Here is a 57,187-nt window from a genome sequence, read left to right on the forward strand (position 1 = left end):
GCCCGGTCACATTCCGAACCCGGAAGCTAAGCCTCACAGCGCCGATGGTACTGCAGGGGGGACCCTGTGGGAGAGTAGGACACCGCCGGACTTCTTCTGTGAAAGAGCCACCCATCGCTGGGTGGCTCTTTTGCGTTAACGCGCTCAACGGCGGTCGAATCCCAGACGGCTCTCCAGCATCCGGGAGGCCTCCTGGACGGCGGCGGTCGGGTCGGCGTCGAGATCGCCTTCCCACGTGACGGCCACCGCGGCTGCCGGCCACCCCGCATGATCCCGCACGGCGACCGCGACGGAACGGAAGCCGGCGGTCACCTCGCCGTCCTCCGTCGCGACGCCGTTCTGCCGCACCACCCGCAGCAGTTCGCGCAGTTCCGACGGGGTCTCCGGTCCGCGTCCGGTGCGGAGGGTGAACGCCGAGGCATCCGGATACAGCGCCCGCACCTGCGTGCGGGGCAGTGAGGCGAGCATCGCCCGACCGGTCGCGGTGAGGTGCGCGGGCAGCCGCACGCCGACCTCGGTGACCAGGGCGGGGCGACGCACCGCGCGCTCCTCGACGATGTAGAGCACGTCGCGGCCGCTCATCACCGCCAGGTGCGCGCTCTCGCCCAGCCGGTCGGCCAGTGTGGCGATCAGCGGGCGGCCGAGTCGCGCCAGCGGCTCCTGGCGAGAGTAGCCGCCCGCCAGCTCGAACGCGCTCGTCCCGAGCCCCCAGCGTCGCTCCTGCGGCAGGTGCACGACGAATCCGTGTCCCTCGAGCGTGGCGAGCAGGTGGTAGACCGTGGAGCGCGGGATGTCGAGATCCCGCGCCAGCGCGGATGCGGCGATCGGGGCGGCCCGGCGCGCGAGGTGCCGCAGGATGCGCAGGGTCTGGTCCGCAGCGGGTACCTGCGGTCGCGGTGCCGTTCCTGCACCGATTGAAACGTCTGAGATCACAGACACAGTCTGCACCGTGCTCTCCCGAAGCGCAGCTCCAGGGTGTGGAATCGAGACATGCAGCATTCCTCCTCCGTGATCGTCGGCGCCGCTCCGCTGTCGCCCGACCACGTCGTCGCCGTCGCACGCCATTTCGCGAGGATGGAGATCGCCGAATCCGCGCGAGTACGGGTGTCCGAGGCCAGACGGGTCGTCGAGGGAATGGCCGCCGACCCGGAACCGCACTACGGCGTGTCCACCGGCTTCGGGGCGCTGGCGACCACCTTCATCGCTCCGGATCGTCGCCGGCAGCTGCAGCTGAGCCTGATCCGTTCGCACGCGGCGGGCACGGGTCCGGAGATCGAGATCGAGGTCGTGCGCGCCCTGCAGCTGCTGCGACTGCAGACGCTCGCCTCGGGGCACACCGGAGTGCGCCCGGTGGTCGTCGACACCTACGCCGCCATGCTCGATGCCGGCATCACGCCCGTGGTGCGCGAGTACGGCTCGCTGGGCTGCTCGGGCGACCTCGCACCGCTCGCCCACGTCGCGCTGGCCGCCATGGGGGAGGGCGAGGTGGTCGTGGCCGGCGCCGACCGCGCGCCGTCGGAGCGCATGCCGGCCGCCGAGGCACTCGCCGCTGCCGGCATCGAACCGCTCACGCTCATGGAGAAGGAGGGCCTCGCCCTCATCAACGGCACCGACGGCATGCTCGGCATGCTGGTGCTGGCGCTCCACGACCTCGAGAAGCTGGTCAGCACCGCCGACCTCGCCGCGGCGATGTCGATCGAGTCGCAGCTCGGCACCGACGCGGTGTTCGCGGCCGATCTGATGGCCCTGCGGCCGCAGCGGGGCCAGGCGGCATCCGCGGCGAACCTGCGGGCGTTCCTCGGAAGCTCGCCGATGGTCGCCAGCCACAAGGGCCCCGAGGACGGTCGGGTGCAGGACGCGTACTCGCTGCGCTGCTCTCCGCAGGTGCACGGCGCGGCGCGCGACACGATGGCGCATGCGACGCTCATCGCCGAGCGCGAGCTCACCTCCGTCATCGACAATCCCGTCATCACGTCGGACGGGCGCATCGAGTCGAACGGCAACTTCCACGGTGCGCCGATCGCCGCCGTGCTCGACTTCCTCGCGATCTCGGTCGCCGATGTGGCATCCGTCTCCGAGCGTCGCACCGACCGCGCCCTCGACCCCGCGCGCAGTCATGGGCTGCCCCCGTTCCTCGCGCATGAGGTGGGAGTCGACTCCGGGCTGATGATCGCCCAGTACGCCGCCGCCGGCATCGTCTCCGAACTCAAGCGCCTCGCCACCCCGGCATCCGTCGACTCGATCCCCTCCTCGGCCATGCAGGAGGACCACGTCTCGATGGGCTGGGCGGCGGCGCGCAAGCTGCGGCGCGCGATCGACGGACTCACCCGCGTGCTGGCCATCGAGATCCTCACCGGCGCCAGGGCGCTCGACCTGCGCGCACCGCTCCAGGCCGGACCCGCCACGGGGGCGGTTCGCGATCTCGTGCGCACCGTGGCCGACGGCCCAGGACCGGATCACTTCCTCTCACCCGACATGGAGGCCGTCACCGAGCTCGTACGCTCGGGCGCCGTCCTCGCCACTGCGAAGGAGCACGCGAATGTCTGACACCGCGACGGAACCCCGATCGATCCGCGCACCGCGTGGCAGCGAGCGCACCGCGAAGAGCTGGGGTGCCGAAGCCGCCAAGCGGATGCTGATGAACAACCTCGATCCCGAGGTCGCCGAACATCCCGAGGACCTCGTGGTCTACGGCGGTACGGGGCGAGCCGCGCGCAGCTGGGAGGCGTACGACGCCATCGTGCGCACCCTCGACGAGCTCGAGCCCGATGAGACCCTGCTCGTGCAGTCCGGCAAGCCCGTCGGAGTCTTCCGCACCCACGAATGGGCGCCGCGGGTGCTCATCGCGAACTCCAATCTCGTGGGCGACTGGGCGAACTGGCCGGAGTTCCGCCGCCTCGAAGCGCTCGGGCTCACGATGTACGGCCAGATGACCGCGGGTTCGTGGATCTACATCGGCACTCAGGGCATCCTGCAGGGCACCTACGAGACCTTCGCCGCCGTGGCGCGCTCGCTGGGCCGTGAATCGCTCGCCGGCACCCTGACGCTCACCGCCGGCGCCGGCGGCATGGGCGGCGCGCAGCCGCTCGCCGTCACGCTCAACGAGGGCGCGGTGCTGATCGTCGACGTCGACGAGTCGCGCCTGGCCAGACGGGTCGAGCACGGGTACCTCGACGAGTACACCACCGACCTCGACGCCGCGATCGCACGCGTCATCGCGGCGAAAGATGCCGGAGAGGCACTATCGGTGGGCGTGCTCGGCAATGCCGCCGAGGTCTTCCCCGAACTGCAGCGCCGGGGTGTGCCGGTCGACATCGTCACCGATCAGACCAGCGCCCATGATCCGCTCGCCTACCTGCCGGCCGGCATCGCGTTCAGGGACTGGAAGGCCGAGGCCGAACGCGACCCCGCGGACTTCACCCGCCGTTCGCGTGAGTCGATGGCCGCGCATGTCGCCGCGATGGTCGCGTTCCAGGACGACGGCGCGGCCGTGTTCGATTACGGCAACTCCATCCGTGCCGAGGCGCAGCTGGGAGGCTTCGACCGGGCGTTCGCGTTCCCCGGCTTCGTGCCGGCGTACATCCGCCCGCAGTTCGAGGAGGGGCGCGGTCCGTTCCGCTGGGCGGCGCTCTCGGGTGATCCGGAGGACATCTACGCCACCGACCGCGCCATCGCCGAGCTGTTCCCCGAGGACAAGGCCCTGCACCGCTGGCTCGAGAAGGCCGCCGAGAAGGTGCACTTCGAGGGCCTCCCCGCGCGCATCTGCTGGCTCGGCTACAAGGAGCGTCATCTCGCCGGGCTCAGGTTCAACGAGATGGTCGCCTCGGGCGAGCTGAAGGCGCCGATCGTCATCGGGCGAGACCATCTCGATTCCGGATCGGTCGCCTCCCCGTATCGCGAGACCGAGGCCATGAAGGACGGCTCCGACGCCATCGCCGACTGGCCGCTGCTGAACGCGCTGCTGAACACCGCGTCCGGCGCGAGCTGGGTGTCGCTGCACCACGGCGGCGGCGTCGGGATCGGCCGCAGCATCCATGCCGGCCAGGTCATCGTCGCCGACGGATCGCCGCTCGCCGCGCAGAAGCTGGAGCGCGTGCTCACCAACGACCCCGGCACCGGAGTGATGCGTCATGTGGACGCCGGGTACGAACACGCTCGCGACATCGCCCGCGAGCGCGGTCTCACGGTGCCGATGCTGTGACTGCCACACTGATCACGAACATCGGCGAGCTGACGACGAACGCCGGCTCGCCTGAGGACCGCTTCGGCACGCTGACCGACGCGGCGGTGCTCATCGACGGTGGTCGCATCGGTTGGGTCGGTACCGTGGCGGATGCTCCGGATGCCGACGAGACGGTGGATGCCGAGGGAGCCGCGGTCATCCCGGGGTTCGTCGACAGCCACAGCCACATCGTCTTCGGCGGCGACCGCGCCGCGGAGTTCGAGGCGCGCATGGCGGGACAGGGCTACGCCGCAGGCGGCATCCGATCGACGGTGGCGGCCACCCGCGCGGCGACCGAGGAGGAACTGCGCACCCGCGTCCGCGGCTTCATCGACGAGATGCTCGCGCAGGGCACCACCACGGTCGAGATCAAGAGCGGCTACGGACTGGACATCGCCGCGGAGGAACGACTCGTACGGCTCGCGGCCGAGGTCACCTCGGAGGTCACGTTCCTCGGCGCCCACGTCGTCCCCGCGGAGTACGCCGGCCGCGCCGACGAGTACGTCGACCTCGTGACCGGGGAGATGCTCGACGCCTGCGCACCGCATGCGAAGTGGATCGACGTGTTCTGCGAGACCGGCGCCTTCACGGTCGCGCAGTCCCGCCGCGTCCTCGAGGCCGGCATCGCGCGCGGACTGATGCCGCGGGTGCACGCCAGCCAGCTCGGTCCGGGGGAGGGCGTGCAGCTCGCGATCGAACTCGGCGCGGCATCGGTCGACCACGGCACGTACCTGACCGACGCCGACGTGGAGGCGCTCGCCGCATCCTCGACCGTGCTCACCCTGCTGCCCGGCGTGGAGTTCTCGACACGGCAGCCCTACCCCGACGCGCGCCGCCTGATCGACTCCGGAGTGACGGTGGCGCTGGCCTGCGACACGAACCCGGGGTCGAGCTTCACCTCGTCGATGCCGTTCTGCATCGCCGTCGCGGTGCGCGACATGGGGATGACCCCGGCCGAAGCGGTCTGGGCGGCCACCGCCGGCGGCGCTCGTGCGCTGCGCCGCGACGACGTCGGCGTCATCGCGCCCGGCAAGCGCGCCGATCTGCTGCTGCTCGACGCACCCACCCGCGTGCACCTGGCCTACCGGCCGGGCGTCCCGCTGGTGCGCCGGGTGTGGAAGGACGGCGCGGCCGTCCGCTGAAGCGGCGACCCCCGTGCCGCCTCATCGGGGTAGCGTGGACGGATGGCACGGACACTCATCATCGGCGGCCACGGCAAGGTGGCCCTTCTGCTCGCTCCGCTGCTCGCCGCTCGCGGCGATGAGGTCACCGCGGTGATCCGCGATCCGGACCAGCAGTCCGACCTGCGCGAGGTGGGCGGCACGCCCGTGGTGTTCGACGTCGAGCACGAGAGCCGCCAGGCACTGGCGCGGCTCATCGCGGGACAGGACGCCGTGGTGTGGTCGGCCGGCGCCGGCGGCGGGAATCCCGCACGGACGACGGCCGTCGACCTCGAGGCGGCGACGCGCTCGATGGATGCGGCCGCGGATGCCGGGGTGCGGCGTTATGTGATGGTGTCGTACTACGGCTCGGCGGTCGACCACGGCATCGACCCCGCCGATCCGTTCTTCGCCTACGCGGAGGCGAAGGCGAGGGCGGACGAGCATCTGCGCTCCTCCGCGCTGGACTGGACCGTGCTGGGCCCCAGCCGGCTGACGCTCGAGCCCGCCACCGGCAGGATCGACGTGGCGGCACCCGAGTCCGGCGAGGTCTCGCGCGCCGACGTCGCGCAGGTCATCGCGCAGACGCTGATCGAGCCGGCGACGATCGGCCGCACGATCCGATTCAACGCCGGTGAGACGCCGATCGCCGAAGCGCTCGGTCGGTAGAGCAGCAGCTCAGACGCGGTCGGTCAGCTGCGTCTCACCGGTCTCCCGCGCGCAGTTCGCGCAGCAGAAGATCCGGCCGTCCGTCTCGACCCCGTGGCCGATCACCCGGCATCCGCAGTGCTCGCACTCCGGCGCCATCGCGTGGATCGCGCACTCGAAGCTGTCGAAGGTGCCGACGTCGCCGCCGCGTGTCACCACGATCATCTTGTCGTAGACGTTCCCGCACACGTCGCAGACGCCCTTGGTCGTGCCGCTGTCGGTGGGTGCGATGCTCATGCGGCGCCCCTTTCGGCCTCGAGACGCTCGCGCAGCATCTGCTCGCCCTGCTCCGGGCTGTTCTGACCGGTCATGTCTCCTCCTCTGTCGTGACCTGTCAGCATGCACCGCTGATCGGATTCGCAGGAGGGGGTGGCGCGAGCGGGCGAGGCGACGTAGCCTCGCGCTCGATCAGAACCGCACGAGAAGCGCGACGGCGCGACTCGGTGTCGTCACCGGCGCTCCCGGGACGCGAGCCCGGCGAGCAGCTCCAGTACGCACAGTGCGGTCAGGCGCACCGTGCGCTGATCGGCGACGTCGGCGCTCGCGTCGACCTCGACGAGGTCGGCGCTCACGACGCGGTGATCGGAGGCCACCGCGCGGGCCAGGGCGCGCAGCTCCCAGGCCTGCAGTCCTCCCGGCAGGCTCGCGGGGCATCCCGGCGCCACCGAGCGGTCGGCGACGTCGACGTCGACATCGAGGTGGATGCGCGCCTCACCACCGGCGCCGGCGATCTCGACCGCCTCCGCCGCGACGTCGTCGATGCCGCGTCGCCGCAGCTCGTCGATCGTGATCACCCGGATGCCCCACTCCTGCGCGCGCCGTGCGTAGGCCCTGGAGTTCGCGAAGTCGGCGATCCCGATCTGCACGATGCGACGCGGGTCGATCCGCTCGGCATTCGGCGCGTCCTGCACGAGGCGCCGCACCGGCGACCCGTTCGAGACGCCGTCGCGCAGATCGAAGTGCGCGTCGAAGGTGATCAGTCCGGTCGCCCCCGCACCGCGAGCCACCGGGTAGGTGACGGAATTGTCCCCACCCAGCGCGATCACGAACGCCGAGCTCAGCTCACGCACCCGCGCCACCGTGGCCTCGACGCCCTGCGCGGTGTCGGGGTCGGTGACGTCGCCCGCGTCGGCGATGCGCAACGCCGCGTTCAGATCGACGACAGGCGGGCCCATCAGCGTCGCACTGTAGCGCGCCAGCGCCTCCCGCACGGCGGCGGGCGTGGCGTGCGCGCCGGTGGGCGAGAGCGAGGTGCGCCATGCCGGCACGCCCAGCAGCACGGCATCCGCACCGGCGTCGAAGGCGGGCCAGGACCCCGCGCGGGGCCAGAGCGGGTCGTGAGAGAGTGCCATGTCAGCCTCCAGAGGTCGCGCGGTTCAGATGCCGGGGATCACCGCGTGCGCGACGGCGAAGATGGCGAGGCCCGCCAGCGCGCCGACGACGGTGCCGTTCAAGCGGATGTACTGCAGGTCACGGCCGACCATCAACTCGATCTTCTCGGTCGTCTCGGCGGGATCCCACTTCTCCACCGTGTCGGTGATGATCGAGGCGATGTCATGCCGGTACCGCTCGACGAGGAACACCGCCGCGTCGGTGGCCCACCCGTCGACCCTGGCCTGCAGCACGGGGTCGTTCGCGAGGCGCGCGCCGATCTCGCTGAGGGCGGATGCCGCGCGGCGGCGCAGTCCGCTCTGCGGGTCGGCGAGGGCGGAGAGCAGGCCGGTCTTGGCGGTCTCCCACGCCTGCGCGGCCAGCGCGATCACCCGCGGGCTGTCGAAGACGGCCGCCTTCGCGCCCTCGAAGCGGTCGCGCACGGCGGGATCGTGCTGCAGAGCTTCGGCAAGGCGCGAGAGATAGCCGTCGAGCGCACGCCGCGCGGGATGCTGCGGGTCGGTCTGCACCGCCGTCACGAAGCGCACGGCCTCGTGATAGACCGTCTCGTCGACGAAGCGGTGCGCGAGCTTGGGCACCCAGCCGGGCAGACGCCGGGAGACGAGCCCGCTGAAGGTGTGGGCGTTGGCCTCCAGCCAGCCCGCGATGCTGTCCACGGCCAGGTCGACCGCGCCGCGATGGGCGTCGGCCTCGACGATGCGCTGCAGCCAGCCGCCGGCCGACGGAGCCCAGTCCGGTTCGACCAGGTGCTCGCGCGCGAGGTCGGCGATGAGGTCCTGCACGTCGTCGTCGCTGAGGGCGCGCAGCACCGCGGCGGCCACGGTCGCGCCCTCTGCGGCGACCCGTTCGGCGTGCGCGGGTTCGCGCAGCCACTCGCCGAACCGTCGCGAGAGCGCGGCCGTGGTCAGTTTGGCGCGCACCACCTCGCCGGACAGGAAGTTCGTCTCGACGAACTCGCCCAGGGTGTGGCCGATCTCGTCCTTGCGGGTCGGGATGATGGCGGTGTGCGGGATGGGCAGCCCGAGCGGGCGCCGGAACAGCGCGGTGACCGCGAACCAGTCGGCGAGCGCGCCGACCATGCCGCCCTCGGCCGCCGCCCGCACGTACTCGAGCCACGGATGCTGCTCACGCAGCCAGAACGCGACGACGAACAGCGCCGCCATCAGGATCAGCGCACCGAGCGCGACGGCCTTCATCCGGCGCAGGCCGCGCAGCCGCTCCTGATCGGCGGGCGAGAGCAGCGCCATCGGAGTACGCGACATGCCCACATCCTTTCACGCGGACTACGCTCGAAACGTGATCGACGACATCAAGAAGCGCGCGCTGCACCGCACCAGCATCCTCGAGGGTCAGCTGCGCGGCATCGCGCGGATGATCGAGAACGAGGACTACTGCATGGACATCCTCACCCAGACCCGCGCGATCCAGCGATCCCTGGAATCGCTCAACCGCCTGCTGCTCGAGAATCATCTGCGCACCCACGTCGCCCACATGTTCGAGCAGGGCGGTGAGCAGGGCGATCAGGCCGTCGACGAGCTGCTGAAGGCCTTCGACTTCGACCGCAAGTAGGGCGCGCTCACGCCTCGAGCGGCCCGAGCCATGCGCTCGCCGCCGTGGAGTGCGCCGACTCCGGGTCCGAGGGGTGGAACATCCCCGCGAGCACATCCCGGTAGAGCCGTGACAGCTCGTTCGCGCTGAAGTAGGAGCCGCCGCCGGCGACCAGCATGGCCTCGTCGACCACCTGCTTCGCCATCACGACGGCGCGGTGCTTGACGCCAGAGAGCAGCGTGAACCAGCGTCCGCCATGGTCGGCGAGCGCGTCGACGTCGCGCGCGACCGCGGCGATCTGCGGCGGCAGTGCGTCGTACGCGAGCGCCATTCCGGCGATGCGCCACCGGATGTCGGGGTCCTGGCTGTAGGCCGCTCCGGTCTTCTTCGAGCGCCGCTTCTGCGCGGCGGCCGCCGCCAGCTCCAGCGCCCGGCGGGCGATGCCGGTGTAGACCGAGGCGAGCAGCAGCTCGAAGACGCTGAAGATGCCGAACACGATCGGATCGGGGTTCGGACCGGGATCGATGCGGCGCACCACGTGCTCGGGCGCCGAGACCGCGCCGTTCAGCCGGGTCGTGCGGCTCTGCGTGCCGCGCATGCCCAGCGTGTCCCAGTCGTCGCTCGTCGCGACCGCATCCGTGCGGTCGACGAACGCGAAGACCAGCTTCGGGGCATCCGGGCTGGTCGTGTCGAGTCCGTGCAGACCGAGCTTCGTCCATACGGGCGCGAGCGAGGTGAAGATCTTCGTGCCGGTGAACGCGTACCCGCCGCCGTCCTGCGGCGCCGCATCCGTGTCGCTGCCGAACAGCACCAGATCGTTGCCGCCCTCGCTGATGCCGAAGGCGAACACCTCGCCGGCCACCGCGCCGTCCTGCACGAACTCGAGACCGGGCACGGCGCGGTCGCTGAAGACCTTCGCGACGCCCGTCCAGACGAGATGCATGTTGATCGCCAGTGCCGTGGCGGGGGCGGCGGTCGCCAGCCGCTGCTGCAGGACGGCCGCCTGCTCCAGGCTGAGCCCCGCCCCGCCGCGTTCGGCGGGCACGAGGATCGACAGGTACCCGGCTGCACGCAGCTCGTCGAGATCCTGCTGCGGGAAGGTGTTGTCGCGATCGTGCACCGCGGCGCGCTCGCGGATGCGCTCGAGCAGGTCGTCGGGAAGGAAGGCGGCGGGGTCGAAGCCGGTCATCTCAGTGCCTCCAGGATCTGACGGATGGTCTGGTCGGGTCGGTCGCGGTGCGGGGAGTGGCCGGCACCCGGCACGACCGACATGGTGATGTGCGGGTTCTCGAGCACGGACGCCGCGAGGTCTCCGTTGAACAGGCTGTAGACCGCGGGATCCGCACCGACGATGTGCGTGCGGACGGCCAGGCGCGCCGCATCCGGTCGCACATCCCACGGCTGGTTCTGCGCGCTGGTCTGCGCCACCGCCCACACGCTGGCCCGTCGCACCGCATCGACCTTCAGCTCGACGTCCTGCGGGTGCCACTGCGGATGCTCCGACCGCACCGTTTCGACCGTCGGGGTGGCGAAGGCGCGCTCCTGGCTGCGCCGGATGATGCCGGCATCGCGACCGGCGACGTGGATGGCCGGGTCGATGAGCACGAGACGCTTCGTCCAGCCGGCATCGGAGGCCGCGGCCACCACGCTGGAGGCGCCGCCCAGCGAGTGTCCGATGACGGCATCCCACGCGCCGCCGGCCTCGGGCCGGGTCGCCGCGACGTCGGCGCCGTAGGCGGCCACCGAGTAGTCCAGGGCGCGCGGCGCGTCGCCGTGGCCGCGCAGGTCGACCGCGGTCGCCCGCCAGCCCTCGTCCGCCACGGCGGCGCCGATGCGCCACATCAGCGCTGCCGAGGAGCCGAGCCCGTGCACGAGCAGGACCTGGCGGGGACCGTCGCCCCAGATGAGACGGGGAAGCGTGAGCGGTGCGGGCACCGTCCCAGCCTATGCCGCGGCACTGCGCGGATCTCAGGCGATGATCGCCTGCACCGGCTCGGTGTCGGGATGCGGGCTCGGGTCTCGGTGGCGCAGGTCGGGGAACCCGCGCACGAAGACGATCGAGACGACGAGCCCCGTGAACGCGAACAGCACCGCGGCGAGGTACGCACCGGCGGGGCCACCCGCGTCGATGAGGATGCCGGCCACCGCGGAGCCGGCGGCGGCGCCGATGAGCTGACCGGTGCCCGCCCACCCGAAGGCCTCGGCGGTCTCGCTGAACTTCACGCTGGCGGTGGTGATCGCGAACAGCACCGCCAGAGCGGGCGCGATGCCGATGCCGGCGAGCAGCAGCGTGCCGCCGATCCAGTAGATGTTCAGCGTCACCATCGTCAGCGACAGGCCGATCGTCACGATCAGCAGGCGCCTGGCCATCGCCCAGCGGCCGATGGGGATGTGCCCGAAGGCCAGCCCGCCCGCCAGGCTGCCCACCGAGAACACCGCCAGCACGAGCCCGGCCTCCAGCCCGCCGTGGCCGAAGGTGGCCACCACGCCGACTTCGACGGCGGAGCAGGCGCCGATGAGCAGGAACCCGATCACGGTGGCGAGCATGACGGGCGGCTTGAGCACGACCCGCCCGAAGGCGCGGCGACTGCGCGGGATGCGCACCCGCCCGACTTCGGGGGAGAGGATGAACCATCCGCCGCCGACGACGAGGATCACCGCGACCAGCAGCAGGCCCTGCGTGGTGCCCGCCTGCGTGGAGACGACGGTGATCACCACGGGCGCCAGGATCCAGATGATCTCCTGCATCGAGGCGTCCAGGGAGAACAGCGGAGTGAGCTGGCCGGCGTTCACGAGCTTCGGGTAGATCGTGCGGACGGCCGATTGCACGGGTGGGGTGGAGAGGCCGGCGAGCAGCGCGAAGGCCATGTACCCGGCGAGCTCGAGCGGCAGCAGCGCGAGGGCGAGCACGGCGAGCACGCAGACCGCCAGGGTGAGGCCCAGCACGCGTCGCATGCCCCATGCGCCCATCCAGCGGCTCGTCACCGGCCCGGCGACCGCCTGGCCGACGGATGCCGCGGCGAGCACGATGCCGGCCGCGCCGTACGACCCGGTCTGCTGTTCCACGTGCAGCAGGATCGCCAGGCTGATCATCCCGTTGGGAAACCGCGCCACCAGCTGCGCGGCGATCATCCGCGCGACACCCGGTGTGCGAAGAAGATCCCGATATCCCGCCACCAGAGAACCCTATCCGTGGTCCGCGCACGGGCGCGAGGGGGACGGATGCCGCGACACGCCGCGACACGCCGAGAAGCGTTCTCCACAGGAAATCCGATGTCGGAGGGGACGCGTAGCGTCCTCCCTGTGGATGGATCCGGACCGGCCGCTCGCAACCCGCGGGAACACGCGGTTCCGGAGGACCGGATCGGCATCCGCGGCTGTGGAAGGAATCGTGGACAACGTGTGTTTAACCAGTGGAGAGCGGTGGAAAACTACACGGATGTAACTACTATCCCTAGTGGTCGGTCGTAATGTCCGTCCCTATATGTAGTATTGAAGTCCCGGCGGGGGTTCTGCCTGGAGAAGCTGAGATCTGAGGGGAAGAGACGGGAATCATGTCGATCACGGTCTACACCAAGCCTTCGTGCGTGCAGTGCAATGCGACCTACCGCGCCCTCGATGCCAAGGGCATCGAGTATGAGATCCACGACCTCTCCGAAGACGCTTCGGCGCTCGAGCAGGTCAAGGCCCTGGGGTACATGCAGGCCCCGGTCGTCGTCACCGACGAGGACCACTGGTCGGGCTTCCGTCCCGACAAGATCGACGAGCTCGCGGCCCGTCTGGCGTGAGGTGAGCGGCCATGAGCGCAGTCGCGACCACCGCGCCGCTCCTGGTCTACTTCTCGAGCGTCTCGGGCAACACCGCACGCTTCATCGAGAAGCTCGGGCTCCCTTCCCGCCGCATCCCGCTGCACCGCACTGACGAGCAGCTCGTCATCGACGAGCCGTTCGTGCTCGTCACCCCCACCTACGGGGGCGGTCAGGGCCGCGGCGACGAGAAGGGCGCCGTTCCCAAGCAGGTGATCCGGTTCCTCAACGACGAGCGCAACCGGCGTCACATCCGCGGAGTGATCTCCACGGGGAACACCAATTTCGGTGAGGCGTTCTGCCTCGCCGGAGAGATCATCAGCCGCAAGTGCCACGTGCCGCACTTGTACAAGGTCGAGGTATTCGGCACGCCGGACGATGTCGAGCGAGTGAGCGACGGATTGGAACGATGGTGGACATTGCAGTTGAGCATGCAGAGCATGACGCAGTGACGGCGCAGGCGGACTTCAAGGTCAACCCCGCGTACGAGGGGCTCGACTATCACGCCCTGAACGCGATGCTGAACCTGTACGACGCGAACGGGAAGATCCAGTTCGAGGCCGACAAGCGCGCCGCGCGGGAGTACTTCCTGCAGCACGTGAATCAGAACACCGTATTCTTCCACTCCCTCAAGGAGCGCCTCGACTACCTGGTCGAGAAGCAGTACTACGAGGGCGCCGTCATCGACAAGTACTCGTTCGAGTTCGTGCAGAAGCTCAACGACCTCGCCTACTCCAAGAAGTTCCGCTTCGAGACCTTCCTCGGCGCGTTCAAGTACTACACCAGCTACACGCTGAAGACCTTCGACGGCAAGCGCTACCTCGAGCGCTTCGAGGACCGCGTGGTGATGACCGCGCTGGCCCTGGCCGACGGCGACGAGAAGCTCGCCGTGAGCATGGTCGAGGAGATCATCTCCGGCCGCTTCCAGCCGGCGACCCCCACCTTCCTCAACGCCGGCAAGGCGCAGCGCGGCGAACTCGTCAGCTGCTTCCTGCTGCGCATCGAAGACAACATGGAGTCGATCGCCCGCGGCATCAACTCCGCTCTGCAGCTGTCGAAGCGCGGCGGCGGCGTCGCGCTGTCGCTGTCGAACATCCGCGAGGCCGGCGCGCCGATCAAGCAGATCGAGAACCAGTCCTCGGGCATCATCCCCGTCATGAAGCTGCTCGAAGACAGCTTCAGCTACGCCAACCAGCTCGGCGCGCGTCAGGGCGCCGGCGCGGTGTACCTGTCGGCGCACCACCCCGACATCATGCGCTTCCTCGACACCAAGCGCGAGAACGCCGACGAGAAGATCCGCATCAAGACGCTGTCGCTGGGTGTCGTCGTGCCCGACATCACGTTCGAGCTGGCGAAGAACGACGAGGACATGTACCTGTTCTCGCCGTACGACGTGGAGCGCGTCTACGGTGTGCCCTTCGGCGACATCTCCGTCACCGAGAAGTACCGCGAGATGGTCGACGACTCGCGCATCAAGAAGACGAAAATCAACGCGCGCGAGTTCTTCCAGACCATCGCCGAGATCCAGTTCGAGTCGGGTTACCCGTACATCATGTTCGAGGACACGGTGAACAAGGCCAACCCGATCAAGGGCCGCATCAACATGTCGAACCTGTGCAGCGAGATCCTGCAGGTGAACACCCCGACCACCTACAACGACGACCTGTCGTACAAGGAGATCGGCAAGGACATCTCCTGCAACCTCGGCTCGATGAACATCGCCCTGTCGATGGACGCCGACGACCTCGGCCAGACCGTCGAGACCGCCATCCGCGCGCTCACCGCCGTCAGCGACCAGAGCCACATCGGCTCGGTGCGCTCGATCGAGGACGGCAACGACCGCTCGCACGCGATCGGTCTGGGGCAGATGAACCTGCACGGCTACCTGGCTCGCGAGCACGTGTACTACGGCTCCGAAGAGGGCATCGACTTCACGAACATCTACTTCTACACGGTGCTGTTCCACGCGCTGCGTGCGTCGAACAGGATCGCGATCGAGCGCGGCGAGACCTTCGACGGCTTCGAGGACTCGAAGTACGCCTCGGGCGAGTTCTTCGACAAGTACATCGACCAGGCCTGGCTGCCCGCGACCGAGAAGGTCAAGGAGCTCTTCGCCGGCAAGCACATCCCGACGCAGCAGGACTGGATCGAGCTGAAGCAGAGCATCCAGAAGCACGGCATCTACAACCAGAACCTGCAGGCCGTGCCGCCGACCGGCTCGATCTCCTACATCAACAACTCGACCTCGTCGATCCACCCGATCGCCTCGAAGATCGAGATCCGCAAGGAGGGCAAGCTCGGCCGCGTCTACTACCCGGCGGCGTTCATGACGAACGACAACCTGGAGTACTACCAGGACGCGTACGAGATCGGCTACGAGAAGGTCATCGACACCTACGCGGCGGCCACCCAGCACGTCGACCAAGGCCTGTCGCTGACGCTGTTCTTCAAGGACACCGCCACCACGCGCGACATCAACAAGGCACAGATCTACGCATGGCGCAAGGGCATCAAGACGATCTACTACATCCGCCTGCGGCAGCTGGCGCTGGAGGGCACGGACATGACCGAGTGCGTCTCCTGCATGCTCTGAGCCGACGCCGGAATCTTCGAGAAGGAACGAGATGACCCCCGAGCAGATCAAGCTTGCGACCCAGGTGCAGGCGATCAACTGGAACCGCATCCAGGACGACAAGGACCTCGAGGTCTGGAACCGTCTGGTGAACAACTTCTGGCTGCCCGAGAAGGTGCCGCTGTCGAACGACATCCAGTCGTGGAACACGCTCACCGCCGAGGAGCAGACCCTCACGATGCGGGTGTTCACCGGTCTGACGCTGCTGGACACCATCCAGGGCACGGTCGGCGCGGTCTCGCTGCTGCCCGACGCCCTGACCCCGCACGAGGAGGCGGTGTACACCAACATCGCGTTCATGGAGTCGGTGCACGCGAAGAGCTACTCGTCGATCTTCTCGACGCTGTGCTCGACGAAGGAGATCGACGAGGCGTTCCGCTGGTCGGTGGAGAACGAGAACCTTCAGAAGAAGGCGCAGATCGTGCTGCACGACTACCGCGGCGACGAGCCCCTGAAGCGCAAGATCGCGTCCACGCTGCTGGAGTCGTTCCTGTTCTACTCCGGCTTCTACCTGCCGATGCACTGGTCGAGCAGGGCGAAGCTCACCAACACGGCCGACCTCATCCGCCTCATCATCCGCGACGAGGCCGTGCACGGCTACTACATCGGCTACAAGTACCAGCGCGGGCTCGAGCAGGTCGACCAGGCCAAGCGGGACGAGCTGAAGGACTACACGTTCTCGCTGCTGTACGAGCTCTACGACAACGAGGTGCAGTACACCCAGGACCTCTACGACGGCGTCGGCCTGTCCGAGGACGTCAAGAAGTTCCTGCACTACAACGCCAACAAGGCGCTGATGAACCTGGGCTACGAGGCGATGTTCCCGTCGAGCGTGACGAACGTGAACCCGGCGATCCTCTCGGCCCTGTCGCCGAACGCCGACGAGAACCACGACTTCTTCTCGGGCTCGGGCTCCTCGTACGTCATCGGCAAGGCCGAGGCCACCGAGGACGACGACTGGGACTTCTGACGAGCTGGAGATTCTGAGAGCGTTGTTCTTCTCCTCGACCAGCAGATCGTGGAGCTCCTTGGCGTCTGCCTGATCTCCGCGGCTACAGAGCCTACGCGGACTCTCGAGCGACAAGAATGAACTCTACGCCGAGGTCCGACTCAGGAACGTCGTCGGGGCGGGACAGCGCGTGAGCGATCCGTGTGGCGCTTCGCTTCATGGATTCGGGGGACTGTTTGACGGCCACCGAGGTGAGAGCCGGCACGGTGAGGGCGGCCAGGAATGAATCGTCCGCCCCGACAACGGCCAGGTCATCCGGAACTCGCAGGCCGAGACGGTGGGCAGCCGACAGCACGGGTAAAGCTGTCGCGTCGTTGTGCGCCAGGACTCCGTCGACGGAGGACGCGTGTGCGCGGAGATCGTCCGTCAAGGCGTCCAGGTCACCGGTCCACCACAGGTGCACAGGTTCGGGCAGGCCGAGAGCCGCGCATCGCTGGCGGAGGTGATCGGTACGGGTCTGCACGGGCACGGCTTCATCAGCGGCGGTGGGGGAGACCGTTGCGAGATTCCTCCTTTCCGCGTTGACAAGGTGATCCATCTGGATCTCAACCGGTGCCACAAGGATCTCGGTCCAACTCGACGGCGGTACAAGCGGCACGACAAGGATCTGGCGACGAACTAGTTCTTCAATCGTCTCCGCATCATTGAACGCGTCGAGGACCGCATCGGCATTCGTGGATTCGACAAGCTTGAGAAGGTGAGCGAGGGCGTTCTCACTAGGTGGGAAGTGGGTCAGCAGCGTCCATCCGGCGTCGTCGAGGACGGCGGACAAGATGGAGAAGTATTCGTCGCGGGAGCTGGCGGCGGGGCCTTCTGGTGCATTGAGGATGACCACACGCGATCTGCCGCCGCGAGCAAGGGTCTGAGCGGCGCGCGACGGCGAGTACCCCAGGGATGCTGCGGCGGCGTGCACGCGAGCACGCGTCGCGTCGGAGATTCGCTGGCCGGGGGTGTTGTTGAGCACGTAGCTCACAGTCGGCTGCGATACGCCGCTGAGCTTGGCGACGTCGCGGCTCGTGGGTTGGCGCTGGTCGGGCATTCACCTAGCTTCGCACGCTGAAACGACAGGAATGCGCTATTCTGTGACAACCGCTTATGCGTATAAGCAGTTCGAAGGAGAACTCATGGCCCCCTCATCTCCGGCTTCGACCCACCCATGGTGGACCGCCATCGTCTGCGGGATGGCGTCGTATATCGACGCCGCCGCGCTCATCACCTGGTCAGTCGCCCTCGTCATCTACCAGGAAGTGCTGGGGCTGACGCCCGTTCAGATCGGAATCCTGTCCGGGCTGCTGACGACGGGAATCGCAGTGGGCTCGCTCGTCGGCGGCCGGATGGGCGACCAGTTCGGCCGCCGCTCGGTCTTCCTCGTCACCATGGCGGCAATCGCGGCCGGCGCGGCGGCCATGATCTTCGCCGCAGAGTTCCCGATGATGGTCGTCGGTACCATCCTTGTCGGACTCGCCGGAGGCGCCGACCTGCCGGTCTCACTCTCTACCATCTCCGAAGCCGCGCCGGAGCGCAGTCGCGGGCGCATGATCGGGTTCAGCCAGCTGCTGTGGATTGTTGGCAGCGTGGTCCCCGGACTCCTCGCCGCGGGTGTCGCCGCGCTGGGACGCGGGGGTGGCCAGATCCTCTTCTCGCACCTGGCCATCGCGGCCGTCGTCGTTTTCGTCGCCCGTCTCACCATCCCGGAATCCGCCCTTTGGCTGAAGTCCCGCGACGAACGACGCGCCGGGATCGCGACGACACGAGCTGACCGCGCCAGCGTGAAAGACCTCTTCCGCGCCCCCTACGCTGTGCCGTTCTTCGGATTGGTTTTGTTCTTCGGGCTGTTCACCACCGGAGGCAATACCGTCGGCCAGTACAGCACGTACCTCTTGGTCAACGGCGCAGGGGTCAGCGTCGAGACGGCGAGCGTCGCACTCCTTGCGGCACTTCCCGTCGCGCTGGGTGGAGCGCTCGGCTTCATGAAGGTGGTCGGTGGTCGTCGTCGGTTCGCCTGGTTCACGGCGGGCGGCATCATGGTCATCGCCGCGTTCCTCCTCCCCGCCGTCGCCGGGCTCACCCTCACGACCTTCCTGATCTCTCTCGTGCTCATGTCGTTCGGAGGAGCGTTCGCCAGCGACAGCATCATGAAGTTCTGGACGCAGCGGTCGTTCCCGACACTGCTCCGAACGACCGCGCAGGGCGCGATCATCGCCGTCGCCCGCTTCGGTGCGGCCGGCTTCGCGTTCGTTGCCCCGCTCATCATCGAGCAGGGCCCCTCGACCTTCTACTTCATAGTTGCCGTCCTCGTCACGGCCGGCCTCATGGTCGGTTGGCTCGTGTTCCGCACTCGTGATGCGCACGATGAGTTCCGCACCGAGGACGAACCGGACAACGAGCCGATCGAGCGACCTGAACTGTCCACACCAACGAACTGACGAGAATGCATTCCCTTCTGACCAATCGCCTCCATAACCCTCTCGGTCTTGGTGATTCGACACCGGAGCTGTCCTGGTCGGTCGACGCCGACGACCCTGCGGGCTTCGAGCTTCAGGCAAGCGCGACACCCTCTTTTGACGGCGCGCTCCTCTGGACAGGCCGCAGCGAGGGGACGGTCGTCGAACGGCACGCCCGGTTCGGAGGGGTGCTCCAGTCGCGTCAGCGCGTGTGGTGGCGAGTACGCAGCGTCGACGACGAGGGATCCCTCGGCGAATGGAGCGACACGGCCTGGTTCGAGATGGGGCTGCTCGAACCACGGGATTGGAACGCTCAGTGGATCACCGGTGGTGACCCGCAGGTGCCCGAAACGTTGTACTTCAGCGGAACGATCAACGTCCCCACGGATGTAGTGAAGGCTCGAGCATATGCGACGGCCCTGGGCTGGTACCGCCTCATCGTCAACGGCGTCGACGTGACCGGACCGGCGCTCGTGCCGCGGTGGACCCCGTTCGACTCCTGCGTGGAGTATCAGGTGTACGACATCACCGAGGCGCTCCAGGAAGGCGCCGTGCGCGTCGGGATGGTCGTCTCCGAGGGGCGCTTCCGTGGGAAGCTCGGAGGGCTGTCGCTGGCGAACAGGTACGGAGACCGATTGGCAGCCATCGCGCAGATCGAGCTCGAGACCGCCGATGGCGACGTCGTCCGGTTCCGTACCGACGAGACATGGTCGGTCGGACGTGGACGCATCAAGAACTCCGATCCCAAGCACGGCGAGCACGTCGACCTTCGTCTTCCAGACACATGGGACACGATTCGCGAGCGTGCTGACCACGCGCCAGTTGAGCTCCTCCCCATGCACCCGCGCACTCTCATCGCAGAGGAGGTCGCTCGGGTAACGCGCACAGGCACGCGTCGGGGAACAGTTTCCCGCACGCCGTCCGGGTCGACCCTCATCGACTTCGGTCAGAACTTCTCCGGTGTCGCCGCGGTCCGCCTGGGTGGACGAGAGGGAGCCGAGGTGTCGCTTGCCTACGGTGAAGTCCTTACTCCCGAAGGTGAGCTCGACACCACCTATCTGGGAAACAAGGAGGGTACGCCGTGGTTCCAGACTGACTCCGCGATCCTTGGCGCAGAACCGGAGTGGTGGACGCCGGCGTTCACGATCCATGGTTTCCGGTACCTGGTCGTCTCGGGGGACCATGAGCCTTTAACCGAGGCGGACGTCGAGGGCATCGTCATGACCACCGATCTCTCAGAGACCGGAATGTTCACGAGTTCCGACGAGCGGTTGAACAAGCTCCACGAGAACATTCGCTGGTCGATGCGGAGCAACTTCACCGACACTCCCAGCGACTGCCCTACGCGCGAGCGCAGCGGCTGGACCGGTGATGTGCAGACCTTCGCGGCAACCGCCATGATCCTCGCCGACACGAATCGATATCTCCGCCGCTATCTCCGAAACCTCGCCATCGAGCAGTTCGATGACGGCCGTGTCCCCGTGGTGATCCCCAGTGAATCGTCGCAGCATTCGCGCGGCATCGTGGAGAAGCTGTTCGCACTGCAGTCGTCCTCAGTGGGCTGGGGCGACGCTGCCGTGATTGTCCCCTGGGAGGTCTACTGGCGTTATGGGGACGAACGAGCGCTCGAAGAGGCTTACCCTGCAGCTCGAGCCTGGGTCGAACAGCTCGCCCGACGAGCCGCGCGCAAGCGTCACGTCAGCCGATGGACGCGCGCCGGCCGACGTGACGAGCGGTACATCGTGGATACAGGATTCCACTTCGGAGAGTGGCTTCGCCCGGGTGAGGATCTCGGCTCGGCGCTCGTCGGAAATCTCCTGCGCCCTCCCGCCGTGGTGGCAACGGCGTATCTCGTGCACTCGGCAACGCTGCTCACCCGCATGGCGCGCGTACTCGGTCACGACGACGACGAGCGGCGCTACTCTGCACTTTCCACGAACGCTCGCCGCGCATGGAATCGGGCGTTCGTCTCGGACGGCGGATCCCGGATCGGTGCGGATAAGCAGGATGACTACGTCCGGGCGCTGGGTTTCGATCTGCTCCCGAAGACGAACCGACCGGCCGCGCTCACTCGCCTCGAGGAGCTCATCACCGAGGCCGATGGTCATCTTGGGACCGGGTTCCTCAGCACACCGATGCTCCTACGGGTGCTCAGCCGAAACGGACGCGCGGACCTCGCGCGTAAGATCCTCATGCAGCCGACCGCGCCGTCGTGGATTGCGCAGATCGAACGCGGAGCGACTACGACGTGGGAGACGTGGGAGGGGTACAAGCGCGATGGGCACGCCTATCGCTCGCACAACCACTACAGCTTCGGTTCGGTCGCTCAGTGGCTGCACGAAGATCTGGCAGGCCTCCGCCCAGCAGCGCCGGGTTACTCGAAGATCGTCATCGAGCCCACGCCTATTGACGGCGTGGACCATGCGAGCACGTCGGTGGCCACACCTCACGGCACTGCCGCGTGCTCGTGGAGTCGCACGGCCGAGGGGATCAACGTCACCATCACGGTACCCCCGGGGGCGGTTGCCGAAGTTCGACTTCCGCACTCGGTCTTCTCGTACGGCCCCGGCATTCACACCATCACGCCGCACCGCGTGAGGACCTCCTGAGCGACAGATGACGCAGCCGAAACGGACGTCGCTCGATGGAGTGTGGGTCTGTCGGCGCCCTGGCAACTCTCACCGACCGACTTCTGCTCACCGCTCGGGTCGCGAATCCTGAACGGCGCGCGTCGCGAATGCGTCGACGGGCTACTCGGTCCAGCGGTGAGGCGCTCGGACGCAGTAGATGCATCAGCGCTCTCGTTCGTGGTCGAGGTTGCACGGTAGCCACCGGTCTGCGATGGCGATGTTGTGCGCGCACCAGGCGTTCGTCGACCATCTCGCCCCAGGCAAGGACGGCGACGAACCGACGGAAGAGTTCGCCGACGTCGACGCCACCATCGCGGACTACGTATGGCTGCCGATCCGCTTCGAGGGTGACCGTCCGCTGGACTCACCCGAATCGGGTCGGGCCCAGCCGACGGCCCGCAGCACCTCACGTGCGGACTCGACCTCGGTCCGGTCGTGGGTGGAGACGAGGACGTCTCGGATGTCCTCCAGGTCGGTTCTGCCGGCGTGGTGGTCCACCCACCGGCGCAGCGCTTCGCGCCATTCGTCGGTGGGCTCCCGCGCGGTGACCCTCGCCTTGAGCACGTCGACGGGCGCGGTCAGTTCGCAGACGACGAAGGATGCCGCAGGGATCGCCGCTCGCAGTCGCTCGAGACGCTCGGCGTCGGCGATGACGGTGGGGATGATCATGCGGATGCCGGGCACCTGGGTGTAGCGGGACCAGATCGCCGCGAGATTGCCGAGCCAGAAATCGGGACCAGGCGAGGGGAACACGAGATTCAGCTCGTCGACGTCGATGACCCCGTGCGCGACGCCCTCGGCCCTGAGCAGCTCCGAGATGACGCGGGCGAGCGTCGTCTTGCCGGAGCCGGGGGACCCGTGCAGGATCAGCACGTGCGCGGAGTTCATCGCGCGAGGGGCCATCACTTCACGGCCTCGTCTCGCCGCCTCGTTCACGCCTGCGCGCTGTAGTCCGGCAGCTGCTGAAGCGTCCAACTGTTGCCGTCGGGGTCGTCGAAGGTGACGAACCGGCCCCAGGCGAGCTCATCGACACCGCGTGCCGCCACACCGAGGCCCTGCAGATGCGCGAGCGCCTCATCGGCGTCGGGCACGACCACCTGGATGGTGTTCTGCAGGCCAGGCTCGAGGTCGATGCCGAGTCCGGTGCCGAAGGCGATCGAGCACGCCGATCCGGGCGGGGTCATCTGCACGAAGCGCAGTTGCTCATCGACCTGCTGGTCGTGGTCGGCGTTGAAGCCGATCTTCACGTAGAAGTCCTTCGCCCGGTCGACATCGGTCACCGGCACGAAGATGAGCTCGATCTTCCAGTCCATGTTCCTGCGCCTTCCTCGAGATCACGAGAGCGGCTGCTCCCGCGGTCACGCTACACCGGGGCACGGACAAAGCACCTCGGCCCACCGCCGACACATGCCGACCGTCGTATATCGACCCGCGTAGCCTGGAGAACAGCGATCGGCATCCGCCCTTGGCTTTCATGGCTCAAGGGCTCCCGATCAGCAGGAGAAGATCATCACTCTCAATCAGATCGACACTCAGGTCGACACAGCGGTCGACACCGAGGTCGACGCCACGGCGGCGACGCTCGGGCCGATCCGCCAGACCTACTCCGGAACCGCCGAATTCCCGCCGATGGCGCAGGCGTACAAGCAGGTGTCGCAGGTCGTCCGCGAGACCGGGCTGCTGCGGCGGGCTTCGTGGTTCTACATCTTCGTCGCCTCGGGCATCGCGCTGGCCTTCCTCGGCTGCGTCACCGGTTTCATCCTGCTCGGCGACAGCTGGTTCCAGCTGCTCATCGCCGGCGCGCTCGGCATCGTCTTCACCCAGGTCGCGTTCCTCGCCCACGAGGCCGCGCACCGTCAGATCCTCAGTGCGGGACCGGCGAACTTCCGGCTCGCCCGCATCCTCGCCGGAATCGTCGGCATGAGCTACTCGTGGTGGGACTCCAAGCACACCAAGCACCACGGCAATCCGAACCGCGTCGGCAAGGACCCCGACATCGAGGTCGACACGATCTCGTTCCTCGACACGGATGCCGCTCAGTCCCGCGGCCTGATCCGCCTGATCACCCGCAAGCAGGGGTGGCTGTTCTTTCCGCTGCTCACCCTGGAGGGCCTCAACCTGCACTACCTCAGCGTGAAGCACCTCGTGTCGCAGCGCGCGGTGAAGGGGCGCTGGACCGAGCTCGGCATCATCGCCCTGCGCTTCGCGGTCATCCTGGTGCCGGTGTTCCTGCTGCTGCCGCTGGGCATGGCCTTCGCCTTCATGGGCGTGATGCTCGCGGTTTTCGGCGTGTACATGGGCGCCTCGTTCGCCCCGAACCACAAGGGCATGCCGATCATCCACCCCGACGCCAAGCTGGACTTCTTCTCGAAGCAGGTGCGCACCTCGCGCAACATCTCCGGCGGCTGGTGGGCGACCTGGCTGATGGGCGGCCTGAACTACCAGGTCGAGCACCACCTGTTCCCGAACATGCCACGGCCGCACCTGTCCAAGGCGCGTGCGATCGTTCGCGAGTACTGCAACGCCAACAGCGTGCCGTACACCGAGACCAGCCTGGGGCGCTCCTACGCGATCGTCATCGAGTATCTGAACCGCGTCGGTCTCGCCGCGCGCGACCCGTTCGACTGCCCGGCCGCCGCCCAGTTCCGCCGCGCCTGACCGCCGCTCAGGCGGCGGGGTACCCCTGCTGCTTGAGCAGCCGCGCCAGATGCGCCGCGTTGGCCGCGGCCGTGGCCGTCGTCTGCGCCACCTTCTCGGGGGTCTCGGGCAGGTCCTTGTAGTCGGTGGCCTGCATCGCCTCGCCGTTCCAGTAGATCGAGCCCTGGGCGGGGATCGTGAAGCCCACGTCGCCGAGCGCCTGGTACAGCACCGCGGTGATGTGATGCGCGCCGTCCTCGTTGCCGACCACGACGGCCAGCGCCACCTTGTCGAAGAGGATGGGGCGGCCCTGGTCGTCCGTCTCCGAGAGTTCGGCGTCCAGCCGTTCGAGCACCCGCTGCGCCACGCTGGAGTGCTGACCGAGCCAGGTGGGCGTCGCGAACACGACGATGTCTGCGGCGAGCACACGCGAACGCAGCGACGGCCACTCATCATCCGCGCCCATGTCGGTCTGGACGCCGGGGAGGATGCGGTGATCGACAGCACGGATGCGGTCGGCCGTCACACCGTGCTCCGCCAGTGCGCTGAGGACCTGCTCACCCAGCACGTGGGTGCTCGATCCAGCCGGCGACGGCTTGAGGGTGCAGTTGATCAGAAGTGCGCTGAGCTGTTCGTCCATGTCGGCACGGTAACCACAACGCACGGTCTCGCCGCGAGGGGGTTCCGCCGGCCGGAACGATGCGCTACCCGGGAGCGATCAGAGTCCCCGATGCCCCGCCCACCGCTCGGCCGCGGCTGTCGCAGCCCCGGTGATGAGCGCATCGATCTCGGGTGAGTGGCGCACCGCGAACGACACGTACGCCCCGCGTCCCCCCGCGACGGGACGGCCGTAGGCCTTCGCGGCGAGCGTGCCGTCGGGAAGCAGCCGCACCGTGATGGATTGCAGTTCGAACCTCTGGCCCCGCCGCTCGTCCTCCCAGCGCAGCTGCGGCGGAATGGCCACGTTCAGGGCGAGCGCGCCCACGTCGATGCTGTTTCCCACGAGTACGAGGCTAGCGCGGTGCGGAGCCTCACTTCTGTCCGTCAGGCCCGGCGGTGCGCGTGGTAGTACGCCAGCAGCGCCTTCGTGGAAGCATCCTGCGCAGCGACGGCATCCTCGTCGCCCTCGATCGCGGGGGCGATCTGCATCGCGAGCTGCTTGCCGAGCTCGACGCCCCACTGGTCGAAGGAGTTGATGCCCCAGATGACACCCTGCGTGAAGGTGATGTGCTCGTACAGGGCGATGAGCTGACCGAGCACGGCGGGGGTGAGCGCGGGCGCGAAGATCGACGTGGTCGGTCGGTTGCCGCTGAACGTGCGCGCGGCGACGAGGGCGCCGGTGGTGCCCTCCGCCTCGACCTCGTCCGCGGTCTTGCCGAAGGCGAGCGCCTTGGTCTGGGCGAGGAAGTTCGCCAGGAAAAGGCCGTGCACGTCGCGCCCGCCGTCACTGAGCGGGTAGGCGGGGTTCACGAAGGCGATGAAGTCGGCGGGGATCAGCCGCGTGCCCTGATGGATGAGCTGGTAGAACGCGTGCTGGCCGTTGGTGCCCGGCTCGCCCCAGAACACCTCGCCCGTGTCGGTCGTCACGGGCGAGCCGTCCCAGCGCACCGACTTGCCGTTGGACTCCATCGTGAGCTGCTGCAGGTAGGCGGCGAAGCGGCTGAGCTGCTGTGCGTAGGGGAGCACGGCGTGCGACTGCGCGCCGAGGAAGTTCACGTACCAGACGTTCAGCAGGCCCATCAGCACCGGCACGTTGCGCGCCAGCGGGGTGGTGCGCACATGCTCGTCGACGGAGTGGAAGCCCGCGAGCAGATCCCGGAACAGCTCCGGGCCGAACACGATCGCCAGGGACAGCCCGATCGCCGAGTCGACGGAATAGCGACCGCCCACCCAGTCCCAGAAGCCGAAGGCGTTCGCGGGGTCGATGCCGAACTCCTCCACCTTGTCGAGTGCGGTCGAGACCGCGACGAAGTGGTGTGCGACCGCACCGGTGCGGCTCGCGTCGTCGTCGCCGATCGCACCGGATGCGTTCAGCCCGGCCCACAACCAGTCGCGGGCGAGGCGCGCGTTGGTCAGCGTCTCCAGCGTGGTGAAGGTCTTCGAGGCGACGATGAACAGCGTCGTCTCCGGGTCGAGGTCGGCGGTCGTCTGCGCCAGATCGGTGGGATCGATGTTCGACACGAAGCGGGCTTCAACCCCGGCATCCGCGTACGGCTTCAGCGCCTCGTAGACCATCACGGGCCCGAGGTCCGATCCGCCGATGCCGATGTTCACGACGTGCGTGACCTTCTTGCCGGTGACACCCAGCCAGTCACCCGAGCGCACCCGGTCGGCGAACGCCGACAGCGCCTCGAGCACGGATTGCACGTCGGCATCCACGTCCTGCCCATCGACGACCAGCGCGGGCGCGGCGCCCGCAGGGCGGCGCAGCGCGGTGTGCAGGACGGCGCGGTCCTCGGTGGTGTTGATGTGCGCGCCTTCCAGCATGGCGGCGTAGCGCTCGGCGACGCCGGTCTGCTCCGCGAGCCGCACGAGCGCGGCCACGATCTCGTCGGTGACGAGATTCTTCGACAGGTCGACGTGCAGGTCTGCGAGCGGAAGCGTCAGCCGTTCGATGCGACCGGCATCGGCCGCGAACCAGCCGCGCAGGTCGGGAGTGAACGCGTCGCGCAGTGCGGTGAGCTCGGCCCAGGCGGAGGTGGTCGTCGCATCGATCGGAGCGGTCATGCCCCCACGTTAGCGCGGTGGATGCTCAGGCGCGCTTCGTGAGTCGCATCTCGAGGTTCGCCTTCACCGCGGGCCATTCCGGCTCGATCACCGAGTACTCGACGCTGTCGCGCAGAGCGCCGTTGCGGTAGCGGCTCATCGCTCGCATCACGCCGTCCTGCTTGGCCCCGAGACGCTCGATGGCCGAGCGGGACGGGAAGTTCACCCATTGCGTGGTGAAGCCGACCCGGAAGGCGCCCAGGGTCTCGAAGGCATGCGTCATGAGCAGCAGTTTCGACTCGGGATTGGTGCCGGTGCCGTGCGCCGAAGGCCGGTTCCAGGTGTAGCCGATGTGCAGCCGTGGCACCTCCGGGGCGAAGTTGTAGAAGCTGGTCATCCCGAGGATGCGGCCTGCGGCATCCACCGCCGTGAACGGCACCATCTCGCCCTTCTCGAGCAGTCCGAGTCGGCGCTCGATCTCGGCCGCCACGCCGTCGGGAGACGGCACCGAGGTGTACCAGGCCGTGCGGTGCAGGTCGCCTTCGCTGACCGCCTCGATCAGCCCGTCACGATCCTCCCTGCGGAGCGGACGCAGCTCGACGAGCCGTCCGGTGAGGGTGATCGCGGACGGAGCGACGAGGAAGACCATGCCCTCATTCAACCAGCCCGGTAGCGTGGGCTCGAACCCCGAGGAGGAACCATGAAGACCGTGCCCTTCGGCGCAGAGAACGCCCCGGCAGTGATCGCCGGGATGATGCGCATCCCCGACAAGACCGACGCAGAGGTGCGGGAGCTGTACGACACCGCGCGCGCCGCCGGCATCGACTTCTTCGACCACGCCGACATCTACGGCGGTGCCATGCACGTCTGCGAAGACCGGTTCGCCTCCGCCCTGCACCTCAGTGCCGCCGAGCGAGCCGAGATCGTGCTGCAGACCAAGTGCGGCATCGTGCCGTCGGAGCAGATGTTCGACTTCTCGTACGAGCACATCGTCACGCAGGTCGAGGGGTCGCTCAAGGCGCTGCGCACCGAGTACCTCGACGTGCTGCTGCTGCACCGCCCCGACGCGCTCGTCGAACCCGACGAGGTCGCGCGGGCGTTCGATGAGCTCTCCGCTTCCGGCAAGGTGCGCGCCTTCGGCGTCTCGAACCACACGCCGCGGCAGATCGACCTGCTGCGCACCGCCGTCGTGCAGCCGCTCGTCGCCAATCAGCTGCAGCTGTCGATCACGCACGCGCCGATCATCGCGCAGGGCGTCGCCGCGAACATGGGGGGTGAGGAGCAGAGCGTGCAGCGGGACGGCGGCGGCATCGTGGAGTACTGCCGTATCAACGGCATCACGATCCAGGCGTGGTCGCCGTTCCAGGCTCGCTTCTTCGACGGCGTCTTCCTCGGCCACCCCGAGTACGGCGAGCTGAATGCGGTGCTCGACCGGCTCGCGACGAAGTACGACGTCGCACCGATCTCGATCGCGACCGCATGGATCACGCGGCACCCCGCACAGATGCAGGTGGTGCTGGGCACCACGACGCCGCAGCGGGTCGCGGATGCCGCGAAGGGCGCCGACATCGTGCTCACCCGCTCGGAGTGGTACGAGCTGTTCCGCGCCGCAGGGCACATCGTCCCGTGAGCGCACGGCGGGGAAGGCAGGAAGGGGGAGTGCACCCGTTGATCTCGGTCGCCGAGCTGCGCGAGCGACTCGACGAGGTGCTCGTGCTCGACGCGCGCTGGCAGCTGGGCCGAGACGACGGCCGTGAGCAGTACCTGGCCGGGCACATCCCTGGCGCCGTGTTCGTCGACGTCGAGAACGAGCTGTCGCGTCACGGTGAGCCTTCCGAGGGTCGGCACCCGCTGCCGGCCGACGCCGACCTGGCGGCCGCCGCCCTGCGCTGGGGCATCCGCCGTGGTGTGCCCGTCGTGGTCTACGACGACCACCGGATGCTCGCGGCATCCCGTGCCTGGTGGGCGCTGCGCCGTGCCGGACTCGCCGACGTGCGCGTGCTCGACGGCGGCTGGCCCGCGTGGCAGGCGGCGGGCGGACCCGTCGAGACCGGCGACGTCGCCGCCGACCCGGGCGACATCTCGCTCGGGTCGCCCGGCGCCGACGGCACGATCGACACCGACGGAGCCGCCGAGTGGCCCGACCGCGGGCTCCTCCTCGACGTGCGGGCGGCGGAACGGTACCGGGGCGAGAGCGAGCCGTTCGATCCGGTCGCCGGCCACATCCCCGGTGCCCGCAACCTGCCGATCGCACGGCTGCTCACCGACGACGGCAGGTTCCGACCGGAAGCCGACATCGCTGCCGCGTTCGACGGGGTCGGTGCCGCTGCGGGCTCACCTGTGGCCGCATACTGCGGCTCGGGAATCACCGCTGCTCAACTCGCGCTCGCCGGGGCGCTGATCGGCCGCGAGGTGACCGTCTACCCGGGATCGTGGAGCGCATGGTCGAACACCTCCGGTCGTCCGGTGGCGACCGGCGACGAGTGAAGGGGTGCCGATCAACCCCCTCCCGGCCGGCGTGCGGTCGTCTACCCTGAGAGCATGGGGTTCCTGATCTGGCTGGTCACGCTGGCGCTGACGGTGTTCTCGCTGGTGGACATCATCCGTCGCGATGACTCGCAGGTGAAGCACATGCCGAAGTTCGTCTGGCTGCTGCTCGTGGTGCTGCTGCCGCTGATCGGCAGCGTGCTGTGGTTCGCGATCGGACGGGAATACCCGGAGAACGGCATCCAGCTGGGACGGGCTCCGCGTCAGCGCACGGCGCCGTCTCCGCAGCCGGCCGCGCCGCCGGTTCGCGTGGACACGCGCAGCACCGAGGAGCAGATCGCCGATCTCGACCGTGAGATCGAGGAATGGCGGCTGCGTCAGGAGATCGAGAAGCGCAAGCACCAGCGCGGCGAGTCGAGCGACTCGGGGACCCACGCGGAGTAGGCGTCAGCGTCCTTCGGACGCGGTGAACGACGCACGCACCGCGTTCTCCAGTTCGGGATGCCGGAACTCGTAGCCGGCGTCGAGGACCTTGCCCGGCAGCACCCACCGGCTCTTCAGGATCAGCTCCGTCTCGGTGCGCATGCCGATCGCACCCAGCTCCAGCATCCATCTCGGCGCGGGAGGGCCGAACCGCACGCCCAGCGCACGCCGGACCGTGGCCATGAACGTGCGGTTGTCAGTCGGGTTCGGTGCCGCCGCGTTCACCGGGCCGTCGAGCTTCGGATGCGCCTCCAGGAAGTCGATGATGCCGCCCACGTCATCGACGTGGATCCAGCTGAACCGCTGACGCCCGCCGCGTGCCCCGGGAAAGTGCGCTGTCCCTGCCGCACGGCGCCGCCGGGAGACCGGCCACCACCCGTCGAGCTGCGTGCCGCCGAGGCCGAGCCTGGCGAGGGCGCGCAGCGGGTCCAGCACCCCACCGTCTCCGAGCACGATGGCCGTGCGCAGCGCCACCCGGCGGGTGGACGGCAGATCCTCGTCGAACAGCGCGCGCTCCCAGGCCTTCGCCACCTCGACGGAGAAGCCCGTGCCGATCTCGCCGTCGGCCTCGGTCATCGGCCGATCCTCGGCATGCCGGTAGATGGTCGCGGTCGAGGAGTTGACCCACAGCGGAGGGGGAGCGGCCGCCCGGGCGATGGCCGTGCCCAGCGCCGCCGTCGTCTCGAGGCGGGAGCGGACGATCTCTTCCCGGTTGGCGGCGCTGTACCGGCAGTTGACGCTCTTGCCGGCGAGCCCGATGACCAGTGTCGCGCCGTCGACGGCGGCGTCGATCCCCGCCTGATCGTGCCACGTCAGATCGGCTCCCGAGCGCGAGATGGTGACGACCTCCCGCCCCTCGGCACGATACCGGCGCTGCAGGTGGCGGCCGATGAAGCCGGTCGAGCCTCCGATCACGACTCTGCTCATGCGTCCTCTCCGATCCCGCCCGCGCCCTCTTCGACGCGGTAGGCGAACGTGCCGTCGTACTCGTACACCCGGCCCAGTCCAGGCACGTCGACGCTCAGCTCGACGCGCTGACGCCGGGCCGCGTCGTCGAAGCTCTCCCGCAGCCGGATGACCGGGGCGATCGCCTTCGGCATCCGGACCCGCAGGCGGCCGAGGCGGATGCCGACGGCGGTGCTGTGCAGCCGGAGGGCGCCACCCTCGACGCTCACCCGGAACGCCGCCGCCACGATCGGCGGCTCACCGAGCTGATCGACCACCGTGCCGTTCGCGCGGGCGCTCACGACATCCCTCATCACCCAGTCGCCTGCGGGAAGGTGGAAGGTGCGTCGGGCGACCGCGCTGCCCTCGACGCTGCGGTTGCGCACGGTGAAGGGCACGTTCTCATGCCATCCGCCCAGCACTGCGCCGCGCGCCTGCAGCATCCGGAACACCGGCCACAGCCACCGACGCCGGGCGCCGGCCCGGTGGAACACGCCCTCGCCGATGCCGATGTGCCCCGGCGGCACCGCCTCGAAGTACGTCGCCAGATTCGGATGCAGGCCGGCGCGCCCCGCGCCCAGCACCCGGAGGTACGGGGACAGGGCGAGGTCGGGCATGCCCCGATCCTATCGGCGGGGCACGCGCCCCCCGGCTACCGGCGGGGACCCCGGTACAGCAGGTAGGGACGGGTGTCGTCGACGAACCGCTTCAGCTCGGGCTGCCAGGCGGCGATGATCCCCTCGGCGGAGGCACCCGCCTCGAGCTGCTGCTGGAAACGGCCCGAACCGGTGAGAAGGCCGATCCACCGTCCGCCGTCCCCGCGCCAGGCGAAGTCGTCGTAGAGCCGGCGCGCCTCCACCAGCATGTGCGTGGCGACCGCGATCGCGTCGACCTTCTCGGCATCCATGATGTGGATCTGCACCCCGGCGCACACCTGACCGGCGTTCTTCGAGAACGTCGGCGTGAAGTACGCCTCGCGGAACTCCACTCCCGCGAGCCGCTTCTCGTTCAGGGCCGCCGCCCAGCGATGGTCGAGGTACGGGGCGCCGATCAGCTCGAACGGGCGGGTCGTGCCGCGCCCCTCCGACCAGTCCGTCGCCTCGACCATGCCCGTGCCCGGGTACAGCGTCGCCGTCTGCGGAGTGGGCATGTTCGGCGACGGCGGGATCCACCGATCGGCTTGATCCGGGCCGACCATCTCGCGCCGCCAGCCCTCGACCTTCACCACCTGCAGATCGTCCAGCGTCGGCTGCCCCGCGCGCCGCATGAACGCCGCGTTGAAGTACAGCGCCAGCTCGCCGACGGTCATGCCGTGCTGCTGCGAGATCTCCAGCAGACCGACGCCGGAGGTGTACCCCTGTTGCAGCACCGGTCCGCGGGCCTTGCCTCCGAGCGGGTTGGGACGATCGAGCACCACGAACCGCAGCCCTCCCGCCTGCGCCGCCGCCTGCATGGCCGTCCACATCGTCCAGATGTAGGTGTAGAAGCGCACGCCGACATCGCGGATGTCGAAGACGACCGTGTCCACGCCGGATTCGGAGAAGAAGCCCGACAGCTTCGCGACCGTCGCGCCGTACGCGTCGTAGACGGTGACGCCGGTGCGCGGGTCGACGAAGGTCTCCTCGGCCTCGCCGGCCTGGGCGGTGCCGCGGAAACCGTGCTCGGGGCCGAACACGGCGGCGACATCCACGCCGGCGGCGACCATGTCGTCGACGATGCTCGTGAAATCCTCGAGCACACCGGTCGGGTTGGTGATCACTCCGACCTTCCGGCCGGAGAACATTCGCCAGCGATCGGCGGCCGCCACGTCTGCGCCCGTGCGCAGTCGCCGACCTCTTCCACCCGGCCGGATGCCGTCGGCTCCGGCGGCGAGGGCGGCATCGCCGCCGACGGCGAGGCCCGCCGCGGTGGCCGCCGCCACCCCGGCGGCTTGGAACACGCCACGTCTGCTGAGAGTCATCCCGTTCTCCTTCGTCTCGTTCCGCCGGTCACCAGCTCAGCCCGTGCCCGATCGGGTAGAGGATCTCATCCGGATCATCGGCGGACCGGATGTCGACGGGCAGCGTTCCGCTGGGATTGATCTCGCCGGTGATCACCTTCGCGAGGGAGGTGAGCGCGGGTGCCGCATACGAGTACGTGGCGATGAAGGCGCCGACCTCGCCGAGCCGGTTGATGTCGTACGGGTTGCGCACCGCCACGACGATCAGATGCGTGTCCGTCGCGTCCAGCGCGGCGACCAGCTGCCTCTGCGAGCTGGTGGCGGAGACGTTGTTCGTCAGCACGACCGTGACATCGCTGCTCTGCGCAGCCGCGACCGCCTCATCGATCTGTGCCGCCGTCGGCGCCGTGCCCGTCGCGAACGCCGTCGCCTCGGCGCCCCGCTCCGTGAGCTCGGAGGCGAGCGTCTGGCCGGTGGTCACACCGTAGCCGGTGACCAGCACCGACTGCCCGTCGACGTCGACGGGCAGGGCGTCGTCGTCGTTGCGCACCAGCGTGGTCGTGGCATCCGTGATCTTCTCGGCGGCGCGCAGGTGCGCACGCTTGCCGACGGTCTTCAGCACCCGGTCGACATCGACCATCGCGTCCCGCGTCACCCCCTGCTCGTGCTTCATGATCAGGATGCGGCGCACCGATTCGTCGATGCGGTCCTCGGTCAGCCGGCCGGATTCCAGTGCCTCATCGATCGCGGTGTACGCCACCTGCGGCGCGGCCGGCAGCAGCAGCTGGTCGACGCCGGCCTCGATGGCGCGTACGGCCACCTCACCGTCGCCGTACTGCTGCCGCACGCCGGCCATCTCCAGGCCGTCCGTGACGATCACGCCCTCGAAGCCGAGGGCCTCGCGCAGCTGGCCGGTGACGATCTTCTTCGACAGGGTGGCGGGGTCGCCGCTGTCGTCCAGCGCGGGCACCACGATGTGCGCGGTCATGATCGAGGCGACCCCGGCGTCGATCGCCGCCTGGAACGGCGGTGCGTCGATCTGCTGCCATTCCTCGAGGGTGTGGGTGATGACGGGCAGGCCGGTGTGGGAATCGGTGGCGGTGTCGCCGTGACCGGGGAAGTGCTTGGCCGTCGCGATGATGCCCGCGTCGTCCTGGTAGCCGCGCACGCTGGCCGCCGTGAGCCGCGACACGAGTTCCGGATCGGAGGAGAAGCTGCGCACCCCGATCACCGGGTTGTCGGGATTGACGTTGACGTCGGCGTCGGGGGCGTTGTTCTGCTGGATGCCCATCGCGAGCAGTTCCTTGCCGGTGATGGCGGCCGCCTTGCGGGCGTCCTTCTCGCTGCCACCAGCGCCGAGTGCCATGTTGCCGGGGAACAGCGTGGCCGGAGACCCGATCCTGGTCACGAGCCCCTGCTCCTGATCGGTGCTGACGAGCAGCGGGATGCCGGCCCCGGCATCCTCCGCGGCCTCCTGCAGGCCGTTCGAGAGCGTCGCGACCTGCACGGGGTCGGTGACGTTGTCGCGCGCGGAGAAGAGAATGAACCCGCCGGGCTCGTACTCTTCGATGATGTCGGCGGCGCTGGCCTCGCCGTACAGCGCGGTGTTGCGGGCGTCCTCGCCCTCGGCGGTGGGCCCGTACGCGAACAGGATGAACAGCTGCCCGATCTTCTCCTCGAGGGTCATCGACGCGAGCATCCGGTCGGCATAGCGCTCGGCGGCGTGGCTCGGGCCGTGTTCGGCGCCACGCTGCGTGGGCACAGCGGGTTCCGCGGCCGCAGCCGTCATGGGGCTGATGCCGAGGCCGAGAGCGAGCGCCGTGGCCACCGCCACACGACGTCGGAAGGGGGAGTTCTGCATGACGTACCGCCTCATCGAGATTCGTCCGAAGTCGCCCTCCGTCGGGCAACGCGGCCGAGCCTAACAACGGCGGGCGGGTTACGAAAGGGGGTCTTACGCTCGTGGCTGCGACGGTGTAGGAGGCGTCGTCCGCTCGGTCTGAACCGTCAGGACGAGCTCTCGCGCAGCCGGATCAGCCGCTCGTGCCCCGTCTCCTCGAGCTCCGCCAGATCATCACGTGACTTGAGGAACTCCGAGAACGACCGGTAGCCGAGCGCCTTCTCGCTGAACGACGGATCCATCCGGCGCATCTGCGTCTTCACCGCGGAGCTGTGCAGCCACTCGTCGGCGTCGACCTTGTCGTGTCCGAGCCGCAGTGCGCGCTCGAGCAGTCGGGTCGCCTCGCCCTGGTCATCGGTCTTCGCCGCCGCCTTCGCCTTCCGCGTCGCGGCCGTGCTCTTCGCGGTGGACTTCTCCTTCGCCGTCGAGGTCGCCGGCTCCGCGGGGCGCGCCACACCGGGCAGCGAGTCGTACGACTCGAACTCGTCGCAGGCTGCGGCGAGGGACTTGGCCGTCGAACCGGCGACGCCCACCCCGATGACGTACCGGCCCAGGCGCTTGCAGCGCTGCGCCAGCGGCACGTAGTCGCTGTCGCCCGCGACGATCACCACGTGGGTGAGATCGGGAAGGCGGAACATGTCCTCCACGGCATCCACCGCGAGCCGGATGTCGGCGCCGTTCTTCGCATACGCCGCGGCGGGGAAGAGCTGCACCAGGTCGACGGCGCGCGCGACCAGCTGGGTGCGGTACTCGGCATTCACCGGCGATGACCAGTCGGCGTACGCGCGGGTCAGCACCAGGGTGCCGAACGACGAGGCGTAGTCGATGATCGCCCCGACCTCGATCATCGCCTGCTTCAGGCGCTCGACGACCTCGGCATCGTTCGGGTCATCGGTGATGCGCTGGCGGTCCTTGCCGTAGGCGTTGCGGCCGTGCACGCGGTCGTACCAGGAGATGACGATGTTGTCGAAGTCGAGGTAGACGGCGACGCGCGGGTTCACGATGTCGACCACGGATCACTCCTCGCCGGGGTACGTGACGCCGATCTGGCGGCGGATCTCGTCGAGGGTGCCCATGATGCCGACGCTCTCGGCCACCGGCAGCGGAAGCAGCTCGCCGCTGACGTCGCCGCGCTCGACCGCTCCCTCGGCGGCGAACGCCTGGTACTGCATCCCGCGCCCCGGGACCTCGGATCGGTATTCCTCGATGACCGTGCCGTCCGGCCCGACGACCCGGAACGACGTGGGGCTGTACCAGACCCGGTCGATTTCGATCCGCGCCTTCGTGCCGACCACGGAGGCCGTGTTCGGACCGGCGGCACGCGAGGACGACAGGGTCGTGGAGATCGCGCCGCCCTCATGGGTCATCACCGTGGCGACCTCGGCGTCGGCGCCCGTCTCGATGAGGCGGGCGGACGCCTGGATGCCGGTCGGCTCTCCGAGGAGGTTCCATACGAACGAGATGGGATAGATGGCGAGGTCGAGCAGCGCCCCGCCGCCGAGTTCCATCGCGTTCAGCCGGTGTGCGGGATCGGCGGGCAGGCTCTGGGTGTGATCGGCCATCACGGCGCGGATCTCGCCCAGTGTGCCCTCCGCGATGATCTCGCGCAGGCGCACCATGTGCGGCAGGTACCGGGTCCACATGGCCTCCATGACCAGCAGGCCCTTATCGGCGGCCAGCCGCTGCAGATCCTCCGCCTGCGCGCGGTTGATGGTGAAGGCCTTCTCGACCAGCACGTGCTTGCCGTGCTCGAGGGCCAGTCTGGCGTTCTCATGATGCATCGGGTGCGGGGTCGAGACGTAGATGATGTCGACCTCGGGATCCGTCGCGAGCGCCTCATAGGAGGCGTGCGCGCGGGGGATGTCGAAGCGGGCGGCGAAGGCGTCGGCGGACTCCTGCGAGCGCGAGCCCACCGCGACGAGGTCGAGACCCGCGGTGCGCAGGTCGGAAGCGAAGGCGGTGGCGATGCCGCCCGTGGCGAGGATGCCCCAACGAAGACCGGTCATGGTCCTCAAGCGTAGTGGCCGATGTCCTCGTGGCCAGCCCCGGCCGGCGTCGACACGAGCACGGCGAGTGCATCGTCGAGATCCGCGATGAGGTCGGCGGGATCCTCGATCCCGACGGACACGCGTATGGTGCGCTGCGAGATGCCGGCGGCGCGCAGCTGATCGGCCGACATGTGCGAGTGCGTCATGGATGCCGGATGCGCGACGATGCTGCGGGCGTCTCCGATGTTCGCGACCAGGCGGAAGACCTGCAGGCCGTCGATCACCCGCGCGACGCGGTCGACGTCGTCCCCGGCATCCGCGCCGGCCTCCGCGATGTCGAACGAGAACACCGACGGCACGCCGCGGGGGAGATACCGCTCGGCCAGCGGCTGCCACGGGTTTCCGGCGAGGCCGGGATGGTGCACCCGCGCGACGGCCGGATGCTGTGCGAGGTGGCGTGCGAGGTCGAGGGCGCTCGCGCTCTGCCGGGCGACGCGCAGATCGAGCGTCTCGATGCCCTGCAGGATCTGCCACGCGTTGAACGGCGACAGCGACGGACCCAGATCGTGCACGTACTTCGACCTCACCAGCACCGCGAAGGCCAGACCGATGCCGAAGCGCTCCCAGAGCACGAGATCGCCGAAGCGCGGGAAGGGCCGCGTGAACTGCGGCCAGCGCTCCGGCTCGGCGCCGAAGTCGAAGCTGCCCTGGTCGACCACCACGCCGCCGAGCGACGTGCCGTGCCCGGCGAGGAACTTCGTGGCCGAGTGCACGACGAAGTCGGCGCCGTGCTCGCCGGGGCGCACGAGGTAGGGGGTTCCGACCGTGTTGTCGATGACCAGGGGAACGCCGGCCGCATGGGCGATGTCGGCGACCAGGCGGATGTCGAGCACCTGGGCGATCGGGTTCGCCACCGACTCTGCGAACAGCATCCGGGTCTGCGGGGTGATCGCCGCGCGCCAGGCGTCGGCGTCGTCCTGGTCGACGAAGGTCACCGGGATCCCGAAGTCGTCGAGGGTGTCCTGCAGCAGGTCGATGGTGCCGCCGTAGAGCTGGTGCGCCGCGACGACGTGCCCGCCGCGCCCTGCGAGCGCCAGGATCGTCATGGCGACGGCCGCTTGACCGGATGCCACCGCGACGGCGGAGGTGCCACCCTCGAGCGCGGCGACGCGCTCCTCGAGGATGGTCTGGGTGGGGCTCGCGTTCCGGCTGTAGATGATGCCCGGCGTGCGGAGCGCGAACAGGTCGGCGGCCTCGGCCAGGCTGGCGAACTCGTAGGCGGCGGTCTGGTGGATCGCGGGCACGGCCGTCCGGGGCGCAGCACCGGGGGTGAAACCGTGCTGGACCTGATTCGTCGCGAAGCCGGCAGCTGTCGCCTCAGGGACGAGTCGGGAGGTCATCGACCCATCTTCCGACGCGCGCCGGAAGGATGCCGGGATGTGTCGAAGTGTTGCGTCCGCCCGACCGCAGGGCGCTTCGGCTGCCTGCTCAGGGAATGAGGACGATCTTCCCGTCCGCCTCGTGCTGCTCGATGAGCTCGTGTGCGCGCGCCGCCTCGGCGAGCGGGAGTTCGGGTCCCAGCTCGATCTGGAAGTCACCCGCCTCGATGAGGTTGATCGTGACCCCGACGGCCTCGCGGCGCCAGCCGAGCTCCTGCTCGGTGAGCGGCACCGGGTTTCCGCCGGAGAACGCGCGGATGCCCAGCTCGGCGGCATCCGGTCCGCGCACGATCGTCGCGATGCGGTCATGGTCGGCGACCACGGTCTTGGACACCTCGATCGCCTCGTCGGTGCCCGCGCAGTCGAGCGCGACGGTGATGCCGCCCGGCGCCGCCTGGCGCACCCGCTCGAGCAGTCCGTCGCCGTAGGCGATCGGGATGGCGCCGAGCGCGCGGACCTGATCGTGCCGCGCGGGGCTCGCGGTGGCGATGACCGTGGCGCCCCAGAGCGCGGCGAACTGCACGGCGGCCTGGCCGACCGACCCCGACCCGGCGTGCACGAGCAGCACGTCGCCCTTGCGCACCTCGAGAGAGCGCAGGCACTGGTAGGCGGTGCCGGCCGGGATGCCGATCGCCGCGCCCTCGGCGGCGGTCACGCCGTCGAGCAGCCGGGCGATGTTGTGCACGGGCACCGCCAGCGAGGTCGCGTAGGTGCCGCGGGTGTCGTGGATCGCGACCCGGTCGCCGATGCCGAACCCGGTGACATCCGCGCCGAGCGCGGTGATGACGCCCGCTCCGTCGAAGCCGACATGCCGTGGCTCGACGATCGGCGGCAGCGGGCGGATGCCGGCGCGCTGCTTGACGTCGATCGGGTTGACCCCGGCCGCTTCGATGCGCACGACCACCTCGCCGGGGCCGGCGACCGGATCTGGCACCTCGACGAGGTGGAGGACGTCAGGGGATCCGAGTTCCGTGTGGACGATCGCGCGAGCCATGACCCCAGGCTATCCCGAGCCGTCGATGCGGACGCAGCCGACGCGGGCGCCGCGCGGGCGTCGCGGCGTCGGGTCAGAGGGTCGCGGCGAGAGCCTTCTGGATGCGCTGCGGCGACACCGGCTGCGCGGTGCCAAGACGCTGAGCGAACAGGCTGATGCGGTATTCCTCGAGCAGCCAGCGCGTCTCGACGAGAGCGGGCGAGGCGTCGGCCGCGGAAGGGATGCTGCCCCCGGCATCCTCGTAGGCCTTCGCCATCCGCTCGTACTCCGTCATGCGCGCGCGGTCCTTGCCCGGCTCGGTGGCGAGCGTGTTCAGCCGTTCGAGCATGCCGTCGAGATATCGGGGGAAATGCGCCAGCCGATCCACCCCGGCCGCCGAGACGAATCCCGGCCTGATGAGCCCGGCGAGCTGCGAGCGGATGTCGTTCAGCGGGCCCAGCAGCGCGAGGGAGTTCTGCGACTTGATGCCCCGCTCCACGTCACGGCTCTTCGCGAGGATGCGCGACACCAGCGAGACGCACGCGAACAGCCGTTCGACGAGGCCGGCGTTGACGGCGTCGCGCACTCGCCGGAACTCCGCCTCGGTGCGCACGATCGCGCCGCCGGTCGCCTCGTCGATCATCTGCCGGACGACGGCCGTGCGGGCGTCCTCGATCAGCGCCGCCACGTTCTGGTACGGGGAGGCCGCCAGCGCCAGCTTCTCGGGAGCGGTCAGATGGCTCTGCACGTACGACGCGGGGGAGGGCACGTTCAGCAGCACGAGCCGCAGCACGCCGTCGCGTGTGGCCGCGGCCGCGGTATCCGCGGTCGCCTCGAGCCGCACCGAGACCGATCGGCCGCGGTCGACGACCGCGGGGTAACCGCGGACGACGCCGCCGGCGACCTTCGTGTCGAGCACCTCGGGCAGGTCGCCGAAGCTCCAGTCGGTGAGGTCGTCGCGCTCGATCGGGCCACGTGCGCTCGCCGCGGCCACGGCGCCGGCATCGGGGCGGCGGGCCCCCGCACTCTTCTCGGGGCGCGCGATGGACCGTGCGACGCTCGCGCGGGATCGATCCGCCAGCGCGTCCTGCAGCGCCGCGAGGTCGCGATGCGAACCGGCGACCCGTCCGCGTTCGTCGACGGCGCGGAAGTTCATCCGCAGATGCCCTGGCACGCGCTCGTCGTCGAAGTCGGCGGCCGTGACCGGCTGGTTCGCGAGCGGCTGGATCAGTCTCGCCAGCGCCTCCTTCAGCGAGCGCGGCGGAAGGCCGGCGTGCTGCTCGGGCCCCTCGTCGGCGAGCTTCTCGCCGAAGGTCTCGGCCCAGTCCGCCGCGGGGACGACATGTCGGCGGATCGCTTTGGGCAGGGCGCGCAGCAGGGCGGTGATCAGCTCGGCGCGCAGTCCTGGCACCTGCCAGTCGAAACCCGCGTCGCGGACCTGCTGAAGCAGGGCGAGGGGGATGACCACGCTCACGCCGTCGTCGGGTGCGCCCGGCTCGAACCGGTAGGCGAGTCCGAGCACCTGGTCGGCCTGCGTCCAGCGGGTCGGGAACTCGGCCCGATCGGCTCGCTCATCGTCGTCGACGAGGTCGCTCTCACGCATCACCAGCAGCTTCGGCGTCTGCTGCAGCGCTTCACGCCACCATCGCTCGAAGGAGCGCACGTCGAACACGTCGTGAGGGATGCGCTGGTCGTAGAACGCGAAGACGGCCTCGTCGCCGGCGAGGATGTCGCGCCGTCGCTCGCGCTCCTCGAGCTTCTCCAGGCGCCGGCGCAGCTCGGCGTTCGCGCGCCAGAACGCGCTGACCCGCTTGTCGATCCGCGACGGATCCCATTCGCCCTCGACGAGAGCGTGTCTCACGAACAGCTCGCGGGCGCCGGGCCGGTCGATGCGGGCGAACTGCACGCGCCGTCTCGGGATGATCTCCACGCCGAACAGGGTGATCTTCTCGTAGGCGACCGCCGCACCCGCATCCTTCGACCAGTGCGGCTCGGTGACCTGCCGCTTCGCCAGGTCGCCGGCCAGCGCCTCGGCCCAGGCGGGATCGATGGCCGCGACCGTGCGCGCGAAGGTGCGCGAGGTCTCCACGATCTCGGCGGCCATCACCGCCTGCGGTGACCTCCTGCGCAGCCCCGACCCGGGGAAGATCGAGAAGCGGATGCCGCGCGCTCCCCGGTACTCCGCGATGCGGCGCTTCTGCTCCTTCGAGGGCGTCTTGTTGACGCCTTTGACGGCGGTGCGCTCGTCGAGGACGCCGATCTGCGAGAGCAGGCCGGCGAGGATCGCCCGGTGGATCGCATCGGGGTCGGATGCGGTGCTCGGTGTCGCCTTCGGCGCCTTGACCAGGGTGCGCAGCTGCCGGTGCACGTCGAACCATTCGCGCACCCGCACGTAGTTGAGGTGCTCGCTGCGGCACATGCGACGGAACGCGCTGGATCCCAACTCGCCCTGTTGTTCGCGCAGATGGTCCCACAGCTTCAGCAGGCTCAGGAAATCGCTGGTCGGGTCGGTGAAGCGCGCGTGCAGGCGCTCCGCTTCGTCTCGCACCGACTGCGGGGCGTCCGCGGAGGGGCGCTCGCGCACGTCCTGGATCGACAGGCCCGCCACGATGGGCATCACGGCGGCGAGGACGCCGGGTCCCGAGCGGGCGGCCTCGACGAGCATCCGGGCGAAACGGGGATCCATCGGCATGCGCGAGATCTCGCGTCCGATCCGCGTCAGCCGGGGCTGCGCGCCGCGGGCGAGGTCGACGGCGCCGATCTCGGTGAGCAGTTCGAGGGCCGCCTTGACCCCCCGTGAGTCCGGAGGGGTGAGGAAGGGGAACTCGGCGATGTCCCCGAAGCCGAGAGACAGCATCTGCAGCACCACTGAGGCGAGGGAGGTGCGCAGGATCTCCGGTTCGGTGAACTCCGGCCGCCCCCGGAAGTCGTCCTCGCCGTACAGGCGGATCGCGATGCCGTCGCTGGTGCGACCGGCACGACCGGATCGCTGGTTCGCCGAGGCCTGCGACACGGCCTCGATGGGCAGCCGCTGCACCTTCGACCGGGCGCTGTAGCGGGAGATGCGGGCGGTTCCGGTGTCGATCACGTACTTGATGCCTGGCACCGTGAGGCTCGTCTCGGCGACGTTCGTCGCGAGCACGACGCGGCGTCGCAGTCCGGCCACGGCGGAGCGTTCGAACACGCGGTGCTGCTCGGCGGCGGACAGCCGGCCGTAGAGCGGCAGCACCTCCACCGGCGCCGTGGACGAGCGATAGGCGCTGCGCACCGCATCGGCGGCGTCGCGGATCTCCGCTTCTCCCGGCAGGAACACCAGCACATCGCCCGGCGCCTCCCGGTCGAGCTCACGCAGCGCGGTGACGATCGCGGTGACCTCGTCCTCCGGCTCGGCGGCGACCGCGTCATCCGTCGTCTCATCGATCAGCGGCCGGTAGCGGATCTCGACCGGGTAGGTGCGACCGGAGACCTCGACGATCGGCGCGGGTTCGCCCGACGCGTCGGCGAAGTGCGCGGCGAAGCTCTCGGGATCGATGGTCGCCGAGGTGATGATCACCTTGAGGTCGGGACGCTCCGGCAGGATGCGGCGCAGGTAACCGAGCAGGAAGTCGACGTTGAGCGAGCGCTCGTGCGCCTCGTCGATGATGATCGTGTCGTAGCGGCGCAGCAGCCTGTCGCGGTGGATCTCGTTCAGCAGGATGCCGTCGGTCATCAGTGCGATGCGGGTGGCATCGGAGACCTGGTCGGTGAAGCGCACTTTGTAGCCGACGAGGTCGCCCAGCGCGACGTGCAGCTCCTCGGCGACGCGTTCGGCGATGGTGCGCGCCGCGAGGCGGCGCGGCTGCGTGTGGGCGATGCGCTCGCGGCCGAGCTCGAGGCAGATCTTCGGCAGCTGGGTGGTCTTGCCCGATCCCGTCGCTCCGGCGACGATCACGACCTGGTGGTCGCGGATCGCATCGGCGATCTCGCCGCGGGCGGCACTGACCGGCAGCTCGGGCGGGTACGAGATCACGGGCGAGGACATAGCCCTCCATCGTACGTTCCCCCGGATGGCCGCTGCCGGCGCGCGGCATCGGATCGGGGCGAACGGGGCGGCCGAAACCGACCAACGGGCGCTATCCAAACTAGTTTGTGGTACAAACTAGATATGGAACATCCACGAACGGAGCCCCCCATGGAAGCGCACGATGACGACGCACCGCTCGCACCGGAACGGATGATGGCACTGATCGAGGCTCAGCAGCGCACGGTCGCCGCCCGCACGGCGGCCTTCGTGCCCTGGATTCTCGCGGCCTGGGGCATCGCCTGGCTGGCGGGTTTCCTGGTGCTGTGGGCGGACGCGGAGACGCATCCGCACGAGTGGCGACCGAGCCTGACAGCCGGACTGATCTTCGCGGGTCTGCTCGTCGTCGCCGGCGTGCTGTCCTCGGTGCTCGGCGCGCGTTCGGGGCGGGGTCTGCGTGGCACGCGGGAAGCATCCATCGTCGGCATCGCCTATGGCAACACCTGGTGGATCGGCAGTGTCGCACTGGTCGGGATGGGGCAGTCGCTGCTGCGGTTCGGGATGCCGGAGGAGCTGCTGACGGTGTTCTACCCGAGCGCCTTCATCTTCTTCTCCGGGATCATGTACATGATGGGCGGCCTCATCTGGCAGGCGCGGCCCATGATGGTGCTGGGCATCTGGTGCGTCATCCTGTCGGCACTCGGGGCGATGCTGGTCCCGCCCATGAACTACGTCGCATACGGCCTCGCCGGCGGCGGCGCCTTCCTGCTCGTGGCCGGATGGAGCGCGTGGTGGGTGCGGTCCAGCCGACGCCGGCTGTCATCGGCGGGATGAGACCGTGCCCGATCTCGATCCGGTGATCCACGCTCAGGCGCGCCTTCGCATCGTGGCGGCGCTCGCCACTCTGGACCCGGCGGACCAGATCACCTTCCCGCGACTGCAGGACCTGCTGGAGATGACAGCGGGCAACCTGTCCACGCACCTGCGCAAGCTGGAGGATGCCGGGTATGTCGCCGTGGAGAAGAGTCATCGAGGACGGACCCCGGTGACATATGTCGCGCTGACGACAACGGGCCGGCGGGCGTTCGAGGATTACACGGACCGGCTGTGGGCACTGCTCGGCGGTGGTCGCTGAATCGCGCGGGACGGCGAGCGCGTCGATGACGTCGACGAGCGCACCTGTCATCACAGGCCGTACGCTGGGGACATGACGATCCCCACTCTGGAACTCAACGACGGAAACAGCATCCCCCAGCTCGGATTCGGCGTCTTCCTGGTGCCGGCCGACGAGGCCGAGCGCGCGGTCAGCGAGGCGCTCGAGGCCGGCTACCGCCACATCGACACCGCCGCGATCTACCGCAACGAGGAGGGCGTCGGCGCCGCGATCGCGAAGAGCGGCATCCCGCGCGATGAGCTCTTCATCACCACCAAGCTGTGGAACGACCGCCACGGTGGCGACGAGCCCGACAAGGCCATCGACGAGAGCCTCGCCAAGCTCGGTCTCGACGCGGTCGACCTGTACCTCGTGCACTGGCCCACCCCGGCGAAGGGCGACTACCTCCACGCGTGGGAGAAGATGATCGGCATCCGCGAGCGCGGTCTCAGCCGCTCGATCGGCGTGTCGAACCACCTCGTGCCGCACCTCGAGCGCATCGTCGCCGAGACCGGCGTCACCCCGGCCGTCAACCAGATCGAGCTGCACCCGGCCTACCAGCAGCGCGACATCACCGAGTGGGCGACCGCGCACGGCGTGCTCATCGAGTCGTGGGGCCCGCTCGGTCAGGGCAAGTACGATCTGTTCGGCACCGAGGCCGTCGCGTCGGCGGCGGCTGAGACCGGCAGGACCGCCGCCCAGGTCGTGCTGCGCTGGCACCTGCAGAAGAACTTCATCGTGTTCCCGAAGTCGGTGCACGCCGAGCGCATGCGCGAGAACATCGACGTGTTCGACTTCGAGCTCAGTGACGCCCAGATGGCAGCGATCGACGCCCTCGACCCGCTCGACGGTTCGGGTCGCGTCGGCAGCCACCCGAACGACGTGAACTGACAGGTCCTGCCCTTCCGCCGAGACCCCCGGCTGCCGCCGACACCCTGTGGTGTCGGCGTGTGCAGCCGGGGGTCTCGACGCATATTGGGGGTCTCGGCGGCGGATGCCGAAGCGTAGCGTGAACGTCATGACCAACCGGCTCGCCGAGACTCTCAGTCCGTACCTGCGCGCTCACGCCGACAATCCAGTCGACTGGCAGCCGTGGAGTCAGGCGGCGTTCGATGAGGCGCGCGAACGCGACGTGCCGCTGCTCATCTCCGTCGGGTACTCCACCTGTCACTGGTGTCACGTCATGGCGCGCGAGTCGTTCGCCGACGCGGAGACGGCACGGCAGATGAACGAGGGATTCGTGGCGGTCAAGGTCGACCGCGAGGAGCATCCCGACGTCGACGCCGCGCTCATGGCCGCCGCCTCCGCCTTCACGCAGAACCTCGGGTGGCCGTTGACGGTCTTCACCACGCCCGAGGGGCGCGCCTTCTTCGCCGGCACGTACTGGCCACCGCAGGCCAGGGGCGGCATGCCGTCGTTCCGCGACGTGCTCACGGCGGTGGGCGAGGCGTGGTCCGCGCGCCGCGCCGAGGTGATCGCATCGGCCGACGCCGTCGCCGATGCGCTGCGCACGGCGGCTCGGGCGGGAGTGGCCGACCTTCCCGACGAGGCGGCCCTGCGCGCGGCGGCCGCGACGATCGCCCAACGCGAGGACCGGCTGTTCGGCGGCTTCGGCGGGGCACCGAAGTTCCCGATGGCGACGACGCTCCGGTTCCTGCAGCATCCGCTCGCCGGTGAGGCGGACACCGCGACCCGCGCGCTGGACGCGATGGCGGCATCCGAGCTGCGCGATACGGTGGACGGCGGTTTCTTCCGCTACGCGACACAGCGCGACTGGACCGTGCCGCATTACGAGCGGATGCTCACCGACAACGCCCAGCTGCTCGAGGTCGCACTGGATGCCGGGCGCGAGCGCGTGGCACGCGGGATCGCTCAGTTCCTGCGGGACGTGCTGCGACGCGACGGCGGCGGATTCGGCGCCGCACAGGACTCGGAGTCGTGGATCGACGGCGAGCGCAGCGAGGGCGGCTACTACCGGAGGACGGCCGCGGAGCGCGAGCCGCTCGAGCCGCCGCTTGTCGACGGCAAGGTGCTGACGGGGTGGAACGGCCTGGCGATCGGCGCGCTCGCCCGTGCCGGATCGACGCTCGGCGAGAAGGCGTGGGTGGATGCGGCGGCCGCCGCGGCGGGGCACGTGCTGTCGGTGAACCGCGATGAGCACGGCGCTGTCGTGCGATCGTCGCTGGACGGCGTGGCGGCACCCGCGGTGGCGACCGCCGCCGACCTCGGGCTGCTCGCCGAGGGACTGCTGGCGCTGGCGCTCGCGACCGGAGAGGCGGCCTGGGCGGTGCGGGCGCTCGCGGTGCTGGCCCAGCCCGTCGCGGACGACCCGGTGCTCGCCGCGCAGCAGATCGCGACCGCCGGCGATGACGGAGACGGCGATCTGCCGTCCGGCCCCGCCGCGCTGGCGTCCGCGCATCTGGCGGCCTGGCGGCTGGGAGCGGGGGAGGAGCACCGCAGGCGCGCCGAGGCACTGGTGGCGGGCGTGGTGTCCCGCGCCGTGCAGCATCCGCTCGCCTACGGGGCGCTGTTGCGCGTCGCCGCCGACCTGGCGCGGCCGCCGCGGCAGGTCGTCGCCGTCGTGGCGCAGCGCGACGTCCCGCTCGCGGCGGCCGCGCGCAGAGCGGATGCCGACGTCGTCGCGGTCGTGACGCCCGAGCAGGCGCAGGCGTTCGCCGACGCGGGCTTCTCGCTGTTCGAGGGGAAGGGCGCGGAGGCCGATCTGGTGTACGACTGCCGCGACTTCGTGTGCCGGCTGCCGACCGCCGACCCGGATGCGGTCATGGTCCGGCGTTGAGCAGAGTGGTCGGTGCACGCGGCTGCTGAGCGGCGTCGATGCGCAAGGTGCACGGTCGCACCGAGCCGCATTGCACCCGCTCGGCCTGCCATCTAGTGTTTCGCCTCGGTGCTCGCAGCCATCGGCGCAGCATCCCGCCGCAACCGGACGAGGAGGTCCGCCCGATGACCGAGGTTCCCGCACTCACCACGACCACCAGGGGCCTGCACCCCGGGCTCACACGGCGGCAGATCTCGATGATGGGCCTGGGCGGCGCGATCGGCGCCGGCCTGTTCGTCGGCTCCGGTCAGGCCATCAGCATCGCGGGCCCCGCCGTGCTCGTGTCGTATCTCGTGGCCGGGACCATCGTCATCCTCGTCATGACCATGCTCGCCGAGATGGTCGCCGCCACGCCCAGCTCCGGCGCGTTCAGCTCCTACGCCCAACGCGCCATGGGCCGCAGCGCCGGCAGTGCCGTCGGCTGGCTGTACTGGATCCAGCTGGTCGTCGTGATCGCCGCCGAGGCGACCGGCGCGGCCGGCATCGTCGAGGGCTGGATCCCCGGCATCCCGGCATGGGCCTGGGTGCTGGTCTTCGTCGTCGCACTCACCGCGGTGAACCTGTTCGGCGTGCGCAACTACGGACGCTTCGAGTTCTGGTTCGCCGCGATCAAGGTGTTCGCGATCATCGCGTTCCTCGTCGTCGGTGCCTGCGCGATCATCGGGCTGATCCCCGGCATCCCGGCCACGGGCGTCGGCAACCTCGTCGCGCACGGCGGGTTCGCACCGCACGGCATCACGGGAGTGGCGGCCGCGCTGCTGATCGTCGTGTTCGCCTTCGGCGGCACTGAGGTCGTGGCGATCGCCGCCGCCGAATCCGACGACCCCGCGCACAACATCCGGCGTATCGTGCGCGAGGTGATGGTGCGCATCCTGGTGTTCTATCTCGGCTCGATCTTCGTCATCGTCGCGGTGCTGCCCTGGAACGACATGACGGTGACCGAGGGGCCGTTCTCGGCCGTCCTCGCCACCCTGCGCGTGCCCGGCGTCGACCTGGTCATGTCGCTCATCGTCGTGATCGCCCTGCTCTCGGCCATGAACGCGAACATCTACGGCGCCTCGCGGATGGTCTACTCACTGGGTGAGCGCGGCCTCGCGCCCGCGGTGTCGACCCGCACCAGCGGCGCCGGCGTGCCATACGCCGCCGTGCTCGCGTCTGTCGCGTTCGGTTTCGTGACCGTCGGGCTCAACGGGGCCTTCCCGGAAGTGGTGCTGGGCGCGCTGCTGAATGTGGTCGGCTCGACCGTGCTCGTGATCTGGACCGCGACGGCGATCGCGCAGATCATCCTGCGCCGGCGCGCCGACCGCGACGGCGAGGCGCTGCCGATGCGCATGTGGGGCTTCCCCTGGCTGTCCTGGATCTGCCTGGCGCTGCTCGCCGGCGTGATCGCCCTGGCGATGACCGATGCCACCGCGCGCACGCAGCTGCTGCTGACCCTCGGCCTCACCGCGGCGCTGCTCGGGGTCGCGCGCCTGACGCGCGAGATGTCGCGGCCCGGCGTGCTGAAGGAACCGATCGACCCGCGCGCCTAGTAGCGTTGTCCTTCGGAGCGCGGTGACCGCTCGCGCAAGGGAGGAAAGTCATGTCCGTTGGTCTGCTGGCCGTCGTCGACGACATCCTCAGCGCGGCCATGAAGGCCTCCGCGAAGGCCGCCGGTGTCGTGATCGACGACGCCGCTGTCACGCCGCAGTACGTGCAGGGCCTGACGCCCGCTCGTGAACTGCCCGTGGTCGCCAAGATCGCACTCGGGTCGATCGCGAACAAGTTCGTGGTCATCATCCCGATCGCCCTGCTGCTCACCGCGTTCGCGCCCTGGGTGCTGCCGTACCTGCTGATCCTCGGCGGCGGCTTCCTGTGCTTCGAGGGTGCCGAGAAGGTGCTGGAGTGGTTCGGGTTCGGCCACGGTCATGCCGACGAGGGCGAACGCGACGAGAACCGCCTGGTGTGGGGCGCGATCCGTACCGACCTGATCCTCTCGACCGAGATCATGCTCATCTCGCTGGCGAACCTCGAATCGGGACTGGACATCTGGCAGACCCTGTTCGTGCTCGCGGTGATCGCCGTGATCATGACCGGCGTGGTCTATGGGGCGGTCGCGCTGCTGGTGAAGATCGATGACATCGGCCTGGGCATGGCGAAGAGCCCGTCGCGCCGCCTGCGTCGCATCGGCGAGCGCATCGTCCGGTCGATGCCTGCGGTGTTCCGCGTGATCAGCGTCATCGGCACGGTGGCCATGCTGTGGGTGGGCGGCCACCTCGTGATCGTGAACCTCGGTGCGGTGGGCTGGCACGTCCTGTCGGATCTGCTGCACGGCGTCGCGCACCTGCTCGAGCCGCTCGGAGGAGTGATCGTCTGGGTGGGCGACACGGCCGTTTCGGCGGTGGGCGGCCTGATCGTCGGCCTCATCATCGTCGGCGTCGTGCTCGGCATCGGGCGGCTCTTCGGCAAGCGCCCGAGCTTCGACGAGGGTCATCAGAAGGTGCCGGGTGGCGTCTCGCACTGACGGTGCGCGTCGACGGGCCGCGGCAGTGCGGAGATTCGCTTCAACCTGGGGTTGAGACATAGCGCCGAAACAGCGTTCGAATGTCGGTGGCCCTCGGTGGAATAGGGGGTATGAACAGCGTCGTCGACCGCCTCGAAGAGCTGCAGACGCAGCTCGTCGCCGTCGTCGCCGACGCGTTCGAGAGTGAGCAGGTCGCCGAGCTGTCGGATGCCGAGCAGCTGCGCCTGCTCGATGTCACGGGCCGGATGCAGCGCAGCCTCGAAGCAGTGCAGGTCGAGTCGACCGTGCAGGTGCGGGAGCGCTCGGAGGGCCTGCGCGGCGAGCGGATGACCACGGCGTACGGATGCGACCGGCCGGCCGATCTGCTGCGCCTGGTGCTGCGGATAGACCGCTCGAGCGCCCATCGCCTGGTGAAGGCGGCAGGCTATGCGGCTCGGGTGCGCGGAATCACCGACGCGGACTTCCTTCCCGCCCGCTACGAGGCGATGCGCCAGGCGCTGAACGCCGGGGCGGTGGGCGTCGCCGGGCTGCTCGCCGCTGTCGATCCGATCGAGAGCAGCCGCCGTCGCCTGTCGCCCGAAGCGCTGGTGGAAGCGGACCGGCAGCTGGCGGTGTTCGCACGCGGAGAAGAGGGCGATCGCCGTGCGGCGGATGCGGCGACCCGACTCTCGCCCGTCCCGGCACCCGACGAACTCGCCCAGCTCGCGCATGTGCTGGCCGCCTACCTCGATCCGGACGGCGCCGAGCCCACCGACGATCTCGCATCGCGCGAGCGCGGACTCTGGCTGGGCGCCGTGCGGAACGGCCGCGTGCCGATGCGCGGCGAGCTGCTGCCCGACGTCGCAGCGCAGCTCGACCGGCTGTTCGACAGCCTCCTGAACCCACGGGTCGAACCGGTCGCCGTCCCGCCGGGGGTGCACTTCGTCGACTCCGCGCCCGACGATCCGCTGGCGCTGCTGCCGATCGACGACCGTTCCCGCCCGCAGAAGATGCACGACGCATTCGCCACCATCCTCGCGGCGGCTGCCCGCGGGGGCGAGCTTCCCGACCTCGGAGGTGCGGCACCGACGCTGGTCGTCACCGTCGAGGCTTCGGACTATGCCGCGGGAACCGGCTGGGCACGGGTCGACGGCGCAGAGGCGCCCGTCCCGGTGCGCGTGGCCGCGCAGACCGGCTGCGCGGGCGGCATCCAGCGGGTGCTGTTCGACGAGCGCGGGCGCATCGTGGGCCTCGGTACCTCGGCGCGCATCTTCAACGCGCTGCAGCGCCGAGCGATCGTGGCGCGCGACGGAGGGTGCATCATCCCGGGATGCACCATTCCCGCGACGTGGTGCGAGATCCACCACGTCGACGACCATGCCAGGGGCGGGCCGACCCACACGGACAACGGCGTGGCGCTCTGCTGGCACCACCACCGGACTCTGCACCTCTCTGATTGGCAGATCCGCATGAGGCACGGCGTTCCGGAGATCCGCGGGCCGCACTGGTGGGATCGCGAACGCCGATGGCGGCCGGTGCGCAAGCGGCGGCGGTCACCCCGCCCGATGCGCGCGGGGCCGTGACCCGCACGCACGAGTCGGATCGCGATCCGCGGAACGCGGCTCAGATCCAGCCCGGAAGCCAGTTGTGGATGAGCCAGAACGGGTAGGGCACGCTCCAGCCCGTCCAGACGGGGTAGTAGAACGCCGAGACGGCGATGACCACCGCCAGGTAGACGACGACGGTGCGCTGCCCGGCCTGGCGGCGGTGCAGCGGATCATCTGCGGAGCCCGCGATCGTGCGAAGCGCGACGACGAGCGCGAGGATCAGGAACGGCGCCATGACGACCGTGTAGAACTGGAAGATCGTGCGCTGGGGGATGAGCAGCCACGGCACGTAAGTGGCGAGCAGACCGACCAGCGGGTAGGTGACGGCGGGTCTGGCCGGCGCCCGGTCGATGAGACCGCGCACGAACAGGTACAGCAGGAACGCGACGGCCACGACGCCGCCGTACCAGATCAGCGGATTCGGCACTGACGAGGTCACGGCGATGCAATGGTCGGTGCCGCAAGGCGCCGGGTCATCCGCCACCCAGATCGCGGTGGGGCGCAGCAGCAGAGGCCACTGCCATGCGGGGCTGGCGTACGGGTGGCCGCTGACCAGGCCGACGTGGAAGCCGAGCATCGCCTCGTGGTACTTCCACAGCGCCACCAGCGGGTTCGCATCGGCGCCTCGATCGTAGCCGCCTGCGGTCACCAGCCACCCGGTCCAGCTCGCGAGGTACACGAGCAGCGCCGGACCGACCAGGAGGACGAACGACACCGGACCCTGGCGGAACGCGGCATCCGTCGGCCACAGCACGATGCCGGCGCGGCGCCGCGCCAGTGCATCCGTGACGACCGCGTACAGACCGAGCGCCGCGAGCGCGTAGAGACCGGACCATTTCACGGCGGAGGCCGCGCCCAGCGCGACTCCGGCCGCGATCAGCCACGGTCGCGCCCACAGCACCGGCCCCGCGAGCGGATCGACCTCGCCGGCACGCGCCGTCTCGAGCAGCGGGATGGTGCGCTCGCGGTCGATCAGCACGAGCAGGAATCCGAGCAGCAGGAAGAACGTCAGGATGCCGTCGAGCAGCGCGATGCGGCTCATCACGATGCCGAGTCCGTCGATGGCCAGCAGGCCGCCGGCGACCGTGGCGAGCACACGCGAACCGGACAGCCGTCGCGCGATCAGGTACACCAGCAGCACGGTCAGCGTGCCCAGCACGGCGGTGGTGAAGCGCCAGCCGACGCTCGACCCCGGCCCGGCGAGCGCCATGCCGAGCGCGATGATCCACTTGCCGAGCGGGGGATGCACCACGAACGACGCGTCCGCCTGCAGGGACGAGGTGTCGCCCTGCGCCAGCTCGGCGTTCGCGTCCTCGCCCCACTTCGCCTCGTAGCCGTGCGTCCACAGCGACCACGCGTCCTTGACGTAGTACGTCTCGTCGAACATGATCTCGTGCGGATGCCCGAGGTCGGTCAGCCGCAGCACGGCCGCCAACAGTGTCACGAGCGCCGGTGCGAGCCAAACCAGCATCCGGTTGCGCACCGGGTCGGCGACGACCCTGTCGCGCACCCTCTCGAACCAGGTGCGCCGCGCGTCGAGCGGCGGCAGCAGCGGGGCGGGCGAGGTCACCCGATCAGCCTAGGTGCTCCGGCCCGCGAGGCCGGGGAGACCTAAGCTGGGCGGGTGATCATCCTCGCGGCGACCCCGATCGGCAACCTCGGTGACGCCTCACGCCGCCTCGTCGAGGTGCTCGAGAACGCCGAGGTGGTGGCCGCCGAAGACACCCGCACGACGCAGCGTCTGCTGCAGGCGCTGCAGATCGGCAACCGGCCGCGGCTGATCGCGCTGCACGACCACAACGAGAAGCAGAAGGCCGCCGAGCTGGCGGCGCTCGCCGAGGAGCAGGACATCGTCGTCGTGAGCGACGCCGGGATGCCGGCGGTGAGCGATCCGGGCTACGGGCTGGTGGCTGCGGCCGTGGAGCGCGGGGTGACCGTCACCGCCATCCCCGGCCCGAGCGCCGTGCTCATGGCGCTCACGATTTCGGGCCTGCCCACCGACCGGTTCACCTTCGAGGGGTTCCTGCCGCGCAAGCCGGGGGAGCGTCGACGTGCGCTCGGGACGCTGGCGGCGGAGCCCCGCACCATGGTCTTCTTCGAGTCGCCGTCCCGGCTCGCGTCGTCCCTGGCCGACATGGGCTCGGCGTTCGGCGAGCACCGCCGTATCGCCGTGTGCCGCGAGCTCACCAAGCTGTACGAGGGAGTGCGCCGCGGCACGGCATCCGAGCTGGTCCGATGGGCCGAGGCGGGGGTGAAGGGCGAGATCGTCGTCGTCGTCGAGGGCGCGCGGCCCGTGGAGGTCTCGGCAGAGGACGCCCTGGCGCAGGTGCAGGCGCTCGTGACATCCGGCGCGCGGCTGAAGGAAGCCTGCGCCGAGGTGGCGGCCGCCACCGGCCTCAGCTCCCGCGACCTCTACCAGGCGGCGCTGGCCGCGCGATCGGCATGACGTCCACGCCGAGCGCACCACCTACCGTCGGGTGGACCGGTTGCCGACGTCGGTACGTGGTGCACTCGGCGGGAACCGGTACGGTCGACGGGTGAGCGACGCGCAGACCGCTGCCGCCTATGACGCGCGGGCCGCGGAGTACATCGCCCTCGTCGGCGAGGTGGATCAGCTGGCGACGCAGGACCGTGAGCAGATCGGCGCCTGGGCCGATACGGTATCGGGACGGATGCTGGACGCCGGCTGCGGACCCGGCCTGTGGACGCGCTACCTGCACGATCGCGGACACGACGTGCTCGGCGTCGACCTGTCCGAGCGGTTCGTCGCGCACGCCAGGGCGCAGCATCCGCACCTCGAGCTCGTGCACGGCAGCTTCGCGGAGCTTCCGCTTCCGGATGCCGCGCTCGGCGGCATCCTCGCCTGGTACTCGCTGATCCACACGCCGCCGCGCGAGCTCCCCGCGACCCTCGTCGAGTTCGCCCGCGTGCTCGCGCCAGGAGGCACCATCCTGCTCGGCTTCTTCGACGGCGCTCCGCGCGAGCCCTTCGCCCACGCCGTCACGACGGCGTACTTCTGGAGCCCGGATGCTCTCGCCGAGCTGCTCGAGCAGGCCGGATTCACCGTCACCGCCACCGAGCGCCGCCCTCGCACTCCCGGCGAGGTCAGCTCGCGCCCCCACGCGTCCGTGACCGCCGTCCGCCGCTGACTCACCGACCCTCCCACCTCCGCGCGCCGAGGGCATGGCGTTCGCCCCGCACAGGGACCGCGGAGGACGTTCTCGGAGCGAGCATCGGGGAGGGACCCGCGCAGCGGGAGGGGCACCCGCTCTGCGAGCGAAGGGAACGTCCGCAGCCCGGAGTCCGGCACCCGTCACGAAGAAGAAGACCGACCGCTTCCCGCCTAGAATCGACACCATGCCCGCAGGCGACTCGTTCTACATCACCACGCCCATCTACTACCCGTCCGACGTGCCGCACATCGGCCACGGGTACACGACGGTGGCGGTCGACACGCTCGCGCGCTGGCACCGCCAGGCCGGTGACGACACCTGGATGCTCACGGGCACCGACGAGCACGGCCAGAAGATGCTGCGCGCGGCCGCCGCGAACGACGTCACCCCGCAGGAGTGGGTCGACAAGCTCGTCGGCGAGAGCTGGTTCCCGCTGCTGAAGACCCTCGACGTCGCGAACGACGACTTCATCCGCACCACGCAGGAGCGGCACGAGACGAACGTGCAGGTGTTCTTCCAGAAGCTGTACGACGCCGGCTACATCTACGCGGGCGAGTACGAAGCGCTGTACTGCGTGGGCTGCGAGGAGTTCAAGCCGGAATCCGAGATCGTCGACGGCACCGGTCCCTTCGAAGGCCTGAAGGTCTGTGCGATCCACTCCAAGCCGCTCGAGCTGCTGCAGGAGAAGAACTACTTCTTCAAGCTGAGCGAGTTCCAGGGCCGGCTGCTCGAGCTGTACCGCACCGAGCCCGACTTCGTGCGCCCCGACTCGGCGCGCAACGAGGTCGTCTCGTTCGTCAGCCAGGGTCTGAAGGACCTCTCCATCTCGCGCTCCACGTTCGACTGGGGCATCCCGCTGCCGTGGGACGAGTCGCACGTCATCTACGTGTGGGTGGATGCGCTGCTCAACTACGCCACCGCCATCGGCTACGGCGCCGACCAGGAGACGTTCGACCGCCGCTGGCCCGGCTACCACGTGGTCGGCAAGGACATCCTGCGCTTCCACGCGGTGATCTGGCCGGCCATGCTCATGGCCGCAGGCCTCGAGGTGCCCAAGGGCGTCTTCGCGCACGGCTGGCTGCTGGTGGGCGGCGAGAAGATGTCGAAGTCGAAGCTCACCGGCATCGCCCCGACCGAGATCACCGACGTGTTCGGCTCGGATGCGTACCGGTTCTACTTCCTCTCGGCGATCGCGTTCGGTCAGGACGGCTCATTCTCGTGGGAGGACCTGTCCGCCCGATACCAGGCCGAGCTCGCGAACGGCTTCGGCAACCTCGCCTCGCGCACGATCGCGATGATCGAGAAGTACTTCGACGGGGTCGTCCCCGAGGCGGCCGAGTACACCGAGGCGGACCTCGCCATCCAGAAGACCGTGGCGGATGCCGCGTCCGCCGCGGACGCCGCCGTGGAGAGCTTCCGCCTCGACGAGGCGATCCACTCGATCTGGACGATCGTCGACGCGCTGAACGCGTACATCACCGATAACGAGCCGTGGGCGCTCGCCAGGAACGAAGATCTGCGCGCCCGCCTCGGCACGGTGCTCTACACCTGCGCGGAAGGGCTGCGGGCACTGGCCGTGCTGCTCTCGCCGGTGATGCCGCAGTCCACCGCGAAGCTGTGGGAGGCGCTGGGGGCCGAGCAGTCGCTCGGCGCGCTCACCGCGCAGCCGCTGCGCGAGGCCGGAGCCTGGGGCATCCTGCAGCCGGGCACGACGGTCGCCGCGCTGGCGCCGCTGTTCCCACGCGTGGAGCAGACCGCCTGAGTGCCGATGGCTGAGACGTACGTTCAGGCGCGGTCGACGGACGGCCGCAAGGATCTGCGCTATCCGGCGGCGCCCGAGCCGCTGACGGTGCCGGTGTACGACAACCACGCGCACCTCGAGATCAGCGACGGGATCGAACCACTGAGTCTCGGCGAGCAGCTCGACCGTGCGCAGGCGGTGGGCATCGCCGGGGTGGTGCAGGCGTCGGGTGACATCGAGTCCTCGCGCTGGGCGGTGGATGCCGCGGCATCCGACCCGCGCGTGCTCGCCGCTGTCGCGATCCACCCGAACGACGCGCCCGCATACGCCGCGGAGGGTCGGCTGGATGCGGCGATCGCGGTGATCGACGAGCTCGCCGCGCACCCGCGCACGCGCGCGATCGGCGAGACGGGACTCGACTACTTCCGCACCGATGAGCCGGGCCGACCCGCCCAGCACGAATCGTTCGAGGCGCACATCGCGCTGGCGAAGAAGCACGGCATCGCGATGCAGATCCATGATCGCGATGCGCACGACGACGTCCTCGAGACGCTGCGGCGCGTGGGGGCTCCGGAACGCACCGTGTTCCACTGCTTCTCCGGGGATGAGGCGATGGCGAGGGTCGCGGCCGACGCCGGGTACCACCTCTCGTTCGCCGGCAACGTCACCTTCAAGAACGCGCAGAACCTGCGCGACGCCCTGCAGGTCACACCGCTCGAACGCATCCTCGTCGAGACGGATGCGCCGTTCCTCACGCCGGTGCCGCTGCGCGGCCGGCCGAACGCTCCCTACCTCGTGCCGATCACCGTGCGGTTCATGGCGGCGGAGCTCGGCATGGACGTCGACGAACTGTGCACCCAGCTCGCGGCGAACACCCTCGCGGTCTACGGCACGTTCGACTGAGGGCCGTCGGCGCGCGTCTCACCGTCTGCGACGGCGATGGATCCGGTCTCGGTCAGCACGTGCCGCGCGCTCACGATCTGCGAGATCGGACGCCACACGAGCAGCAGGGTGAGCGCCGCTCCGCCGAACGCGAACCACCACGGCGCCGTGAGCCCCCACACCTGGGCGATCGCGCCGCCGAGAGCCTGCCCGATCACCATGCCCCCGAACACGCCGACCATGTTCACCGAGGACACCCGGCCCT

Annotated in this window: 51 protein-coding genes and 1 rRNA gene (1 of these 52 cut by a window edge); 27 read left to right on the plus strand and 25 right to left on the minus strand. The window is 69.5% G+C overall.

The window, feature by feature from the left end:
- Positions 1-91, plus strand: a 5S ribosomal RNA gene (gene rrf / locus ACFWH5_RS14410); the annotation flags it as partial.
- 53 nt (positions 92-144) lie between these two features.
- Here rrf and ACFWH5_RS14415 read toward each other — a convergent pair.
- Positions 145-939, minus strand: coding sequence for an IclR family transcriptional regulator (locus ACFWH5_RS14415; protein WP_378835829.1), 795 nt, complete (start codon positions 937-939; stop codon positions 145-147).
- Positions 940-990: 51 nt separating this feature from the next.
- Here ACFWH5_RS14415 and hutH point away from each other — a divergent pair, with 51 nt between their 5' ends.
- The 4 genes from hutH to ACFWH5_RS14435 are packed head-to-tail and all read left to right on the plus strand — an operon-like array spanning position 991 to position 6,051.
- Complete coding sequence (hutH, locus tag ACFWH5_RS14420) at positions 991-2,547, plus strand: histidine ammonia-lyase (RefSeq protein ID WP_378835832.1); 1,557 nt, start codon at positions 991-993, stop codon at positions 2,545-2,547.
- Entirely contained in the window at positions 2,540-4,201 is a 1,662-nt protein-coding gene (gene hutU, locus ACFWH5_RS14425; RefSeq protein ID WP_378835834.1) for a urocanate hydratase, read from the plus strand. Before hutH ends, hutU begins: the two co-directional genes overlap by 8 nt.
- Positions 4,198-5,364, plus strand: coding sequence for an imidazolonepropionase (gene hutI / locus ACFWH5_RS14430; protein WP_378835837.1), 1,167 nt, complete (start codon positions 4,198-4,200; stop codon positions 5,362-5,364). The genes hutU and hutI overlap by 4 nt, the downstream gene beginning before the upstream one ends.
- Positions 5,365-5,406: 42 nt before the next feature.
- Positions 5,407-6,051, plus strand: coding sequence for an SDR family oxidoreductase (locus ACFWH5_RS14435; RefSeq protein WP_378835839.1), 645 nt, complete (start codon positions 5,407-5,409; stop codon positions 6,049-6,051).
- Positions 6,052-6,060: 9 nt separating this feature from the next.
- Here ACFWH5_RS14435 and ACFWH5_RS14440 read toward each other — a convergent pair whose 3' ends face one another.
- The 3 genes from ACFWH5_RS14440 to ACFWH5_RS14450 form a co-directional block, all read right to left on the minus strand.
- Entirely contained in the window at positions 6,061-6,327 is a 267-nt protein-coding gene (locus ACFWH5_RS14440) for a hypothetical protein (RefSeq protein WP_378835841.1), read from the minus strand.
- Positions 6,328-6,539: 212 nt separating this feature from the next.
- Positions 6,540-7,442 carry an agmatinase family protein gene (locus ACFWH5_RS14445; RefSeq protein ID WP_378835843.1) on the minus strand — a complete coding sequence of 301 codons (903 nt, stop codon included), beginning with the start codon at positions 7,440-7,442 and terminating at the stop codon, positions 6,540-6,542.
- Between the two features lie 24 nt (positions 7,443-7,466).
- A complete protein-coding gene (locus tag ACFWH5_RS14450) occupies positions 7,467-8,744 on the minus strand; it encodes a DUF445 domain-containing protein (protein ID WP_378835846.1) in 1,278 nt (425 codons plus the stop codon).
- Positions 8,745-8,778: 34 nt separating this feature from the next.
- Between ACFWH5_RS14450 and ACFWH5_RS14455 the strand changes: the two genes are divergently transcribed.
- A complete protein-coding gene (locus ACFWH5_RS14455; RefSeq protein WP_378835849.1) occupies positions 8,779-9,051 on the plus strand; it encodes a metal-sensitive transcriptional regulator in 273 nt (90 codons plus the stop codon).
- 7 nt (positions 9,052-9,058) lie between these two features.
- On the opposite strand, the gene ACFWH5_RS14460 is transcribed toward ACFWH5_RS14455, so the two are convergent.
- The 3 genes from ACFWH5_RS14460 to ACFWH5_RS14470 are packed head-to-tail and all read right to left on the minus strand — an operon-like array spanning position 9,059 to position 12,207.
- Positions 9,059-10,219 (minus strand): acyl-CoA dehydrogenase family protein, encoded by a 1,161-nt coding sequence (locus tag ACFWH5_RS14460; RefSeq protein WP_378835851.1) that lies wholly within the window; start codon positions 10,217-10,219, stop codon positions 9,059-9,061.
- A complete protein-coding gene (locus ACFWH5_RS14465) occupies positions 10,216-10,965 on the minus strand; it encodes an alpha/beta fold hydrolase (protein ID WP_378835854.1) in 750 nt (249 codons plus the stop codon). Before ACFWH5_RS14465 ends, ACFWH5_RS14460 begins: the two co-directional genes overlap by 4 nt.
- A 33-nt stretch (positions 10,966-10,998) precedes the next feature.
- Positions 10,999-12,207, minus strand: coding sequence for an MFS transporter (locus ACFWH5_RS14470; RefSeq protein WP_378835856.1), 1,209 nt, complete (start codon positions 12,205-12,207; stop codon positions 10,999-11,001).
- Positions 12,208-12,584: 377 nt separating this feature from the next.
- Between ACFWH5_RS14470 and nrdH the strand changes: the two genes are divergently transcribed.
- Genes nrdH through nrdF form a run of 4 tightly spaced genes read left to right on the plus strand, consistent with a single transcriptional unit; the run spans position 12,585 to position 16,438 of the window.
- Complete coding sequence (gene nrdH / locus ACFWH5_RS14475) at positions 12,585-12,818, plus strand: glutaredoxin-like protein NrdH (protein ID WP_182253815.1); 234 nt, start codon at positions 12,585-12,587, stop codon at positions 12,816-12,818.
- An 11-nt stretch (positions 12,819-12,829) separates the two neighbouring features.
- Positions 12,830-13,288: a class Ib ribonucleoside-diphosphate reductase assembly flavoprotein NrdI gene (gene nrdI, locus ACFWH5_RS14480; protein WP_378835859.1), complete on the plus strand. Its 459-nt coding sequence runs from the start codon at positions 12,830-12,832 to the stop codon at positions 13,286-13,288.
- Positions 13,285-15,429 (plus strand): class 1b ribonucleoside-diphosphate reductase subunit alpha, encoded by a 2,145-nt coding sequence (gene nrdE / locus ACFWH5_RS14485; protein WP_378835862.1) that lies wholly within the window; start codon positions 13,285-13,287, stop codon positions 15,427-15,429. The genes nrdI and nrdE overlap by 4 nt, the downstream gene beginning before the upstream one ends.
- A gap of 31 nt (positions 15,430-15,460) precedes the next feature.
- Complete coding sequence (gene nrdF / locus ACFWH5_RS14490; protein WP_378835865.1) at positions 15,461-16,438, plus strand: class 1b ribonucleoside-diphosphate reductase subunit beta; 978 nt, start codon at positions 15,461-15,463, stop codon at positions 16,436-16,438.
- 91 nt (positions 16,439-16,529) lie between these two features.
- Here nrdF and ACFWH5_RS14495 read toward each other — a convergent pair whose 3' ends face one another.
- Positions 16,530-17,516: a LacI family DNA-binding transcriptional regulator gene (locus ACFWH5_RS14495; protein WP_378835867.1), complete on the minus strand. Its 987-nt coding sequence runs from the start codon at positions 17,514-17,516 to the stop codon at positions 16,530-16,532.
- A gap of 85 nt (positions 17,517-17,601) precedes the next feature.
- Between ACFWH5_RS14495 and ACFWH5_RS14500 the strand changes: the two genes are divergently transcribed.
- Together ACFWH5_RS14500 and ACFWH5_RS14505 are read left to right on the plus strand one after the other, a co-directional pair.
- Entirely contained in the window at positions 17,602-18,903 is a 1,302-nt protein-coding gene (locus ACFWH5_RS14500) for an MFS transporter (protein WP_378835870.1), read from the plus strand.
- A 5-nt stretch (positions 18,904-18,908) separates the two neighbouring features.
- Positions 18,909-21,530: a family 78 glycoside hydrolase catalytic domain gene (locus ACFWH5_RS14505; protein ID WP_378835873.1), complete on the plus strand. Its 2,622-nt coding sequence runs from the start codon at positions 18,909-18,911 to the stop codon at positions 21,528-21,530.
- A 339-nt stretch (positions 21,531-21,869) separates the two neighbouring features.
- On the opposite strand, the gene ACFWH5_RS14510 is transcribed toward ACFWH5_RS14505, so the two are convergent.
- Both ACFWH5_RS14510 and ACFWH5_RS14515 read right to left on the minus strand, forming a co-directional pair.
- Complete coding sequence (locus tag ACFWH5_RS14510; RefSeq protein WP_378835875.1) at positions 21,870-22,439, minus strand: hypothetical protein; 570 nt, start codon at positions 22,437-22,439, stop codon at positions 21,870-21,872.
- A gap of 44 nt (positions 22,440-22,483) precedes the next feature.
- A complete protein-coding gene (locus tag ACFWH5_RS14515) occupies positions 22,484-22,864 on the minus strand; it encodes a VOC family protein (protein WP_378835878.1) in 381 nt (126 codons plus the stop codon).
- A 211-nt stretch (positions 22,865-23,075) separates the two neighbouring features.
- Between ACFWH5_RS14515 and ACFWH5_RS14520 the strand changes: the two genes are divergently transcribed.
- A complete protein-coding gene (locus ACFWH5_RS14520; protein ID WP_378836294.1) occupies positions 23,076-24,209 on the plus strand; it encodes a fatty acid desaturase family protein in 1,134 nt (377 codons plus the stop codon).
- Positions 24,210-24,216: 7 nt separating this feature from the next.
- On the opposite strand, the gene ACFWH5_RS14525 is transcribed toward ACFWH5_RS14520, so the two are convergent.
- The 4 genes from ACFWH5_RS14525 to ACFWH5_RS14540 form a co-directional block, all read right to left on the minus strand.
- Entirely contained in the window at positions 24,217-24,828 is a 612-nt protein-coding gene (locus tag ACFWH5_RS14525) for a flavodoxin family protein (RefSeq protein ID WP_378835880.1), read from the minus strand.
- Positions 24,829-24,906: 78 nt separating this feature from the next.
- Positions 24,907-25,191, minus strand: a complete 285-nt coding sequence (locus tag ACFWH5_RS14530; protein WP_378835883.1) for a hypothetical protein — start codon at positions 25,189-25,191, stop codon at positions 24,907-24,909.
- A 41-nt stretch (positions 25,192-25,232) separates the two neighbouring features.
- A complete protein-coding gene (gene pgi / locus ACFWH5_RS14535; RefSeq protein ID WP_378835885.1) occupies positions 25,233-26,915 on the minus strand; it encodes a glucose-6-phosphate isomerase in 1,683 nt (560 codons plus the stop codon).
- Positions 26,916-26,940: 25 nt separating this feature from the next.
- Complete coding sequence (locus ACFWH5_RS14540) at positions 26,941-27,543, minus strand: GNAT family N-acetyltransferase (protein WP_378835888.1); 603 nt, start codon at positions 27,541-27,543, stop codon at positions 26,941-26,943.
- Positions 27,544-27,594: 51 nt separating this feature from the next.
- Here ACFWH5_RS14540 and ACFWH5_RS14545 point away from each other — a divergent pair, with 51 nt between their 5' ends.
- Genes ACFWH5_RS14545 through ACFWH5_RS14555 form a run of 3 tightly spaced genes read left to right on the plus strand, consistent with a single transcriptional unit; the run spans position 27,595 to position 29,825 of the window.
- Complete coding sequence (locus ACFWH5_RS14545) at positions 27,595-28,524, plus strand: aldo/keto reductase family oxidoreductase (RefSeq protein WP_378835890.1); 930 nt, start codon at positions 27,595-27,597, stop codon at positions 28,522-28,524.
- A gap of 29 nt (positions 28,525-28,553) precedes the next feature.
- Complete coding sequence (locus ACFWH5_RS14550) at positions 28,554-29,381, plus strand: sulfurtransferase (protein WP_378835893.1); 828 nt, start codon at positions 28,554-28,556, stop codon at positions 29,379-29,381.
- A gap of 54 nt (positions 29,382-29,435) precedes the next feature.
- A complete protein-coding gene (locus tag ACFWH5_RS14555) occupies positions 29,436-29,825 on the plus strand; it encodes a PLDc N-terminal domain-containing protein (protein ID WP_378835896.1) in 390 nt (129 codons plus the stop codon).
- A gap of 3 nt (positions 29,826-29,828) precedes the next feature.
- On the opposite strand, the gene ACFWH5_RS14560 is transcribed toward ACFWH5_RS14555, so the two are convergent.
- The 9 genes from ACFWH5_RS14560 to hrpA all read right to left on the minus strand — a co-directional run bounded on the left by ACFWH5_RS14560 (position 29,829) and on the right by hrpA (position 43,069).
- A complete protein-coding gene (locus ACFWH5_RS14560) occupies positions 29,829-30,791 on the minus strand; it encodes an epimerase (RefSeq protein ID WP_378835898.1) in 963 nt (320 codons plus the stop codon).
- Positions 30,788-31,426: a DUF4166 domain-containing protein gene (locus tag ACFWH5_RS14565; RefSeq protein WP_378835901.1), complete on the minus strand. Its 639-nt coding sequence runs from the start codon at positions 31,424-31,426 to the stop codon at positions 30,788-30,790. The genes ACFWH5_RS14560 and ACFWH5_RS14565 overlap by 4 nt, the downstream gene beginning before the upstream one ends.
- A gap of 35 nt (positions 31,427-31,461) precedes the next feature.
- Complete coding sequence (locus tag ACFWH5_RS14570) at positions 31,462-32,769, minus strand: exo-beta-N-acetylmuramidase NamZ domain-containing protein (RefSeq protein ID WP_378835903.1); 1,308 nt, start codon at positions 32,767-32,769, stop codon at positions 31,462-31,464.
- Positions 32,770-32,797: 28 nt separating this feature from the next.
- Positions 32,798-34,609, minus strand: a complete 1,812-nt coding sequence (locus ACFWH5_RS14575; RefSeq protein ID WP_378835906.1) for a glycoside hydrolase family 3 protein — start codon at positions 34,607-34,609, stop codon at positions 32,798-32,800.
- A gap of 146 nt (positions 34,610-34,755) precedes the next feature.
- Positions 34,756-35,661 (minus strand): NYN domain-containing protein, encoded by a 906-nt coding sequence (locus ACFWH5_RS14580; RefSeq protein ID WP_378835908.1) that lies wholly within the window; start codon positions 35,659-35,661, stop codon positions 34,756-34,758.
- A 3-nt stretch (positions 35,662-35,664) separates the two neighbouring features.
- Positions 35,665-36,654 carry a Gfo/Idh/MocA family protein gene (locus ACFWH5_RS14585; protein WP_378835911.1) on the minus strand — a complete coding sequence of 330 codons (990 nt, stop codon included), beginning with the start codon at positions 36,652-36,654 and terminating at the stop codon, positions 35,665-35,667.
- A 5-nt stretch (positions 36,655-36,659) separates the two neighbouring features.
- Positions 36,660-38,036, minus strand: a complete 1,377-nt coding sequence (locus ACFWH5_RS14590; protein ID WP_378835913.1) for an O-acetylhomoserine aminocarboxypropyltransferase/cysteine synthase family protein — start codon at positions 38,034-38,036, stop codon at positions 36,660-36,662.
- Positions 38,037-38,124: 88 nt separating this feature from the next.
- Positions 38,125-39,069, minus strand: a complete 945-nt coding sequence (locus tag ACFWH5_RS14595; RefSeq protein WP_378835915.1) for a zinc-binding alcohol dehydrogenase family protein — start codon at positions 39,067-39,069, stop codon at positions 38,125-38,127.
- Between the two features lie 73 nt (positions 39,070-39,142).
- Positions 39,143-43,069 (minus strand): ATP-dependent RNA helicase HrpA, encoded by a 3,927-nt coding sequence (hrpA, locus tag ACFWH5_RS14600; protein WP_378835918.1) that lies wholly within the window; start codon positions 43,067-43,069, stop codon positions 39,143-39,145.
- 150 nt (positions 43,070-43,219) lie between these two features.
- Between hrpA and ACFWH5_RS14605 the strand changes: the two genes are divergently transcribed.
- The 7 genes from ACFWH5_RS14605 to ACFWH5_RS14635 all read left to right on the plus strand — a co-directional run bounded on the left by ACFWH5_RS14605 (position 43,220) and on the right by ACFWH5_RS14635 (position 51,102).
- A complete protein-coding gene (locus ACFWH5_RS14605) occupies positions 43,220-43,882 on the plus strand; it encodes a hypothetical protein (protein WP_378835920.1) in 663 nt (220 codons plus the stop codon).
- Between the two features lie 4 nt (positions 43,883-43,886).
- Positions 43,887-44,183: a transcriptional regulator gene (locus ACFWH5_RS14610; RefSeq protein WP_378835922.1), complete on the plus strand. Its 297-nt coding sequence runs from the start codon at positions 43,887-43,889 to the stop codon at positions 44,181-44,183.
- Positions 44,184-44,255: 72 nt separating this feature from the next.
- Positions 44,256-45,092: an aldo/keto reductase gene (locus ACFWH5_RS14615; protein ID WP_378835925.1), complete on the plus strand. Its 837-nt coding sequence runs from the start codon at positions 44,256-44,258 to the stop codon at positions 45,090-45,092.
- A gap of 127 nt (positions 45,093-45,219) precedes the next feature.
- Positions 45,220-46,998 (plus strand): thioredoxin domain-containing protein, encoded by a 1,779-nt coding sequence (locus ACFWH5_RS14620; RefSeq protein ID WP_378835928.1) that lies wholly within the window; start codon positions 45,220-45,222, stop codon positions 46,996-46,998.
- A gap of 164 nt (positions 46,999-47,162) precedes the next feature.
- Positions 47,163-48,569: an amino acid permease gene (locus ACFWH5_RS14625; protein WP_378835930.1), complete on the plus strand. Its 1,407-nt coding sequence runs from the start codon at positions 47,163-47,165 to the stop codon at positions 48,567-48,569.
- A 50-nt stretch (positions 48,570-48,619) separates the two neighbouring features.
- Positions 48,620-49,540, plus strand: coding sequence for a DUF808 domain-containing protein (locus ACFWH5_RS14630; protein WP_378835932.1), 921 nt, complete (start codon positions 48,620-48,622; stop codon positions 49,538-49,540).
- 110 nt (positions 49,541-49,650) lie between these two features.
- Positions 49,651-51,102, plus strand: a complete 1,452-nt coding sequence (locus ACFWH5_RS14635; RefSeq protein ID WP_378835935.1) for a DUF222 domain-containing protein — start codon at positions 49,651-49,653, stop codon at positions 51,100-51,102.
- 40 nt (positions 51,103-51,142) lie between these two features.
- Here the strand turns inward: ACFWH5_RS14635 and ACFWH5_RS14640 are convergent, their stop codons facing one another.
- Positions 51,143-52,696 carry a dolichyl-phosphate-mannose--protein mannosyltransferase gene (locus ACFWH5_RS14640; protein ID WP_378835937.1) on the minus strand — a complete coding sequence of 518 codons (1,554 nt, stop codon included), beginning with the start codon at positions 52,694-52,696 and terminating at the stop codon, positions 51,143-51,145.
- Between the two features lie 54 nt (positions 52,697-52,750).
- Between ACFWH5_RS14640 and rsmI the strand changes: the two genes are divergently transcribed.
- The 4 genes from rsmI (at position 52,751) to ACFWH5_RS14660 (ending at position 56,943) form a co-directional block, all read left to right on the plus strand.
- Positions 52,751-53,572, plus strand: a complete 822-nt coding sequence (gene rsmI, locus ACFWH5_RS14645) for a 16S rRNA (cytidine(1402)-2'-O)-methyltransferase (RefSeq protein ID WP_378835940.1) — start codon at positions 52,751-52,753, stop codon at positions 53,570-53,572.
- 91 nt (positions 53,573-53,663) lie between these two features.
- Positions 53,664-54,275, plus strand: coding sequence for a class I SAM-dependent DNA methyltransferase (locus ACFWH5_RS14650; protein WP_378835943.1), 612 nt, complete (start codon positions 53,664-53,666; stop codon positions 54,273-54,275).
- A gap of 34 nt (positions 54,276-54,309) precedes the next feature.
- Positions 54,310-56,061 (plus strand): methionine--tRNA ligase, encoded by a 1,752-nt coding sequence (metG, locus tag ACFWH5_RS14655; RefSeq protein ID WP_378835946.1) that lies wholly within the window; start codon positions 54,310-54,312, stop codon positions 56,059-56,061.
- A 6-nt stretch (positions 56,062-56,067) separates the two neighbouring features.
- A complete protein-coding gene (locus ACFWH5_RS14660; protein WP_378835949.1) occupies positions 56,068-56,943 on the plus strand; it encodes a TatD family hydrolase in 876 nt (291 codons plus the stop codon).
- Here ACFWH5_RS14660 and ACFWH5_RS14665 read toward each other — a convergent pair.
- On the minus strand, positions 56,925-57,187 hold the 3' portion of the coding sequence (locus tag ACFWH5_RS14665) for an MFS transporter (protein WP_378836297.1). Its footprint extends 1,009 nt past the window's final position; only the last 263 of its 1,272 coding nucleotides appear in the window; the start codon falls outside the window, past its right edge; its stop codon occupies positions 56,925-56,927. The genes ACFWH5_RS14660 and ACFWH5_RS14665 overlap by 19 nt on opposite strands.

This window comes from Microbacterium sp. NPDC058345 (assembly GCF_042723855.1).
Taxonomy (GTDB): Bacteria; Actinomycetota; Actinomycetes; order Actinomycetales; family Microbacteriaceae; genus Microbacterium.

Bases quoted from the DNA above. Each gene is read 5' to 3' on its own strand.
- hutH (WP_378835832.1), top strand. From the start codon at position 991: ATGCAGCATTCCTCCTCCGTGATCGTCGGCGCCGCTCCGCTGTCGCCC.
- hutU (WP_378835834.1), top strand. From the start codon at position 2,540: ATGTCTGACACCGCGACGGAACCCCGATCGATCCGCGCACCGCGTGGC.
- ACFWH5_RS14435 (WP_378835839.1), top strand. From the start codon at position 5,407: ATGGCACGGACACTCATCATCGGCGGCCACGGCAAGGTGGCCCTTCTG.
- ACFWH5_RS14440 (WP_378835841.1), bottom strand. From the start codon at position 6,327: ATGAGCATCGCACCCACCGACAGCGGCACGACCAAGGGCGTCTGCGAC.
- ACFWH5_RS14445 (WP_378835843.1), bottom strand. From the start codon at position 7,442: ATGGCACTCTCTCACGACCCGCTCTGGCCCCGCGCGGGGTCCTGGCCC.
- ACFWH5_RS14450 (WP_378835846.1), bottom strand. From the start codon at position 8,744: ATGTCGCGTACTCCGATGGCGCTGCTCTCGCCCGCCGATCAGGAGCGG.
- ACFWH5_RS14460 (WP_378835851.1), bottom strand. From the start codon at position 10,219: ATGACCGGCTTCGACCCCGCCGCCTTCCTTCCCGACGACCTGCTCGAG.
- nrdH (WP_182253815.1), top strand. From the start codon at position 12,585: ATGTCGATCACGGTCTACACCAAGCCTTCGTGCGTGCAGTGCAATGCG.
- nrdI (WP_378835859.1), top strand. From the start codon at position 12,830: ATGAGCGCAGTCGCGACCACCGCGCCGCTCCTGGTCTACTTCTCGAGC.
- nrdF (WP_378835865.1), top strand. From the start codon at position 15,461: ATGACCCCCGAGCAGATCAAGCTTGCGACCCAGGTGCAGGCGATCAAC.
- ACFWH5_RS14495 (WP_378835867.1), bottom strand. From the start codon at position 17,516: ATGCCCGACCAGCGCCAACCCACGAGCCGCGACGTCGCCAAGCTCAGC.
- ACFWH5_RS14500 (WP_378835870.1), top strand. From the start codon at position 17,602: ATGGCCCCCTCATCTCCGGCTTCGACCCACCCATGGTGGACCGCCATC.
- ACFWH5_RS14505 (WP_378835873.1), top strand. From the start codon at position 18,909: ATGCATTCCCTTCTGACCAATCGCCTCCATAACCCTCTCGGTCTTGGT.
- ACFWH5_RS14510 (WP_378835875.1), bottom strand. From the start codon at position 22,439: ATGAACTCCGCGCACGTGCTGATCCTGCACGGGTCCCCCGGCTCCGGC.
- ACFWH5_RS14515 (WP_378835878.1), bottom strand. From the start codon at position 22,864: ATGGACTGGAAGATCGAGCTCATCTTCGTGCCGGTGACCGATGTCGAC.
- ACFWH5_RS14525 (WP_378835880.1), bottom strand. From the start codon at position 24,828: ATGGACGAACAGCTCAGCGCACTTCTGATCAACTGCACCCTCAAGCCG.
- pgi (WP_378835885.1), bottom strand. From the start codon at position 26,915: ATGACCGCTCCGATCGATGCGACGACCACCTCCGCCTGGGCCGAGCTC.
- ACFWH5_RS14540 (WP_378835888.1), bottom strand. From the start codon at position 27,543: ATGGTCTTCCTCGTCGCTCCGTCCGCGATCACCCTCACCGGACGGCTC.
- ACFWH5_RS14545 (WP_378835890.1), top strand. From the start codon at position 27,595: ATGAAGACCGTGCCCTTCGGCGCAGAGAACGCCCCGGCAGTGATCGCC.
- ACFWH5_RS14555 (WP_378835896.1), top strand. From the start codon at position 29,436: ATGGGGTTCCTGATCTGGCTGGTCACGCTGGCGCTGACGGTGTTCTCG.
- ACFWH5_RS14560 (WP_378835898.1), bottom strand. From the start codon at position 30,791: ATGAGCAGAGTCGTGATCGGAGGCTCGACCGGCTTCATCGGCCGCCAC.
- ACFWH5_RS14565 (WP_378835901.1), bottom strand. From the start codon at position 31,426: ATGCCCGACCTCGCCCTGTCCCCGTACCTCCGGGTGCTGGGCGCGGGG.
- ACFWH5_RS14570 (WP_378835903.1), bottom strand. From the start codon at position 32,769: ATGACTCTCAGCAGACGTGGCGTGTTCCAAGCCGCCGGGGTGGCGGCG.
- ACFWH5_RS14575 (WP_378835906.1), bottom strand. From the start codon at position 34,609: ATGCAGAACTCCCCCTTCCGACGTCGTGTGGCGGTGGCCACGGCGCTC.
- ACFWH5_RS14585 (WP_378835911.1), bottom strand. From the start codon at position 36,654: ATGACCGGTCTTCGTTGGGGCATCCTCGCCACGGGCGGCATCGCCACC.
- ACFWH5_RS14590 (WP_378835913.1), bottom strand. From the start codon at position 38,036: ATGACCTCCCGACTCGTCCCTGAGGCGACAGCTGCCGGCTTCGCGACG.
- ACFWH5_RS14595 (WP_378835915.1), bottom strand. From the start codon at position 39,069: ATGGCTCGCGCGATCGTCCACACGGAACTCGGATCCCCTGACGTCCTC.
- hrpA (WP_378835918.1), bottom strand. From the start codon at position 43,069: ATGTCCTCGCCCGTGATCTCGTACCCGCCCGAGCTGCCGGTCAGTGCC.
- ACFWH5_RS14605 (WP_378835920.1), top strand. From the start codon at position 43,220: ATGGAAGCGCACGATGACGACGCACCGCTCGCACCGGAACGGATGATG.
- ACFWH5_RS14615 (WP_378835925.1), top strand. From the start codon at position 44,256: ATGACGATCCCCACTCTGGAACTCAACGACGGAAACAGCATCCCCCAG.
- ACFWH5_RS14620 (WP_378835928.1), top strand. From the start codon at position 45,220: ATGACCAACCGGCTCGCCGAGACTCTCAGTCCGTACCTGCGCGCTCAC.
- ACFWH5_RS14625 (WP_378835930.1), top strand. From the start codon at position 47,163: ATGACCGAGGTTCCCGCACTCACCACGACCACCAGGGGCCTGCACCCC.
- ACFWH5_RS14630 (WP_378835932.1), top strand. From the start codon at position 48,620: ATGTCCGTTGGTCTGCTGGCCGTCGTCGACGACATCCTCAGCGCGGCC.
- ACFWH5_RS14635 (WP_378835935.1), top strand. From the start codon at position 49,651: ATGAACAGCGTCGTCGACCGCCTCGAAGAGCTGCAGACGCAGCTCGTC.
- metG (WP_378835946.1), top strand. From the start codon at position 54,310: ATGGCGTTCGCCCCGCACAGGGACCGCGGAGGACGTTCTCGGAGCGAG.
- ACFWH5_RS14660 (WP_378835949.1), top strand. From the start codon at position 56,068: ATGGCTGAGACGTACGTTCAGGCGCGGTCGACGGACGGCCGCAAGGAT.